Source organism: Silvania sp., assembly GCF_051656365.1.
Lineage (GTDB): Bacteria > Pseudomonadota > Gammaproteobacteria > Enterobacterales > Enterobacteriaceae > Enterobacter > Enterobacter hatchlandensis.
Genome location: NZ_JBOGBT010000094.1, coordinates 1 through 55,445, shown reverse-complemented (window position 1 = coordinate 55,445; position 55,445 = coordinate 1). Strand labels below are relative to the sequence as shown.

At 55.9% G+C, this 55,445-nt stretch carries 55 protein-coding genes, 3 tRNA genes and 1 other annotated feature; of the genes, 37 read left to right on the top strand and 21 right to left on the bottom strand.

From position 1 onward, the window contains the following. Positions 1-17 precede the first annotated feature (17 nt). Both ACRDD5_RS18300 and ACRDD5_RS18295 read right to left on the bottom strand, forming a co-directional pair. Positions 18-491, bottom strand: coding sequence for a threonine/serine exporter (locus ACRDD5_RS18300; RefSeq protein WP_438677581.1), 474 nt, complete (start codon positions 489-491; stop codon positions 18-20). Next, the gene (locus ACRDD5_RS18295) at positions 482-1,258 is read right to left on the bottom strand and encodes a threonine/serine ThrE exporter family protein (RefSeq protein ID WP_271283137.1); all 777 of its coding nucleotides are present in this window, start codon (positions 1,256-1,258) and stop codon (positions 482-484) included. Before ACRDD5_RS18295 ends, ACRDD5_RS18300 begins: the two co-directional genes overlap by 10 nt. A 438-nt stretch (positions 1,259-1,696) precedes the next feature. Here ACRDD5_RS18295 and ACRDD5_RS18290 point away from each other — a divergent pair, with 438 nt between their 5' ends. After that, entirely contained in the window at positions 1,697-2,431 is a 735-nt protein-coding gene (locus ACRDD5_RS18290) for a helix-turn-helix domain-containing protein (RefSeq protein ID WP_438677657.1), read from the top strand. Further along, the gene (gene bglJ / locus ACRDD5_RS18285) at positions 2,377-3,063 is read left to right on the top strand and encodes a DNA-binding transcriptional activator BglJ (protein WP_438677580.1); all 687 of its coding nucleotides are present in this window, start codon (positions 2,377-2,379) and stop codon (positions 3,061-3,063) included. The genes ACRDD5_RS18290 and bglJ overlap by 55 nt, the downstream gene beginning before the upstream one ends. 42 nt (positions 3,064-3,105) lie before the next feature. Here bglJ and ACRDD5_RS18280 read toward each other — a convergent pair whose 3' ends face one another. Continuing rightward, a complete protein-coding gene (locus ACRDD5_RS18280) occupies positions 3,106-3,564 on the bottom strand; it encodes a YbaK/EbsC family protein (RefSeq protein ID WP_271283135.1) in 459 nt (152 codons plus the stop codon). A gap of 329 nt (positions 3,565-3,893) precedes the next feature. Here ACRDD5_RS18280 and ACRDD5_RS18275 point away from each other — a divergent pair, with 329 nt between their 5' ends. Further along, on the top strand, positions 3,894-5,237 hold the full coding sequence (locus ACRDD5_RS18275; protein WP_271283134.1) for a PTS sugar transporter subunit IIC: 1,344 nt from the start codon (positions 3,894-3,896) through the stop codon (positions 5,235-5,237). Between the two features lie 119 nt (positions 5,238-5,356). Here ACRDD5_RS18275 and fhuF read toward each other — a convergent pair whose 3' ends face one another. Continuing rightward, positions 5,357-6,145, bottom strand: coding sequence for a siderophore-iron reductase FhuF (gene fhuF, locus ACRDD5_RS18270; RefSeq protein WP_438677579.1), 789 nt, complete (start codon positions 6,143-6,145; stop codon positions 5,357-5,359). 156 nt (positions 6,146-6,301) lie between these two features. Between fhuF and ACRDD5_RS18265 the strand changes: the two genes are divergently transcribed. Then, the gene (locus ACRDD5_RS18265) at positions 6,302-6,532 is read left to right on the top strand and encodes a DUF1435 domain-containing protein (protein ID WP_271283337.1); all 231 of its coding nucleotides are present in this window, start codon (positions 6,302-6,304) and stop codon (positions 6,530-6,532) included. Between the two features lie 40 nt (positions 6,533-6,572). Here the strand turns inward: ACRDD5_RS18265 and ACRDD5_RS18260 are convergent. From ACRDD5_RS18260 to rsmC, 4 genes are all read right to left on the bottom strand, one after another. Next, a tRNA-Leu gene (locus ACRDD5_RS18260) sits at positions 6,573-6,658 on the bottom strand. A gap of 31 nt (positions 6,659-6,689) precedes the next feature. Next, positions 6,690-6,775 (bottom strand) — tRNA-Leu (locus ACRDD5_RS18255). Between the two features lie 34 nt (positions 6,776-6,809). Further along, positions 6,810-6,895: transfer RNA gene (locus ACRDD5_RS18250), tRNA-Leu, on the bottom strand. Between the two features lie 149 nt (positions 6,896-7,044). After that, the gene (gene rsmC, locus ACRDD5_RS18245; RefSeq protein WP_438677578.1) at positions 7,045-8,073 is read right to left on the bottom strand and encodes a 16S rRNA (guanine(1207)-N(2))-methyltransferase RsmC; all 1,029 of its coding nucleotides are present in this window, start codon (positions 8,071-8,073) and stop codon (positions 7,045-7,047) included. 102 nt (positions 8,074-8,175) lie between these two features. Here rsmC and ACRDD5_RS18240 point away from each other — a divergent pair, with 102 nt between their 5' ends. The 8 genes from ACRDD5_RS18240 to ACRDD5_RS18205 all read left to right on the top strand — a co-directional run bounded on the left by ACRDD5_RS18240 (position 8,176) and on the right by ACRDD5_RS18205 (position 14,553). Then, the gene (locus ACRDD5_RS18240) at positions 8,176-8,589 is read left to right on the top strand and encodes a DNA polymerase III subunit psi (RefSeq protein ID WP_271283131.1); all 414 of its coding nucleotides are present in this window, start codon (positions 8,176-8,178) and stop codon (positions 8,587-8,589) included. Next, complete coding sequence (gene rimI, locus ACRDD5_RS18235) at positions 8,558-9,001, top strand: ribosomal protein S18-alanine N-acetyltransferase (protein ID WP_271283130.1); 444 nt, start codon at positions 8,558-8,560, stop codon at positions 8,999-9,001. Before ACRDD5_RS18240 ends, rimI begins: the two co-directional genes overlap by 32 nt. Positions 9,002-9,019: 18 nt before the next feature. Then, complete coding sequence (yjjG, locus tag ACRDD5_RS18230) at positions 9,020-9,697, top strand: pyrimidine 5'-nucleotidase (RefSeq protein ID WP_438677577.1); 678 nt, start codon at positions 9,020-9,022, stop codon at positions 9,695-9,697. A gap of 90 nt (positions 9,698-9,787) precedes the next feature. Then, positions 9,788-11,377, top strand: a complete 1,590-nt coding sequence (gene prfC, locus ACRDD5_RS18225; RefSeq protein ID WP_271283128.1) for a peptide chain release factor 3 — start codon at positions 9,788-9,790, stop codon at positions 11,375-11,377. Between the two features lie 303 nt (positions 11,378-11,680). After that, positions 11,681-12,274: a molecular chaperone OsmY gene (gene osmY / locus ACRDD5_RS18220; RefSeq protein WP_438677576.1), complete on the top strand. Its 594-nt coding sequence runs from the start codon at positions 11,681-11,683 to the stop codon at positions 12,272-12,274. Positions 12,275-12,405: 131 nt separating this feature from the next. Then, positions 12,406-12,567, top strand: a complete 162-nt coding sequence (locus tag ACRDD5_RS18215; protein WP_002887716.1) for a DUF1328 domain-containing protein — start codon at positions 12,406-12,408, stop codon at positions 12,565-12,567. Between the two features lie 136 nt (positions 12,568-12,703). Continuing rightward, positions 12,704-13,774, top strand: coding sequence for a patatin-like phospholipase family protein (locus ACRDD5_RS18210; RefSeq protein ID WP_271283126.1), 1,071 nt, complete (start codon positions 12,704-12,706; stop codon positions 13,772-13,774). After that, the gene (locus ACRDD5_RS18205; protein WP_438677575.1) at positions 13,771-14,553 is read left to right on the top strand and encodes a metal-dependent hydrolase; all 783 of its coding nucleotides are present in this window, start codon (positions 13,771-13,773) and stop codon (positions 14,551-14,553) included. Before ACRDD5_RS18210 ends, ACRDD5_RS18205 begins: the two co-directional genes overlap by 4 nt. Here ACRDD5_RS18205 and ACRDD5_RS18200 read toward each other — a convergent pair. Continuing rightward, complete coding sequence (locus ACRDD5_RS18200) at positions 14,548-15,408, bottom strand: YjjW family glycine radical enzyme activase (RefSeq protein ID WP_438677574.1); 861 nt, start codon at positions 15,406-15,408, stop codon at positions 14,548-14,550. The two genes, ACRDD5_RS18205 and ACRDD5_RS18200, sit on opposite strands and share 6 nt — an antisense overlap. Continuing rightward, positions 15,383-16,930: a YjjI family glycine radical enzyme gene (locus ACRDD5_RS18195; protein ID WP_438677573.1), complete on the bottom strand. Its 1,548-nt coding sequence runs from the start codon at positions 16,928-16,930 to the stop codon at positions 15,383-15,385. The genes ACRDD5_RS18200 and ACRDD5_RS18195 overlap by 26 nt, the downstream gene beginning before the upstream one ends. A 260-nt stretch (positions 16,931-17,190) precedes the next feature. Between ACRDD5_RS18195 and deoC the strand changes: the two genes are divergently transcribed. The 5 genes from deoC (at position 17,191) to yjjJ (ending at position 22,858) form a co-directional block, all read left to right on the top strand. Beyond that, complete coding sequence (gene deoC / locus ACRDD5_RS18190; RefSeq protein ID WP_271283122.1) at positions 17,191-17,970, top strand: deoxyribose-phosphate aldolase; 780 nt, start codon at positions 17,191-17,193, stop codon at positions 17,968-17,970. A 56-nt stretch (positions 17,971-18,026) separates the two neighbouring features. After that, a complete protein-coding gene (deoA, locus tag ACRDD5_RS18185) occupies positions 18,027-19,349 on the top strand; it encodes a thymidine phosphorylase (protein ID WP_271283121.1) in 1,323 nt (440 codons plus the stop codon). A gap of 51 nt (positions 19,350-19,400) precedes the next feature. Then, positions 19,401-20,624, top strand: a complete 1,224-nt coding sequence (gene deoB / locus ACRDD5_RS18180) for a phosphopentomutase (RefSeq protein WP_271283120.1) — start codon at positions 19,401-19,403, stop codon at positions 20,622-20,624. A gap of 56 nt (positions 20,625-20,680) precedes the next feature. Beyond that, on the top strand, positions 20,681-21,403 hold the full coding sequence (gene deoD / locus ACRDD5_RS18175; protein ID WP_271266614.1) for a purine-nucleoside phosphorylase: 723 nt from the start codon (positions 20,681-20,683) through the stop codon (positions 21,401-21,403). A gap of 141 nt (positions 21,404-21,544) precedes the next feature. Next, positions 21,545-22,858 carry a type II toxin-antitoxin system HipA family toxin YjjJ gene (yjjJ, locus tag ACRDD5_RS18170; RefSeq protein WP_438677572.1) on the top strand — a complete coding sequence of 438 codons (1,314 nt, stop codon included), beginning with the start codon at positions 21,545-21,547 and terminating at the stop codon, positions 22,856-22,858. 25 nt (positions 22,859-22,883) lie between these two features. On the opposite strand, the gene lplA is transcribed toward yjjJ, so the two are convergent. Together lplA and ACRDD5_RS18160 are read right to left on the bottom strand one after the other, a co-directional pair. Then, entirely contained in the window at positions 22,884-23,900 is a 1,017-nt protein-coding gene (lplA, locus tag ACRDD5_RS18165; RefSeq protein ID WP_438677571.1) for a lipoate--protein ligase LplA, read from the bottom strand. Between the two features lie 38 nt (positions 23,901-23,938). Then, the gene (locus ACRDD5_RS18160) at positions 23,939-24,583 is read right to left on the bottom strand and encodes a YtjB family periplasmic protein (RefSeq protein ID WP_438677570.1); all 645 of its coding nucleotides are present in this window, start codon (positions 24,581-24,583) and stop codon (positions 23,939-23,941) included. Positions 24,584-24,703: 120 nt separating this feature from the next. Between ACRDD5_RS18160 and serB the strand changes: the two genes are divergently transcribed. The 3 genes from serB to nadR are packed head-to-tail and all read left to right on the top strand — an operon-like array spanning position 24,704 to position 28,337. Further along, positions 24,704-25,672 (top strand): phosphoserine phosphatase, encoded by a 969-nt coding sequence (gene serB / locus ACRDD5_RS18155; protein WP_271283116.1) that lies wholly within the window; start codon positions 24,704-24,706, stop codon positions 25,670-25,672. Positions 25,673-25,683: 11 nt separating this feature from the next. Then, on the top strand, positions 25,684-27,069 hold the full coding sequence (gene radA, locus ACRDD5_RS18150; RefSeq protein WP_438677569.1) for a DNA repair protein RadA: 1,386 nt from the start codon (positions 25,684-25,686) through the stop codon (positions 27,067-27,069). A 35-nt stretch (positions 27,070-27,104) separates the two neighbouring features. Further along, positions 27,105-28,337, top strand: coding sequence for a multifunctional transcriptional regulator/nicotinamide-nucleotide adenylyltransferase/ribosylnicotinamide kinase NadR (nadR, locus tag ACRDD5_RS18145; protein WP_271283114.1), 1,233 nt, complete (start codon positions 27,105-27,107; stop codon positions 28,335-28,337). Positions 28,338-28,394: 57 nt separating this feature from the next. Here the strand turns inward: nadR and ettA are convergent, their stop codons facing one another. Next, positions 28,395-30,062: an energy-dependent translational throttle protein EttA gene (gene ettA / locus ACRDD5_RS18140; RefSeq protein WP_438677568.1), complete on the bottom strand. Its 1,668-nt coding sequence runs from the start codon at positions 30,060-30,062 to the stop codon at positions 28,395-28,397. 220 nt (positions 30,063-30,282) lie between these two features. Here ettA and sltY point away from each other — a divergent pair, with 220 nt between their 5' ends. Continuing rightward, positions 30,283-32,220 carry a murein transglycosylase gene (gene sltY / locus ACRDD5_RS18135; RefSeq protein ID WP_438677567.1) on the top strand — a complete coding sequence of 646 codons (1,938 nt, stop codon included), beginning with the start codon at positions 30,283-30,285 and terminating at the stop codon, positions 32,218-32,220. 56 nt (positions 32,221-32,276) lie between these two features. Next, entirely contained in the window at positions 32,277-32,606 is a 330-nt protein-coding gene (gene trpR, locus ACRDD5_RS18130; RefSeq protein ID WP_271283111.1) for a trp operon repressor, read from the top strand. On the opposite strand, the gene yjjX is transcribed toward trpR, so the two are convergent. Then, complete coding sequence (gene yjjX, locus ACRDD5_RS18125; protein WP_438677566.1) at positions 32,597-33,112, bottom strand: inosine/xanthosine triphosphatase; 516 nt, start codon at positions 33,110-33,112, stop codon at positions 32,597-32,599. The two genes, trpR and yjjX, sit on opposite strands and share 10 nt — an antisense overlap. 49 nt (positions 33,113-33,161) lie before the next feature. Between yjjX and gpmB the strand changes: the two genes are divergently transcribed. Further along, complete coding sequence (gpmB, locus tag ACRDD5_RS18120; RefSeq protein ID WP_271283109.1) at positions 33,162-33,809, top strand: 2,3-diphosphoglycerate-dependent phosphoglycerate mutase GpmB; 648 nt, start codon at positions 33,162-33,164, stop codon at positions 33,807-33,809. On the opposite strand, the gene robA is transcribed toward gpmB, so the two are convergent. Continuing rightward, positions 33,806-34,675 carry an MDR efflux pump AcrAB transcriptional activator RobA gene (gene robA, locus ACRDD5_RS18115; protein ID WP_271283108.1) on the bottom strand — a complete coding sequence of 290 codons (870 nt, stop codon included), beginning with the start codon at positions 34,673-34,675 and terminating at the stop codon, positions 33,806-33,808. The genes gpmB and robA overlap by 4 nt on opposite strands. Before the next feature lie 213 nt (positions 34,676-34,888). On the opposite strand from robA, the gene creA reads away from it, so the two are divergent. Genes creA through creD form a run of 4 tightly spaced genes read left to right on the top strand, consistent with a single transcriptional unit; the run spans position 34,889 to position 38,896 of the window. After that, positions 34,889-35,359 (top strand): protein CreA, encoded by a 471-nt coding sequence (gene creA / locus ACRDD5_RS18110; RefSeq protein ID WP_271283107.1) that lies wholly within the window; start codon positions 34,889-34,891, stop codon positions 35,357-35,359. A gap of 14 nt (positions 35,360-35,373) precedes the next feature. Beyond that, a complete protein-coding gene (gene creB, locus ACRDD5_RS18105; RefSeq protein WP_438677565.1) occupies positions 35,374-36,063 on the top strand; it encodes a two-component system response regulator CreB in 690 nt (229 codons plus the stop codon). Continuing rightward, the gene (gene creC / locus ACRDD5_RS18100) at positions 36,063-37,487 is read left to right on the top strand and encodes a two-component system sensor histidine kinase CreC (protein ID WP_438677564.1); all 1,425 of its coding nucleotides are present in this window, start codon (positions 36,063-36,065) and stop codon (positions 37,485-37,487) included. The genes creB and creC overlap by 1 nt, the downstream gene beginning before the upstream one ends. Before the next feature lie 56 nt (positions 37,488-37,543). After that, positions 37,544-38,896: a cell envelope integrity protein CreD gene (gene creD, locus ACRDD5_RS18095; protein WP_438677563.1), complete on the top strand. Its 1,353-nt coding sequence runs from the start codon at positions 37,544-37,546 to the stop codon at positions 38,894-38,896. Between the two features lie 45 nt (positions 38,897-38,941). Here creD and arcA read toward each other — a convergent pair whose 3' ends face one another. Next, positions 38,942-39,658, bottom strand: coding sequence for a two-component system response regulator ArcA (gene arcA / locus ACRDD5_RS18090; RefSeq protein WP_032616427.1), 717 nt, complete (start codon positions 39,656-39,658; stop codon positions 38,942-38,944). A gap of 95 nt (positions 39,659-39,753) precedes the next feature. Here arcA and yjjY point away from each other — a divergent pair, with 95 nt between their 5' ends. From yjjY to ACRDD5_RS18055, 7 genes are all read left to right on the top strand, one after another. After that, the gene (yjjY, locus tag ACRDD5_RS18085; RefSeq protein WP_001541509.1) at positions 39,754-39,894 is read left to right on the top strand and encodes a protein YjjY; all 141 of its coding nucleotides are present in this window, start codon (positions 39,754-39,756) and stop codon (positions 39,892-39,894) included. A 399-nt stretch (positions 39,895-40,293) separates the two neighbouring features. Beyond that, the gene (locus ACRDD5_RS18080) at positions 40,294-40,980 is read left to right on the top strand and encodes a tRNA/rRNA methyltransferase (protein WP_438677562.1); all 687 of its coding nucleotides are present in this window, start codon (positions 40,294-40,296) and stop codon (positions 40,978-40,980) included. A 213-nt stretch (positions 40,981-41,193) separates the two neighbouring features. After that, positions 41,194-41,262, top strand: coding sequence for a thr operon leader peptide (gene thrL / locus ACRDD5_RS18075; RefSeq protein ID WP_103181027.1), 69 nt, complete (start codon positions 41,194-41,196; stop codon positions 41,260-41,262). Beyond that, positions 41,201-41,318: a sequence feature (Thr leader region), on the top strand. Its footprint overlaps the gene before it by 62 nt. A gap of 25 nt (positions 41,319-41,343) precedes the next feature. Continuing rightward, entirely contained in the window at positions 41,344-43,806 is a 2,463-nt protein-coding gene (gene thrA / locus ACRDD5_RS18070; RefSeq protein WP_271283102.1) for a bifunctional aspartate kinase/homoserine dehydrogenase I, read from the top strand. A gap of 1 nt (position 43,807) precedes the next feature. Then, complete coding sequence (gene thrB / locus ACRDD5_RS18065) at positions 43,808-44,737, top strand: homoserine kinase (RefSeq protein WP_271283101.1); 930 nt, start codon at positions 43,808-43,810, stop codon at positions 44,735-44,737. Positions 44,738-44,740: 3 nt separating this feature from the next. After that, a complete protein-coding gene (gene thrC, locus ACRDD5_RS18060) occupies positions 44,741-46,027 on the top strand; it encodes a threonine synthase (protein ID WP_271283100.1) in 1,287 nt (428 codons plus the stop codon). A 218-nt stretch (positions 46,028-46,245) separates the two neighbouring features. Beyond that, positions 46,246-46,542 (top strand): DUF2502 domain-containing protein, encoded by a 297-nt coding sequence (locus ACRDD5_RS18055; RefSeq protein WP_438677561.1) that lies wholly within the window; start codon positions 46,246-46,248, stop codon positions 46,540-46,542. Positions 46,543-46,587: 45 nt separating this feature from the next. On the opposite strand, the gene yaaA is transcribed toward ACRDD5_RS18055, so the two are convergent. Together yaaA and ACRDD5_RS18045 are read right to left on the bottom strand one after the other, a co-directional pair. Continuing rightward, positions 46,588-47,361, bottom strand: coding sequence for a peroxide stress protein YaaA (yaaA, locus tag ACRDD5_RS18050; RefSeq protein ID WP_271282510.1), 774 nt, complete (start codon positions 47,359-47,361; stop codon positions 46,588-46,590). Between the two features lie 66 nt (positions 47,362-47,427). Next, positions 47,428-48,858, bottom strand: a complete 1,431-nt coding sequence (locus tag ACRDD5_RS18045) for an alanine/glycine:cation symporter family protein (RefSeq protein WP_438677560.1) — start codon at positions 48,856-48,858, stop codon at positions 47,428-47,430. Positions 48,859-49,118: 260 nt separating this feature from the next. Here ACRDD5_RS18045 and tal point away from each other — a divergent pair, with 260 nt between their 5' ends. From tal to ACRDD5_RS18030, 3 genes are all read left to right on the top strand, one after another. Further along, complete coding sequence (gene tal / locus ACRDD5_RS18040) at positions 49,119-50,072, top strand: transaldolase (protein WP_271282508.1); 954 nt, start codon at positions 49,119-49,121, stop codon at positions 50,070-50,072. Positions 50,073-50,186: 114 nt separating this feature from the next. Then, positions 50,187-50,774: a molybdopterin adenylyltransferase gene (gene mog / locus ACRDD5_RS18035; protein WP_438677559.1), complete on the top strand. Its 588-nt coding sequence runs from the start codon at positions 50,187-50,189 to the stop codon at positions 50,772-50,774. A gap of 122 nt (positions 50,775-50,896) precedes the next feature. Then, positions 50,897-52,186, top strand: coding sequence for an MFS transporter (locus tag ACRDD5_RS18030; RefSeq protein WP_271282506.1), 1,290 nt, complete (start codon positions 50,897-50,899; stop codon positions 52,184-52,186). Between the two features lie 44 nt (positions 52,187-52,230). Here ACRDD5_RS18030 and ACRDD5_RS18025 read toward each other — a convergent pair whose 3' ends face one another. The 3 genes from ACRDD5_RS18025 to ACRDD5_RS18015 are packed head-to-tail and all read right to left on the bottom strand — an operon-like array spanning position 52,231 to position 55,236. Further along, positions 52,231-53,370: an ABC transporter substrate-binding protein gene (locus ACRDD5_RS18025; RefSeq protein WP_438677558.1), complete on the bottom strand. Its 1,140-nt coding sequence runs from the start codon at positions 53,368-53,370 to the stop codon at positions 52,231-52,233. Positions 53,371-53,389: 19 nt separating this feature from the next. Then, complete coding sequence (locus ACRDD5_RS18020) at positions 53,390-54,166, bottom strand: ABC transporter ATP-binding protein (protein WP_271282504.1); 777 nt, start codon at positions 54,164-54,166, stop codon at positions 53,390-53,392. Further along, the gene (locus ACRDD5_RS18015; RefSeq protein ID WP_438677557.1) at positions 54,163-55,236 is read right to left on the bottom strand and encodes a FecCD family ABC transporter permease; all 1,074 of its coding nucleotides are present in this window, start codon (positions 55,234-55,236) and stop codon (positions 54,163-54,165) included. Before ACRDD5_RS18015 ends, ACRDD5_RS18020 begins: the two co-directional genes overlap by 4 nt. Positions 55,237-55,445 lie beyond the last annotated feature (209 nt).

The following is a 55,445-nucleotide window of genomic DNA, read 5'->3' as shown; positions in this document are numbered from 1 at the left end:
GCGTGATAACACAATGTTCAAACCCGCGGACGTTTGCGGTAGAGCCACAGACCGGGTATCGACAGGCCAATCGACAGCGCCCCGACAATCGAGGAGGCTTTCAGGAAATTGGTCAGCAGCAGGATCATCTGCGGTTCGCTGTAGCCGAAATGGCTGATCTTCACTGCGGAGATCATCGCCGTGTAAGCCGAGATGCCTGGGAACATTGGGATCACCGCCGCAACGGTAAAGACCTTTGGGTGGGCCAGATACCAGCGCGACCACTGAATGCCGATGCTGCCAACCAGCATCGAGGCCATAAAGGTCGACCATTCGATATTCACCCCGGCGGCCACCATCGCCATCCGTGAGCTGTGACCGATAGCGCCCAGCAGGGCGCACCAGGGCAGGGCGCGGCGCGGTACGTTAAACACCATTGCAAAGCCGACTGCCGGGATGGCGGACAGCACCATGTCCTGCGCCAGCGCCCACAGAAAATCGATTATGCCCATCCGCGAAGTCCCCACAAGGTCATGGCCATCACCACCCCGATACAGGTGGCGAGCGTCAGTAAACTGGCAATCGCCCAGCGCGCCAGGCCGGTATTAATGTGCCCTTTAAACATATCGGCCACGGCATTGATCAGCGGAAAGCCCGGCACCAGCAGCAGCACGCTGGCGGCCATGGCGATGGTCGGGGTCGCGGCGAACGTCGGCAGCCGGAGTAACAGGCCAGATACCGTGGTGGCGACAAAGGCGGTGATACAGAAATTGATTTGCGGGTGCAGGTGCCGGTGTGTCAGCAGCTGGCGCACATACATCGCCAGAGTGCTGGCGACAAAGGTGACGGCCGCGCCATCCCAGCCGCCGTTGTTCAGCTTGCAGAAGCAAGCGCATGACAGGCCCACCATCAGCACCACCAGCCAGCGCGGATAGCGCAGCGGTTTGATATGGTTGAAGCGTTTTTCGACGCCCTGCGCATCCAGCAGCTTGTGTTCCACCATAATCACGATATGTTGCACCTCGGTCACTACGTGCATATTGATCCCACGATCGTGATTTTTGCGCGTTGAGGTCAGACACTGCCCGTCTTTTATGGTGGTGAGCACAATCGCATTTGATGAGATCGCGCTTTCTACGCTGTCCATGCCCAGTGCCAGCCCCAGCCGGGTGGAGAGCTCCTCGACCAGGGCGCTTTCTGCACCGTGTTGCAATAAAAAAAGTCCGCACTGAATACACAGCCGCGTAACAACGCGCTGTGACGACCGATCTGCCTGCATGGGTTGCCCTGAGGAAAAGTGCTGTTAAATGATCCGGAATGCTTACTTTTAGAACACAACCCGGTGGTGCTTGCCTTGGATCAGATCAAGGTTTAGGTCGATCGCGGTAATCATGTATTTTCAAAAAGCAGACTTAAATGAATAAGTAATTATTAAATATTATGTTTTTTTGTGATTATATTGACATGCATTTTATATTTAGATTAGCTGAATTATGATTTTGAAAATCATCATGAATAATAAATTAGCAATTAATGCTATCATACATACCAGTTTTGGCAGTGTCTAAATCTGCGATGAACAATTTTATTTGCTCTCTCATTTTACTCAGCTAAAAACAAGGATAATAGATTACGTTACACGGCGTCCCGTCAAAGGTTCGGGTAATTCAAATGAATGAATGCGCCGGGCAGACGTATGAATGGATTCGGAGCGCATATGTCCCCATTGAGTTGTAAGCATGCAATTATCATCAGCAAATCCCCCATTATACAAACCGGTTTGGGTGGAGTTCTGTCACATTGTTTTCAAGAATATGAATGTTCATATTGCCGTTCTTATGAAGATTTGACCCTTCTTCAGTTACGCCGTGCCACCGTAATTATTGCCGATTTCTCGGGTGTTCTGCGAAATCCTCGCCAGGTTTGTGAGCAATATTGTTCACTACAGAATCAGTACAGGGATATCCACTGGATATTTATGATCCCGCGCGTCTTCTATCCCCTTGCTGTTGAATTATTAATACGACCACAGAGTACGGTTCTTTCCGAGATGGAGTCTGTTGACGTAGTGATCAACGTAATCAAGGCCGGAAGCGAAAGCGCCGAACGTGTCAGCAAGTCGCTGCTCAAACCCAACGCGGAAGAACTCGAAGACGATCGTGATGATGTCATGCTGACATTTTCTGAACGTAAGGTATTACGCTTATTGGGAAAAGGCTGGGGAATTAACCAGATCGCCGCGTTACTCAAGAAGAGCAATAAAACGGTGAGCGCGCAAAAGAATAGCGCGATGAGAAGGCTCTCTTTACGCAGCAATGCCGAAATGTTTGCGTGGATAAACAGCACCAAGGGAATTAAAGAGCTGAGTTTATTCTCAGCCAATGGAGATCAAGACGAATGGAAAAGAGCGCCGCAACGAGGCATATCGCTATCGTCGAAAAGTGCATCATGAGTGCTGTGGGTCTGAAACACCTTTTTACCAGCCCGATACTTAACACCTTTACGTTACATTTTTTTAAAGACTTAAAAACTTTCCAGTCATCACTTAATTCTGTTTCTTATTCTTCATTAATTTATTCATTAACGGATAAGCGAGAAGAACGTCGTAATTGCCTGGAGTGTATTAAAGAACTGGCTTTGTCGCACAGTACAACTCAGCGCATTGTTCTGGCATCAGACGGTCAAGAAGCGAGCCTGATTGAACAGCTTTCCCCTTCACATCTGCATGGGCTTATCCTCAAATCGGATCCGCTGGTAATATTGAAGGATCAACTCGGCAAATTACTCAACGAGAGTTGTCGTTCGAGTGACAGCATGATCAGCCCCAGGAATATGCATCGTGTCCGGTTGCTGAGTCCGACCGAGCGCGCCATTTTACAGTTTATGTCTTGCGGTTTCTCCATCCCCGAAATTGCGCTTCGGCTGGATCGGAACATCAAAACCATTCGCGCGCATAAGTTTAACGCCATGGTGAAGCTCGGTGTGCGTTCGGATGTAGGATTGCTGGACGCGGGGGATATCCTGACGCACTTCCCGGTGGCAGATCAACGCACACCGCGCTTTCTTTCCACGCTGCATTCATAGTGCAGTATTAACAAATTTGCGCCAGAGGTTCTGGCGCAGCCCTCACAGACAGACGTCTACCCATTGTGCACCGGTAATATCCGCCATCCTTTCCGGGGAGATACGCACCGCGCTGTGAATAGCCCCTGCTGCAGGTAGTACCTCGTCGTACTGTTTCAGTGAAATATCGCAAAACACCGACAGCGGATTTTCCAGCCCGAAGGGGCAGACCCCGCCAACAGGGTGACCCGTTACGGTGACCACTTCGTCGCTGCTCAACATTCGGGCTTTTGCGCCAAATGTTTGCTTCAGCTTTTTGTTATCGAGGCGGGCATCACCTTTGGCGACCACGAGGATCACCTCATCTTTAATTTTCAGCGACAGCGTTTTTGCTATCTGACCCGGCGCGACGTTGTGCGCCTCGGCAGCCAGTGCAACGGTGGCTGTACTCTGACCAAGCTCAATCACTTCAATGTCCGGAGCGTGATCGGCAAAAAACTGGCGCACAGACTGCAAACTCATTGTTTCCTCCAGAAAAATACTCTGCGTAATCCGTCATATGAAATTATGCTCTCTTAATATCCCTCAAGTAAAAAACATCCAGTATCAGCGATTTCTGGATCCTCTTCACATTCACGGAAACCGGTTACAGTAACCGGTTGCAGAACCGCTGAGCAGGGATTAATACTGATTACGTCATTTCCCCTGTATCCCATAATAAGAGTCGACTATGAAACCTGGCCGTTTGAGCAGTACCGCTGGTAAGCGAACCAGCAAGGTGGTGAAAGTGGTATATGGAACAACGTACGGCGTGACAGCGCCCGAAACGATCGTCTGAGAGGAGAGCCGTTATGTCTACCAACCATGCTGCGTTTAACCTGATATTCCGTTTTGTCGAAAATTATGTCAGCCCTATTGCCGGACGTATCTCTTCCCAACGTCACGTCATGGCGATCCGCGACGGCTTTATCTCTGCGATGCCGTTTATGATTGTCGGCTCGTTCTTGCTGGTGTTTGCCTATCCGCCGTTTTCGCCGGAGACCACCTGGGGTTTTGCCCGGGCCTGGCTGGACATGGCGAAGCAGTTTGAGGGCCAGATCCTGACCCCGTTTGATATGACGATGGGCGTGATGTCCCTCTACATCTGCGCGGCGATCGCCTACAACCTGGGCAAGCATTACGTTAAGTCGCATCAGCTCGATCCCTTCATGTGCGCCATGCTGTCGCTGATGGCGTTTCTGCTGGTGGCGGCACCCAAAACCAAAGGCACCTTGCCGGTTGATAGCCTGGGTGGTACGGGGATCTTCACCGCAATTCTGGTGGCGATCTACTGTGTGGAGATGATGCGTTTTCTGAAAGCGCACAACATTGGTATTCGCCTGCCTGAGCAGGTGCCGCCGATGATCAAGAACTCCTTCGACCTGCTGATCCCGGTGCTGGTGGTAGTGCTCACGCTGTATCCGCTGAGCCTGTTTATTCAGTCTGAGTTTGGCATGCTGATCCCGCAGGCGATTATGGCGATCTTTAAACCGCTGGTTTCCGCGGCTGACTCACTGCCTGCCATTCTGCTGGCGGTGCTGATTGGTCACCTGCTGTGGTTTGCGGGGATCCACGGGGCGGCGATTGTCTCCGGTATGCTGCAGATGTTCTGGCTCACCAACCTGGGGATGAACCAGACGGCGCTGGCACAGAGCGCGCCGCTGCCGCATATCTTCATGGAAGCGTTCTGGACGTTCTTTATCGTCATTGGCGGTTCCGGGGCAACGATGGGGCTGGTGTTCTGCTATCTGCGCAGCCGGTCAGCGCACCTGCGTTCGATTGGCCGTCTGAGCGTTGTGCCGAGTATCTTCAATATCAACGAACCGGTGATCTTCGGTACGCCAATCGTAATGAACCCGGTGTTCTTCATTCCGTTCCTGCTGGCACCGATGGTGAATGCGGTGCTGGCGTGGGCGGCGATGAAGCTGGATCTGATTGGTCGTGTGATTTCCGTCGTACCCTGGACCGCACCGGCACCCGTGGGTGCGGCGTGGGCGCTGGGCTGGGATTTCCGCGCGGCGGTACTTGTTGTGCTGTTAGCGCTGGTTTCTGCCATCATCTACTACCCGTTCTTTAAAGTGTACGAGAAGCAGTTGCTGGAGCAGGAAGCGGAAGAGGCACAGCGGGCAGAAGAAGAGAGTCAGCAGGTGGCGTAATAAAAGCAAAACGGCAACCAAAAGGTTGCCGTTTTAAATGTGTGTACCCTCTCCCGGTGGGAGAGGGAGAGGGAGAGGGAGAGGGTGAGGGCACCAGACCGCACTCACCATTCATGAAACTATTTCAGCGTGCAGTCACCGCACTGCTGTACATCTGGCAGGCGATAGCGCTGACAGCAGGTACGGCGAACCAGCAGCCCGTCACGCGGTACCACGGTGCGGAAAAGCGGGTTGTCCTGGCCATCCGACAGCTGGCGGGCAAAGAAAAATGCCTGGCGCAGCGCTTCCACTTTCTCATCACCCAGCAGCGGTTTCATCTCGTTCAGATACCAGTGAATTAAATAGCCGGTATTGCTCCAGATAAGTTTGCCGTTGATCTCACCCGTCTCTTCCAGCGCCTCGATCACCGGGATCAGCGCACGGGTAATCAGCACGTCCATCCGCTGTTGCGCTGAGAGTACCGTTGTCTGGCGATCTTCATGCACGTCAATCCAGAAGCAGGCGGCGCGCCCGGTTTCGTGAAACTCAACGTGGAAATGTTCCGGAGAGACATCCAGCGCAACATCCTGCGTGAGCAGCGTCAGCATCAGCGGTGGCACCAGCAGCCCGATATACCATTGCGCCCACAGCGACAGCAGCGGCTTATTTTCCCGCGTCAGGGTCGGCTGGTTGCGATAGATATGATCGGAGTAGATAGCCAGCAGCGACTGCAATTCGCTCGGACGTCGCCATTGGGCCAGCGTCAGGGCGGTATGAGGATGGGGTTCGTCCAGCTTAATGAAATCCAGCAGGTGCGCACGGGTCTCGGTGATCGCGTCACGCATCGCATCCGCGAGCGCAGAAGGCCCGGACGGAAGACGGGTGTGCCAGATAAGACTGTCAACGGCTTGTGCGGAACGTATGGCCATAAGCGGACTGGATAGAAATCTAAATGATAATGATTGCCAATCCTAACTATAGGCCGCGCCAATCGCAAGATTTTTTACACAATCTGCTGGCAGGCTGACAGATGAGAAATTATGTCATATGATATTGGTTATCATTATCGAAACGAGAGAGATATTATGCTGAGCAGAGCGTTGGGGAGTGGGTGGGGAGTGTTACTGCCGGGAGCGATGATTACCGGCCTGGCGTATACCGATCTTTCGCTGATGGTCTGGAAAGTGATTATCGTCTCGGGCTTGCTGATTTCATCCGCCATGATCTGGCATAAACAGCTGCGGCATTTTGTGTTGCTACCATCGTGCGTCGCGCTGGTTGCGGGCATGTGGGTGATTGCAATGAGTTTGAAATAAAGAAATTCAGAAGGGAACATCGGGAGAGAGATAAGATAATTGGTGCGAGGGGGGGGACTCGAACCCCCACATCCTAAGGACACTAACACCTGAAGCTAGCGCGTCTACCAATTCCGCCACCTTCGCACAGTCATCTTATTTTTTGATATCGCCTCGTTGGTGCGAGGGGGGGGACTCGAACCCCCACATCCTAAGGACACTAACACCTGAAGCTAGCGCGTCTACCAATTCCGCCACCTTCGCCCAGTGCAAGCGATATCATTTACTACATGGTTATTGGTGCGAGGGGGGGGACTCGAACCCCCACATCCTAAGGACACTAACACCTGAAGCTAGCGCGTCTACCAATTCCGCCACCTTCGCATACCATCGATACCCAAAAAAGTATCGTAACCACGGAGGCGCATTCTAGAGAGTTTCAGATTTTCGTCAACAGATAAATGAGCGGGATGTTGTGATTGCTGCAAATTCGGCCTGATTTATCCATCAGGCCGATTTGTTGACGTCAAAGGTTACTTCTTCGCCTGACGGGTCATGATTGCGCGGTAAATTTTAAAGCGGCCCGTCTGCGCCAGCACTTCGTGGAAGCCGAAGATTTCATCCAGCACTTTTGGATACGGCAGGAAGGCGTTGGCCACGATGCGCAGCTCGCCGCCGCTGTTCAGATGACGAACCGAGGTGCGGATCAAGGTCTGTGCGGCTTCGAGGCTGGTTTCCATCCCGTCATGGAACGGTGGGTTGGAGATAATCATATCGAAGCGACCGGTCACTTCGGACAAGACGTTAGAGGCAAATACCTCGGCTTCGATGCCGTTTGCGGCAAGCGTAGCGCGGCTGGCTTCGATTGCCGGGGCGCTGACGTCAGTCAGGGTCAAACGCACTTTTGGCGAGTGGCTGGCAAGCGCGACGGACAGCACGCCCGCGCCGCAGCCTACGTCCAGCACTTTGCCTTTGGTGTGCGGCGTAAAGGTGGAGAGCAGCAGCTGGCTGCCCACATCGAGACCATCACGGCTGAAGACGCCCGGCAGGGTTTTAATGGTCAGGTCATCGAGCTGATATTCGCCCCAGTATTTTTCTGCATCAAACGCGGGCTTCTTGTCCAGACGACCGTGATACAGGCCGCAGCGACGCGCGCTGTCGATTTTGTTCAACGTGGCGTACTCCGCCAGCATCTGCTCGGCACTGCGCACGCCGCTGCGGTTTTCTCCGACCACGAAAATATCGCAGCCCACCGGCAGCAGCGAGAGCAGGTTCATCAGCTGGAACTGGGCTTCTGGCTTGTTCTTAGGCCAGTAGTAGATCAGCGTATCGCAGTCAGCCACATCGCTCTCTTCCGCCACCAGGCTGTAGCGGACGCGCTCTTCCATCTGACGGCTCAGCAGCTGCCAGTGGTGGAATTGCTGGGTATGCGCGCGGCTGTCGGCGCAGTCGAAACGAGCAGGCAGGTCATCCTGCATATCTCCGGCAAACAGAATACGGCTTTGTTCGAAATCATCACTGTGGCGCAGCAAGACTTCACTTGCCGGGGTAAATGCAGACATGAAAAACTCCTCAAGGAATAAGGGGACGGATTATAGTTGTTTGTTGGCGCAGATTCGACGAGTTTGGTATATTTACGCGCCTGACAGACAGGAGTTTTGGTAATGGCATCCCGACGAGACAGGCAATTACAGCAGCTGGGCATCACCCAGTGGGCGTTGCGTCGCCCGGCGGCCTTACAGGGCGAAATCGCCATCTCGCTTCCCGCGCACATCCGTCTGGTGATGGTGGCGCAGAGCCTGCCGGCCCTGAGCGAACCGGTGATTACTGACGTGCTCCGTGCCCTGAACGTGGACACCGATCAGGTGCTGCAACTGACGCCAGACCGCGTCGCGATGCTCCCGCAAGGCAGCCGATGCAACAGCTGGCAGCTTGGTGTAGCAGAAGACATGGCACTGGAGGGTGGCACGCTGACCACTCCGGTGCTGGACGAACTTAAAGTAAACCCGGCGGCACGTCGCGCGCTGTGGCAACAAATCTGCGAACATGAACACAATTTCTTCCCTCACGACGACTGATTTAGCCCAGGCTTTTGACATCGAAAAACGCGCCCACGCTTTTCCGTGGAGTGAAAAAACCTTTGCCAGCAACCAGGGCGAGCGTTATCTGAACTATCGCCTTGATGTCGACAGCCAGCTTGCCGCATTCGCTATCACCCAGGTGGTGCTTGATGAGGCCACGCTGTTTAACATTGCCGTCGATCCGGCTTTCCAGCGTCGTGGGCTGGGCAGGGAACTGCTGGAACATTTAATTTGCGAGCTGGAAGCCCGGGACGTTTTCACCCTGTGGCTGGAAGTGCGGGCTTCAAACACTGCGGCGATCAAACTCTATGAAAGCCTGGGCTTTAATCAAGCGACCCTTCGCCGCAATTATTACCCCACCGCAGAAGGACGTGAAGACGCCATCATCATGGCTCTGCCGCTTGGATAACAAAATAAGGTTGTAACGATGAACTGGGACTGGATTTTTTTTGATGCCGACGAAACGCTGTTTACCTTTGACGCGTATGGCGGCTTACAGCGGATGTTTCTCGACTACAGCGTGACCTTCACCGCTGAAGATTTCCAGGATTACCAGGCGGTGAACAAACCGCTGTGGGTGGATTACCAGAACGGCGCCATTAGCGCGTTACAGCTGCAGAATCAGCGTTTCCAGGGGTGGTCTGAGCGCCTTAGCGTCCCGGCGGGTGACTTAAACAATGCGTTCCTGAATGCGATGGCCGCCATCTGCGCGCCGCTTCCGGGAGCGGCGTCGCTGCTGGACTCCCTGAAAGGAAAAGCCAGGCTTGGCATCATTACCAACGGTTTTACCGCACTGCAGCAGATCCGCCTTGAGCGGACCGGTTTTCGTGACTATTTTGATTTGTTAGTGATCTCCGAGCAGGTGGGCGTGGCAAAACCGGCCGCGCGGATCTTCGACTACGCGCTGGCACAGGCGGGCAACCCGGATCGGGCAAAAGTACTGATGGTGGGTGATACGGCAGAGTCGGATATCCTTGGCGGTATCAATGCCGGACTCTCTACCTGCTGGCTGAATGCGCACAACCGCGCCCTGCCGGAGGGGATCACTCCCACCTGGACCGTGACCTCCCTGAGCGAACTGGAGCAACTCCTGTGTAAACATTGATTGCCTGCCCCCCATTGATGGGTAAAATAGCCGCATTTTCGTATTCATGATGCGTGGCTTACTGCCGCGCTTTTAAAAGAAGATTTGATTATGACGTTGTCTCCTTTTTTGCAAGAGGTGGCCAAACGCCGCACTTTTGCCATTATTTCTCACCCGGATGCCGGTAAAACCACCATCACCGAAAAGGTGCTGTTATTCGGACAGGCAATCCAGACCGCCGGTACGGTAAAAGGCCGTGGCTCCAGCCAGCATGCGAAATCCGACTGGATGGAGATGGAAAAGCAGCGTGGTATCTCGATTACCACCTCCGTGATGCAGTTCCCGTATCACGACTGCCTGGTGAACCTGCTGGATACCCCGGGTCACGAAGACTTCTCCGAAGATACTTACCGTACTCTGACGGCGGTGGACTGCTGCCTGATGGTGATCGATGCCGCGAAAGGTGTAGAAGACCGTACCCGTAAGCTGATGGAAGTTACCCGTCTGCGCGATACGCCGATCCTGACCTTTATGAACAAACTTGACCGTGACATCCGCGATCCGATGGAAGTGATGGATGAAGTGGAGCGTGAGCTGAAGATCGCCTGTGCCCCTATCACCTGGCCAATCGGCTGCGGCAAGCTGTTTAAAGGCGTGTACCACCTTTATAAAGACGAAGTTTATCTGTATCAGACCGGTAAAGGTCACACCATCCAGGAAGTGCGCATTGTTAAAGGTCTGGATAACCCGGATCTGGACGCAGCGGTCGGCGAAGAGCTGGTAGAGCAGCTGCGCGAAGAGCTGGAGCTGGTGAAAGGCGCCTCCCACGAGTTCGACAAAGAGCTGTTCCTGAGCGGTGAAATTACGCCGGTATTCTTCGGTACCGCGCTGGGTAACTTCGGTGTAGACCATATGCTGGATGGCCTGGTGGAATGGGCGCCACAGCCGATGCCGCGCAAAACCGACACCCGTGAAGTGGTCGCCAGCGAAGAGAAGTTCACCGGCTTCGTGTTTAAAATTCAGGCCAACATGGACCCGAAACACCGTGACCGCGTGGCGTTTATGCGCGTGGTGTCCGGTAAATATGAAAAAGGCATGAAGCTGCGTCAGGTCCGTACCGGCAAAGACGTGGTGATCTCCGATGCGCTGACCTTTATGGCGGGTGACCGTTCGCACGTTGAAGAGGCGTATCCGGGCGATATCATCGGCCTGCATAACCACGGCACCATTCAGATTGGCGATACCTTTACCCAGGGCGAGATGATGAAGTTCACCGGTATTCCGAACTTCGCGCCGGAGCTGTTCCGTCGTATTCGTCTGCGCGATCCGCTGAAGCAGAAACAGCTGCTGAAAGGTCTGGTTCAGCTGTCGGAAGAGGGGGCGGTCCAGGTGTTCCGTCCAATCTCCAACAACGATCTGATTGTGGGTGCGGTGGGTGTGCTGCAGTTCGACGTGGTCGTTGCCCGTCTGAAGAGCGAATACAACGTTGAAGCGATTTACGAATCGGTCAACGTGGCGACAGCGCGCTGGGTTGAATGTTCTGACGTGAAGAAATTCGAAGAATTTAAGCGTAAGAACGAGATCCAATTGGCCCTCGACGGCGGCGATAACCTGACCTATATCGCCCCAACCATGGTGAATCTGAACCTGGCGCATGAGCGTTACCCTGACGTGCAGTTCCGCAAAACGCGCGAGCATTAATTCCGTCCCAGAGCACGGCAGCCGCCGTGCTCTTCTTAAATCCCAGCCTTATTAATCCCTTGCGGAATTTTCTTAATTCATCGCCTTTTGCCCATTACTGCTCGTTTTTTAACCAATTCTAAAAGCAGCCCTCGGATTGTGATCTATATTTAACTCAGTGTTTAGCACCGGGCGCAGATGAAAGCTCTACTCAATACGTGTTGATAAGGTCGTCATCTTGCCCGAGTGTTGATTGGTAGTATGAATGGCTACTTAAACAGATATGTATCGCTCGAATTCGGAGCAAACCAAAGGAATACATCGATGAATACTAAAAAACTGAACATTTCGAAAACTCTGCTGGCGGTAATGATGGGTAGTGCACTGGTATGCGGCTCTGCAATGGCGGAATCCACCACCAATACCGCAGGGGAAAAAATCGATAGCTCAATGAATAAAGTCGGTAACTACATGGATGACAGCGCAATCACGGCGAAGGTGAAAGCGGCCCTGGTTGATCATGAGAACATCAAGAGTACCGACATCTCCGTTAAAACGGATAAGAGTGTTGTCACCCTGAGCGGCTTCGTTGAGAGCCAGGCGCAGGCTGAACAGGCTGTGACCGTGGCGAAAGGTGTTGAGGGCGTAGCCTCCGTCAGCGACAAACTGCACGTACGTGACGGTAAAGAGACCACCGCCAAGGGCTATGCCGGTGACACCGCCACCACCAGCGAAGTGAAAGCCAAGCTGCTGGCTGATGACATCGTCCCGTCGCGCAAAGTGAAAGTTGAAACAACCGATGGCGTCGTTCAGCTGAGCGGTACCGTGGATTCGAGCGCGCAAAGCGACCGTGCCGAGAGTATTGCCAAAGCCATTGATGGCGTGAAAAGTGTCAAAAACGATCTGAAAGTAAAATAAAGTCTACAATTTGACCATCTGGCTACGGCCAGATGGCGAGATAAGAATTTAAGAATGAGATGGACATCGCAGTGAGCATCCTGAGCGCTCACGGACAGCGGTCGACATTAACTATGGTAAAGGAGAGTCTTATGTTTCGTTGGGGCATCATTTTTCTGGTTATCGCGTTAATTGCCGCCGCTTTGGGTTTTGGTGGTCTGGCAGGTACCGCAGCGGGCGCAGCGAAAATCGTCTTCGTGGTCGGTATTATTCTGTTCCTGGTCAGCCTGTTCACTGGACGACGCCGTCCATAGCGTCGCTTACCGTTACGTTTACAAAAGGGCCTCTGTTTTTACAGGGGCCTTTTTCTTTAAATGCCTCACTCAATTTGAGAAATGTAGCGGGATTACGCTACTGTGTAGTAACAGAACAATAAAAAAAGGGAAGCACGTGGGGCAGCGAATTCCGGTTACGCTCGGCAATATTGCGCCGTTGGCGCTCAAGCCCTTTCGCCCGGGCCAGGTCGCACTGGTGTGCGAAGGCGGCGGTCAGCGAGGGATCTTCACGGCTGGCGTGCTGGATGAATTTATGCGCGCGCAGTTCAACCCGTTCGATCTCTTTTTTGGCACCTCAGCCGGGGCGCAAAATCTCTCGGCCTACGTCTGCAATCAGCCGGGCTACGCCCGCAAAGTGATCATGCGTTACACCACTTCCCGCGAGTTCTTCGACCCACTGCGCTTTGTGCGCGGTGGCAATCTTATCGATCTCGACTGGCTGCTGGATGCTACCGCCAGCCAGATGCCGCTGGCGATGGATAATGCCTCGCGCCTGTTTGATACCGGCAAAGCCTTCTGGATGTGTGCGTGTCGCGGGGATGATTACACCCCGGGCTACTTTTCGCCGTTGAAGGAGAACTGGCTGGATATTCTTCGCGCCTCCAGCGCGATACCTGGTTTCTATCGCACCGGCGCGTTGCTGGATGGGATTTCGTATCTGGATGGCGGCGTCAGCGATGCGATCCCGGTGCAGGAGGCGGCCCGGCGCGGGGCAAAAACGATCGTCGTGATCCGTACCGTCCCTTCGCAGATGTACTATACCCCGCAGTGGCTGAGGCGGATGGAGCGCTGGCTGGGTGACAGCAGCCTGCAGCCGATGCTCAATCTGGTGTCGCATCATGAGGCCAGCTACCACACCATTCAGCGCTTTATCGAAAAGCCGCCGGGCAAATTGCGGATCATCGAAATCTACCCGCCGAGGCCGCTGAGAAGTCAGGCGCTGGGCAGTAGGGTGCCCGCCCTTCGCGAGGACTACAAAACCGGTCGCCTGTGCGGGCGTTATTTCCTCGCCACGGTGGGTAAATTACTGGCCGAACAACCCCCGCTGCGGCGGCATGCACGGATCCTTGCCCCGACCACGATGGTGGTGCCCCCGGCGAGCGTGGCCAACGACATTGCCATTACGCCGCTGGTGATTGCACCTCAGGCGAATGACACCCTGTTTGATAACGAGGATCAGGCGTGACTTACCGTTTTGTTGATACCCATTGCCACTTTGACTTTCCTCCTTTTACCGACGATGAACCCGCCAGCATTCAGCGGGCCGCCGACGCCGGGGTTGAAGCGATTATTGTTCCGGCTATTGATGTGGCCAGCATGGCGCGTGTGCAGCAATTGGGCGAACGCTTTCCGGCGCTGTATATCGCCCTCGGCCTGCATCCGATTGTGATTGAATCCCATCGTGATGCGCACCTGGAACAACTGGAAGCCGCGATCGCCGCGCGGCCACACAAGCTGGTGGCTATCGGGGAGATCGGGCTCGATCTCTATCGTCAGGATCCGCAGTTCGATCGTCAGGAGACGATCCTCGACGCGCAGCTGAAGCTGGCAAAACGCTACGATCTGCCGGTGATCCTCCATTCGCGACGCACCCATGACAAGATGGCGATGCACCTTAAGCGTCAGGATCTGCCGCGTACCGGAGTGGTGCACGGGTTTGCGGGCAGCCTGCAGCAGGCGCAGCGCTTTGTGGAGATGGGCTATAAGATTGGCGTCGGCGGCACCATCACCTATTCGCGGGCCAGTAAAACCCGCGATGTGATGGCCCAACTGCCGCTCTCCGCCCTGTTACTGGAAACAGACGCGCCGGATATGCCGCTGAATGGGTTTCAGGGCCAGCCTAACCGCCCGGAGCAGGTGGCGCGGGTATTCGCCACCCTGTGTGAACTGCGTCGCGAACCTGCGGACGAGATTGCCGACGCGCTGCTGCACAACACCCGCACCTTGTTCGATCTTCCGCTATAGATACAGCGCCGGACGGATCACCCTGATTCTATGGCTCTCCAGCATTTGCGCCAGCGGTTCGACATCCTCTGGCGTCGCACTGCGCCAGCGACTGGCTTCGCCATACACCCCATGGGCGTGAAACGCGTTGATTCTGACGGGAACGTTGCCTAATCGGCGGATAAAATTCACCAGTGCCTGCCGATGGGTCAGATAATCACTATGGTCCGGGATCGCCAGCAGGCGCAGCTCGCTCAGCCGGTGATGCGCCGCCAGCCAGCGAATGCTGTGCTTGATCGTAGCGTTATCACGCCCGGTCAAAAACTGGTGCTGCGCGCTGCCCCAGGCTTTTAAATCCAGCATCGCGCCGTCAAACACCGGGAGCAGTTTTTGCCAGCCGGTTTCGCTGAGCAGGCCGTTGCTGTCCACCAGACAGGTCAGATGCTGAAGCTGCGGGTCGGCTTTCAGCGCCGCGAACAGCGCCACCACAAACGGCAGCTGGGTGGTGGCTTCGCCACCGCTGACGGTAATGCCGGTGATAAAGGGCGCGACCTTGCGAACCTGGGCCAGCACCTCTTCCACGTTCATGCGCTGCGCCATCGGCGTGGCCTGCTGCGGGCAGAGCCGCAGGCAGGTGTCGCACTGCTGACAGTGGCTCTCTTCCCACCAGACCCGTCCGGCCTGGATATTCAGCGCATCGTGCGGACAGTGCGGCACGCACTCCCCGCAGTCGTTGCAACGGCCTATCGTCCACGGGTTGTGGCAGGTTTTACAGCGCAGGTTGCAGCCCTGCAGGAACAGGGCCAGGCGACTGCCCGGCCCGTCGACGCAGGAGAAGGGAATAACCTGACTAACTAAAGCGCATCTGCTGTTCATGGCTTATCACGCGCGGCTGGCGCTCCAGGATTCGGGTGTTGTGGGCGGCCTCGTCACCCAGCCAGGTGGTGTTGGTGCGCGATCCTTCTGCGCGGTATTTTTCCAGATCGGACAGCCGCACCATATAACCGGTGACGCGCACCAGATCGTTGCCCGCGACGTTGGCGCTGAACTCGCGCATCCCGGCGCGGAAGGCACCCAGGCAGAGCTGCACCACCGCCTGCGGATTGCGTTTGACGGTCTCGTCGAGGGTCAGGATGTCGCTGATCCCGGCGTGATAGTGCTGGTGATGCGGTGCCACGGCCAGCAAATGGCTGATGGGATCGGGTTCATCGCCATAAGGCAGGCGCGCCCCCGGCGTGGTGCCAATATCCGAGCTGATCCCCGACTGGGCGTGCAGCATCGCCCGCTGCTGCCAGCCATGTTTCACTGGGGTGTTTTCTACAAAGGCGGCCAGCTGTTCGCTGATGCGATACCCCAGCGCGTTGGCCTGCGCATCTTTACCGTATCGTCCGCTGAGCCCGGCTTTCTCGCACAGCACGTTCACTGCTTCTGCCAGACCGTACATGCCGAACATTGGCACAAAACGGTCGGCCTCGATCAGCCCTTCCTTGACGAGGAAGCTATTCTCAAAGAAGCCGGATTGCTGATAGAGGAAATCACACCGGGCATCAATGATGGCGATCTGCTGCTGGCAATAGTGCGGCAGGCTGCGGGTAAAGAAGTCTTCAACGCCGTCGCTTTGCTCCGCAATCGCCTTCAGATTGAGGCGCACCAGGGTGCTTCCGCCGCCTGCCAGCGGCAGGGAATTGTAACAACTGACCACGCCAAAACGGTTTTTTGTGAAAATTTTATCATTTTCAGGGCCGTTGGCGATGTGGGGTTTACTGCACTCGCAGATGTTTTTGGCCACTTCCAGCAGCAGATCGTCAGGGGTGATCGCCGGATCGTAGATAAAGGTCAGATTCGGTGAAACCTGCTTGAGTTCTGCATCGGCGCGTAAAATTGCCCGAGTGATGGGGCCATCCGCCGGGCCAATATTGGCATGGACAAAGGCATCCGGCAGGGTACGATCGAGATAGCGCCAGAAACGTTTTATTCGGTTATCGACTTCGTCTTGTGTTAGAATTCTAACATAGGGTTGCAGCAGCGTATCGAGATGCCCGAGAAACACCGGCATCGAAGTCACGGACGGGACGTGGTGGTAAAGAATAGTGAGTAGAGACAGGGCATCATCAAGATCCTGTGCCCCTTCCAGCTCCAGCCATTGTGAGCCTTTTGCCAGGAACGCCGCATAGTCGGGTAGCACATAGCGCGGTTTGTAGGGCGCATGGCCTTCAAACATATCGCAGATATACCCGGCTTCCAGTGCGAGGCGCGCTTCAGACGCCAGGGCAGGATAGGGCAGATTATTTTCTGCCTCCAGCGCCAGAAAGTGGCGTTTTTGTTCGGGACTTAACACCGGGCTTGTCACAATTTTCTGGCAACGTTGTTGCAGGGTATCGGGACTGGCTGTGGACATTGTCGCTTCCTTATTCTGCTGCAAAAGTGGGGAAGAGTGTAAAAAGAGTCCCGCCGTCCGCCTTTGATCCTGCGCGGGTGCCTGGTGCTTTAACCGGCAGTTACAGCCAAATTATTTGAAGTTGATCGCATTACAGTTATGCAAAGTTGTATGTGTATTTCATTAACTGTGATGAATGTCGAAGTGAGGATGCGGGTGAATGTTAGAATACTCACAGACCCGCAAGGTACAATTTTACGGCTATATGCCTGGAGAATGTTATGACCGACTTAACCGCAAGCAGCCTGCGCGCGTTGAAACTGATGGACCTGACTACCCTGAATGACGACGACACCAACGAGAAAGTGATCGCCCTGTGTCATCAGGCGAAAACCGCAGTGGGCAACACCGCGGCGATCTGCATCTACCCACGTTTCATTCCCATCGCCCGTAAAACCCTGAACGAGCAGGGTACGCCGGACGTGCGCATCGCGACTGTGACTAACTTCCCGCACGGTAACGACGATATCGAGATCGCGCTGGCAGAAACCCGCGCGGCTATCGCTTACGGTGCAGACGAAGTGGACGTGGTCTTCCCTTACCGTGCACTGATCGCCGGTAACGAGCAGGTTGGCTTTGATCTGGTTAAAGCCTGTAAAGAGGCCTGTGCGGCGGCAAATGTGCTGCTGAAAGTGATCATCGAGACCGGCGAACTGAAAGAAGAAGCGCTGATTCGTAAAGCATCTGAAATCTCGATTAAAGCGGGTGCTGACTTTATCAAAACCTCTACCGGTAAAGTGCCGGTCAACGCTACCCCGGAAAGCGCGCGCATCATGATGGAAGTGATCCGCGATATGGGCGTGGAAAAAACCGTTGGTTTCAAACCGGCGGGCGGTGTGCGTACTGCGGAAGATGCGCAGCAGTTCCTGGCCATTGCTGATGAACTCTTTGGTGCCGACTGGGCTGATTCCCGTCACTACCGCTTTGGCGCATCCAGCCTGCTGGCAAGCCTGCTGAAAGCACTGGGCCACGGCGACGGCAAGAGCGCCAGCAGCTATTGATTCATTCCCTGCGGCGGTTCATCCGCCGCATTTAACCTGATTCCCCGGGGGTTCCCTTGTTTCTCGCACAAGAAATTATTCGTAAAAAACGTGATGGTCATGCTTTAAGCGACGAAGAGATCCGTTTCTTTATCAACGGTATTCGTGACAACACCATCTCTGAAGGGCAGATTGCGGCCCTGGCGATGACCATTTTCTTCCACGATATGGCGATGCCGGAACGTGTATCGCTGACCATGGCGATGCGGGATTCAGGTACCGTTCTGGACTGGAAGAGCCTGAATCTTAATGGCCCGATCGTTGACAAACACTCCACCGGCGGCGTGGGTGATGTCACCTCGCTGATGCTGGGGCCGATGGTCGCGGCTTGCGGCGGCTATATTCCGATGATCTCAGGGCGTGGCCTTGGGCATACCGGCGGCACGCTCGATAAACTGGAAGCCATCCCGGGGTTTGATATCTTCCCGGATGACAATCGCTTCCGCGACATAATTAAAAATGTGGGTGTGGCGATTATCGGCCAGACCAGCTCACTTGCTCCGGCGGACAAGCGTTTTTACGCCACGCGTGACATTACCGCGACCGTCGACTCCATCCCGCTGATTACCGCTTCGATCCTCGCCAAGAAACTGGCTGAAGGGCTGGATGCGCTGGTGATGGATGTGAAAGTGGGCAGCGGCGCCTTTATGCCAACCTATGAACTCTCCGCAGCCCTGGCCGAAGCGATCGTTGGCGTCGCCAACGGTGCGGGCGTGCGCACCACCGCGCTGCTGACCGACATGAACCAGGTGCTGGCGTCCAGCGCCGGTAACGCCGTCGAAGTCCGCGAAGCGGTGCAGTTCCTGACAGGCGAATACCGCAATCCGCGTCTGTTCGACGTCACCATGGCGCTGTGCGTTGAGATGCTGATTTCAGGCAAGCTTGCCCAGGACGATGCCGACGCGCGTGCAAAACTGCAGGCGGTACTGGATAACGGTAAAGCGGCAGAGATCTTTGGCCGCATGGTCGCCGCGCAGAAAGGCCCGGCTGATTTCGTAGAGAATTACGCGAAATACCTGCCTACCGCGATGCTGAGCAAAGCCGTTTATGCGGATACGGAAGGTTTTGTTTCGGCAATGGATACCCGCGCGCTGGGCATGGCGGTGGTCTCTATGGGCGGTGGTCGTCGTCAGGCCTCCGACAGCATTGATTACAGTGTTGGCTTTACCGATATGGCCCGTCTGGGCGACAGCGTTGATGGACAGCGTCCGCTGGCGGTGATCCATGCCAAAGACGAAAACAGCTGGCAGGAAGCCGCTAAAGCGATGAAAGCGGCCATTACTCTGGCGGACAAAGCGCCAGAAAGCACACCAACCGTCTATCGTCGCATTACTGAATAGCGGTATACTGATCTGATCGCTTTTTTATGAAGCACTGAGTACGGAGAACATATGAAACGTGCATTTATTATGGTGCTGGACTCATTCGGCATCGGCGCTACAGAAGACGCAGATCGCTTTGGTGACACCGGTGCAGACACCATGGGTCACATCGCTGAAGCCTGTGCAAACGGCGAAGCAAACAATGGTCGTCAGGGTCCGCTGAACCTGCCAAACCTGACCCGTCTGGGTCTGGTGAAAGCGCATGAAGGTTCTACCGGTAAAGTTGCAGCCGGTATGGACGCTAACGCGGAAGTCGTCGGTGCATACGCCTGGGCGCACGAGCTCTCTTCCGGGAAAGACACTCCGTCGGGTCACTGGGAAATCGCCGGTGTACCGGTTCTGTTCGACTGGGGCTATTTCTCTGATCACGACAACAGCTTCCCGCAGAAACTGCTGGATAAGCTGGTTGAGCGCGGCAATCTGCCGGGTTACCTCGGTAACTGCCACTCTTCCGGTACCGTGATTCTGGACCAGCTCGGCGAAGAGCATATGAAAACCGGCAAACCGATTTTCTACACCTCCGCTGACTCCGTGTTCCAGATTGCCTGCCATGAAGAGACCTTTGGCCTGGATCGCCTGTACGAGCTGTGCGAAATCGCGCGTGAAGAGCTGACCGAAGGTGGCTACAACATCGGCCGTGTTATTGCGCGTCCGTTTGTCGGCGACAAACCAGGCAACTTCCAGCGTACCGGCAACCGTCACGATCTGGCCGTTGAACCGCCAGCCGCGACCGTACTGCAGAAGCTGGTTGACGAGAAAGACGGCCAGGTCGTATCGGTCGGTAAAATCGCGGACATCTACGCCAACTGTGGTATCACCAAAAAAGTGAAAGCCACCGGTCTGGACGCGCTGTTCGATGCCACCATCAAAGAGATGAAAGAAGCGGGCGACAAGACGATTGTCTTCACCAACTTCGTGGACTTCGACTCCTCCTGGGGCCACCGTCGCGACGTCGCCGGTTATGCTGCCGGTCTGGAACTGTTCGACCGCCGTCTGCCGGAGCTGCTGGAGCTGATGAAGGAAGATGACATCATCATCCTGACCGCTGACCACGGCTGCGACCCGACCTGGACCGGTACCGACCATACCCGTGAGCACATCCCGGTGCTGGTGTACGGCCCGAAAGTGAAACCAGGATCGCTCGGCCATCGCGAAACCTTCGCCGATATCGGCCAGACCATTGCGAGCTACTTCGGTACCTCCCCAATGGACTACGGCAAAAACATGCTGTGATAGCTTGGGCGGGACATTCCCGCCCTTCGTACATTTAAAACTGAAAGGATATAACGATGGCAACTCCACACATTAATGCAGAGATGGGCGATTTCGCTGACGTTGTTTTGATGCCAGGCGACCCGCTGCGTGCGAAGCACATTGCAGAAACCTTCCTCGAAGACGTGCGTGAAGTGAACAACGTTCGCGGCATGCTGGGCTTTACCGGTACCTACAAAGGTCGCAAAATTTCCGTAATGGGTCACGGTATGGGTATCCCGTCCTGCTCCATTTACACCAAAGAGCTGATCACCGATTTCGGCGTGAAGAAAATCATCCGTGTGGGTTCCTGCGGTGCTGTACGCATGGACGTGAAACTGCGTGACGTGGTGATCGGCATGGGTGCTTGCACCGATTCCAAAGTTAACCGCATGCGTTTCAAAGACCACGACTTTGCCGCCATTGCTGACTTCGGCATGGTGCGTAACGCGGTCGACGCGGCTAAAGCGCTGGGCGTTGACGCGCGCGTGGGCAACATCTTCTCTGCTGACCTGTTCTACTCCCCGGACGGCGGCGAAATGTTCGACGTGATGGAAAAGTACGGCATCCTGGGCGTGGAAATGGAAGCGGCTGGCATCTACGGTGTGGCGGCGGAATTCGGCGCGAAAGCCCTGACCATCTGCACCGTGTCTGACCACATCCGTACTCATGAGCAGACCACTGCCGCTGAGCGTCAGACCACCTTTAACGACATGATCAAAATCGCGCTGGAATCCGTTCTTCTGGGCGATCAAGAGTAACGTTTTTCTGAAGGGGCAACTGTTGCCCCTTTTTTCTCGTATCTATTCATCAACTCCGCCTTAATTTTCTCTTTCACTATACATTTCAGCCTGATGTGCTATTAAATCTATTCAAGTATCTATTCATCGAGCTATTCACCCATGCACGCGTTAAACGATCTGCTCTTACAGGGCCCTGTTTCTGCACCAGAACTGCGTGGGCAGTTAGGCGTTAGCCAGGCGACGTTTTCACGTCTGACCAGGGCTGACGTGCGCGTGATCCAGTTTGGCAAAGCGCGGGCCACACGTTATGCCCTGAACAGGCCGATAAGAGGCATTGCGACTTTTCCGCTCTGGCGTGTGAACGAGCAGGGCAGGGCGTACAAATTTGGCGATGTCTATCCTTGCTGGCCGCAGGGAAGTTGTCTGGTGAAGGATGCCGAAGGCGGCTGGGAATGGTTTGACGGGCTTCCCTGGTATCTGACCGATCTTCGTCCGCAGGGCTTTTTGGGGCGGGCGTGGGGACGCCGCTTCGCGCAGCAGTACGCTCTGCCTGACGATATTCGCCTGTGGCAGGAAAGCGATGTGCTTTATGCGCTCAGCCGGTTTACCGGGGAGAACTTTGGCGGCTGGCTGGTGGGAGAAGAAAACTACCAGCGCTGGTTTGCCAGCACCGAACCCGAGGTCATTCAGGAAGACGAAAAGCAGCAAAAATATGAGCAGCTTTCTCTGGAAGCGCTTGCCGGAGAAATCGTCGGTTCGTCTGCGGGTGGCGAGCAGCCTAAATTTGTCTGCATCGCCCCGACGCCGGTGCTGGTTAAGTTTACTGTCCCCCAGATAACGCCCATTTCTGAGCGCTGGTGCGATCTGCTCTTTGCCGAAGCCATTGCGCTCGGAATACTGGCTCAGGCTGGGATCCCGGCCGCTGAGTCAACCGCGCTGCAGGGCGAAAAGGGTCAGGTATTCCTGCAGGTCGCGCGATTTGACTGTGTGGGGATAACGGGAAGACGGGCGATTGTTTCGCTGGAGGCAACGCAGAGTGAATTCATTTCGGCCACGTCATCATGGCCGCTGGCAGTGGCAAAGCTGGTTAATGCCGGTGTTGTTGCGCCAGAGACAGTGGCCCACATCGAACGGATTTGGGCTTTTGGCCGCCTGATTGGCAACAGCGACATGCACGCCGGAAATCTCTCGTTCTATTATTCCCGACTGCCGCTTGAGCTGGCGCCTGTTTACGACATGCTGCCGATGGCATTGGCTCCCACCGGTCAGGGCGTCATCCGCCAGGAACCCTGTGAGCTGCGTTTTGATGCCGGGCTTTCCCGTCAGGCCTGGGAATTTGCGCTCCCCCTCGCGTATCGCTTCTGGGAAAGCCTGCAGGCTGACGTACGTATCAGCGCCGGCTTCCGCCATATTGCATCTGGCATGATCGCCCGGCTGGACGAAATACGCGTCATGGTCAAAAAAATGGCCTGACAGGTGCGTCCTGTAGGCCAGCTCATTATCTCACTGCACGCGCAATCCAGGCCGACAGCTCTTGCAACTCGGCTTCCTGCGTCGGGAAATCCGCGATCAGCGCATCGCACGCCTGCTGCAGTTTGTCTGCACGGTATAAACACCCCTGCAGACGTGCCGCCAGCGCCTCTAAAGGTGCCGGATTCAGGCTATCGGTAAACACCTGCGTGCGGCTGATATGGCCCTTCTCGACGTCGAAGTGCAGCTCCACGCCACCCCAGGTGAAGCGCTCGTCCAGCAGGTGGGAGAACGCAGGCGCCTGGCCGAAGTTCCACTCCCAGCTGCTCTGGCGGGCAAAGGTTTCAGCAAAGTTCGGCAGGTCCGGGGTGTTATCCGGGGAGATCACTTCGGCTTCGACGCGTTCGCCATAGTGGGCAAAGAAGGCCTCGCGAATGGCCTCGCAGATCTGTTCATGCGTCACGCCGGGCAGCAGATCCACCAGATTCGCGACGCGACCGCGCACGGAAGTAATGCCCTTGGCCTGGAGCTTCTTCTGGTCTGGATTGAGGTAGTTCGCCAGGCGGCTGAGGTCAGCATTCAGCAGCAGGGTGCCGTGATGGAAGCCCCGGTCTGGCGTTTCGCGATAGGCGGAGCCGGAAACCTTCCTGTCACCTTCGGCTGTTTTCACCACCAGATCGTTGCGCCCGGACGCTTCTGCTGGGGCGCCCAGCGCCTCCAGCGCGTTGAGAACAATGCGGGTGGAGATGGTTTTGTCGTACTCGGGTTTCCCGGCCATAAAGGTAAAGCAGGTATTACCGAGGTCGTGGAACACCGCGCCGCCGCCGCTGCTGCGGCGCGCCAACCGCACGTTGTCCTCTTCCATGCGCCGCGTATTGCACTCTTTCCACGGATTCTGCGCGCGACCAATCACCACGGTATCGGCGTTGCGCCACAGAAACAACACCCGCTGCGTGGCGGGCATCTGGCGGAAGATGCACTCTTCCACCGCAAGGTTAAACCAGGGATCATACGAATCAGAGATAAGCAGGCGCAAATCAGACATGGCGGTTTCCTTTGCTGAAACAAGCATCTACTTTACCACTAATCTTTCTTTTCGCTCTCTTCCTCTTCCGGGACCGATTTACTGGCGGTTAGCAGGAAAGGGGATTGCTGCCAGCGGGTGCGTTTGCCCTGCAGTAGCGTGCGGGTCAGTACCACCCCAATTGCCAGTGACAGCAGCAGCATCAGGCGTAGAATATTGGTGGTGTTATCCACCTGTTTGGCCTCGGTGGCCAGAGTATGGGTATCGAGCGTGAGGCGCAGATAGCCGAGCGGACCGTTTTTACCCTGAATGGGCTCAACAATCTGCTGGCTAAAGTAGCCCCCGGCCTTTTTGCCATCCAGCGCCAGCCTGTCGCGCACGGCTACATGCTCACCGGCACGGGCAATCAAACCGCCTTCTTCGTCATAGACACTGGCATCAAGGATCCGGCTCTCTTTTGTCAGCAGATTGAGCACCTGGATAATGCGCTTCTCATCTGGCGTTTCGGTATGCATTGCCGGGGCGACGTTGAGAGACACCTGATGTGCCAGCGTGCGGGCCAGTTCTTCGAGCTGCGGATTACGCTGTCGTTGATGGTTCTGGCTGAACCACGAGGCACCCTGCATCAATGCCACCAGAAGTGCGAGACAGGACAGGACAATCACGGCACGATGAAGCCGGAATTTCAGTTTTGCGCGAGCCATATTCCACCTGCTGAAAATTTTCGGGTTAATGTTGCCAGAAGTGATGGTTACAAGGTAGCCTCATGCGTTATTTTCACCCCCTGGATGATTCCCGGCGCGAACGATTTTACAGGAGCTTTAATGCCAAACATTACCTGGTGCGACCTGCCCAATGAAGTCCCTCTCTGGCCAGGATTGCCGCTCTCATTAAGTGGTGATGAGGTAATGCCACTGGATTACCACGCTGGCCGTAGCGGCTGGCTGCTGTACGGACGCGGCCTGGATAAACAGCAGCTTACGCGTTATCAGAGCAAGCTTGGCGCGGCGATGGTGATCGTGGCTGCCTGGTGTGTCGAAGATTATCATGTCATCCGTCTGGCCGGGTCGTTGACCCCGCGTGCCACCCGTCTGGCGCACGATGCCGGGTTTGATGTCGCGCCGCTGGGTAAAATCCCGCATCTGAAAACGCCGGGACTGCTGGTGATGGATATGGATTCGACCGCCATTCAGATCGAATGCATCGATGAGATCGCTAAACTGGCCGGGACCGGCGAGATGGTGGCCGAAGTGACCGAGCGGGCGATGCGCGGTGAGCTGGACTTTACGGCCAGCCTGAAGCAGCGCGTGGGCACGCTGAAGGATGCCGATGCCAATATCCTGCTGCAGGTGCGTGAGAAGCTGCCGCTGATGCCGGGCCTGACCCAACTGGTGCTGAAGCTGGAAACCCTGGGCTGGAAAGTGGCGATCGCCTCTGGCGGATTCACTTTCTTTGCCGACTACCTGCGCGACAAACTGCGCCTGGATGCCGTGGTCGCCAATGAACTGGAGATCCGTGACGGTAAGCTGACCGGCAACGTCATCGGCGATATCGTCGATGCTCAGTACAAAGCCAATACCCTGCTGCGGCTGGCCGATAAGTATGACATTCCCGCTGCCCAGACCGTGGCGATCGGTGACGGCGCTAACGATCTGCCGATGATCAAAGTAGCCGGGCTGGGCATTGCCTACCATGCCAAACCTACCGTAAATGAAAAGACGGAAGTCATTATCCGTCATGCTGACCTGATGGGGGTGTTCTGCATTCTCTCCGGCAGCCTGAATCAGAAATAACGAGGTAAAACGTGGCGAAAGCTCCAAAACGCGCATTTGTCTGTAATGAATGTGGTGCGGATTATCCGCGCTGGCAGGGGCAGTGCAGCGCCTGTCATGCATGGAATACCATCACCGAAGTGCGCGGCATTGCCGCTTCGCCAACCGTTGCCCGTAACGAGCGCCTGAGCGGCTATGCGGGCAATGCGGGCACGTCTAAAGTTCAGAAGCTCTCTGACATCAGCCTTGAAGCTCTGCCGCGTTTCTCGACCGGTTTTAAAGAGTTTGATCGGGTGCTGGGGGGCGGGGTGGTGCCAGGAAGTGCAATCCTGATCGGCGGCAACCCGGGGGCCGGGAAATCGACTCTGCTGCTGCAAACGATGTGCAAGCTCGCCGAAAACATGAAAACCCTGTATGTCACCGGGGAAGAGTCGCTGCAGCAGGTTGCGATGCGTGCGCACCGCCTGGGGCTACCAACCGGCAACCTGAATATGCTCTCCGAAACCAGCATCGAGCAGATCTGCATGATTGCAGAAGAAGAGCTGCCGAAGCTGATGGTCATCGACTCTATCCAGGTGATGCACATGGCGGACATTCAGTCGTCACCGGGCAGCGTTGCCCAGGTACGTGAAACCGCCGCCTACCTGACGCGCTTCGCTAAAACGCGTGGGGTGGCGATTGTGATGGTGGGTCATGTCACCAAAGATGGTTCGCTGGCGGGTCCGAAAGTGCTGGAGCACTGTATCGACTGTTCGGTGATGCTCGACGGGGATGCCGATTCCCGTTTTCGGACCCTGCGTAGCCATAAAAACCGCTTTGGCGCGGTGAATGAGTTAGGCGTCTTCGCCATGACCGAGCAAGGGCTGCGTGAAGTCAGCAACCCGTCGGCCATCTTCCTCAGTCGCGGTGACGAAGTGACATCCGGCAGTTCGGTCATGGTGTTGTGGGAAGGGACGCGCCCACTGCTGGTTGAAATCCAGGCGCTGGTGGATCACTCCATGATGGGCAACCCGCGGCGCGTTGCGGTCGGGTTAGAACAGAACCGATTAGCCATCCTGTTGGCCGTGTTGCACCGCCATGGCGGCCTGCAGATGGCGGATCAGGATGTCTTCGTCAACGTGGTGGGTGGCGTTAAAGTGACCGAAACCAGTGCTGACCTGGCACTGCTGCTGGCGATGGTCTCGAGCCTGCGCAACCGCCCGCTGCCGCAGGATTTGGTCGTGTTTGGCGAAGTGGGGCTGGCAGGGGAAATTCGCCCGGTGCCGAGTGGTCAGGAACGTATTTCTGAAGCCGCGAAGCATGGCTTCCGTCGTGCCATTGTCCCGGCGGCAAACGTACCGAAAAAGCTGCCTGACGGGATGAAAGTGTTCCCGGTTAAAAAACTCTCGGATGCGCTAAGTGTCTTTGACGACTTATAATTACCTATTCGAAGTTGCAGGAGGCACCGTAATTTATGTCGTCATTTGACTATCTCAAAACCGCAATCCGCCAGAAAAACTGCACCTTGCAGCAGGTGGCGGAAGCCAGCGGAATGACCAAAGGCTACTTAAGCCAGCTGCTGAATGCCAAAATCAAAAGCCCCAGCGCGCAGAAGCTGGAAGCGCTGCACCGCTTTCTGGGGCTTGAATTCCCGCGTATGCAAAAGAACATCGGCGTGGTGTTCGGCAAGTTTTATCCGCTGCATACCGGGCATGTCTATCTGATCCAGCGCGCCTGTAGCCAGGTGGACGAACTGCATATCATCATGGGCTACGATGAGAAGCGCGACCGGGAGCTGTTCGAAGCGAGCGCCATGTCGCAGCAGCCCACTGTGTCAGACCGTCTGCGCTGGCTGTTACAGACGTTTAAATACCAGAAGAACATCCGCATTCATGCCTTTAATGAAGAGGGCATGGAGCCCTATCCGCACGGCTGGGACGTGTGGAGTAACGGCATTAAAGCGTTTATGGAAGAAAAAGGTATTCAGCCTAACTGGATCTATACCTCTGAAGAGTCTGATGCGCTGCAATATCCACAGCATCTGGGCACGGAGACGGTGCTTATCGACCCCAAACGCACCTTTATGAACATCAGCGGGGCACAGATCCGCGAGAACCCATTCCGCTACTGGGAGTACATCCCGACGGAAGTGAAGCCGTTCTTCGTACGCACCGTGGCGATCCTCGGCGGGGAATCCAGCGGGAAATCCACGCTGGTCAACAAACTGGCGAACATCTTTAACACCACCAGCGCCTGGGAATACGGTCGCGATTACGTCTTTTCGCATCTCGGCGGCGACGAGATGGCGCTCCAGTATTCCGACTACGATAAAATCGCGCTGGGCCATGCGCAGTACATTGATTTCGCGGTTAAATACGCCAACAAGGTTGCGTTTGTCGATACCGATTTCGTCACCACCCAGGCGTTCTGTAAAAAATACGAAGGCCGGGAACACCCGTTTGTACAGGCGCTGATCGACGAATACCGCTTTGATCTGGTGATCCTGGTAGAGAACAACACACCGTGGGTGGCCGATGGGATGCGCAGCCTGGGCAGCTCAGTGGACAGGAAAGAGTTCCAGACCATGCTGGTGGAGATGCTAAAAGCGAACAACATCGACTATATGCATGTGGAAGAGGCGGATTACGACGGTCGCTTCCTGCGTTGCGTGGAGCTGGTGAAAGAGATGATGGGAGAGAAGAGGTAGCGGCCTGACCCCTCTCCCACAGCAATAAAAAAGGCAACTTGCGTTGCCTTTTTGCTTTTACTTGGCGATACGCTTGTACTTGATACGCTTCGGCTCCAGCGCATCGGCGCCCAGCGTGCGTTTCTTGTACTCTTCGTATTCGGTGAAGTTACCTTCGAAGAACTCCACTTTACCTTCATCCTGATAGTCGAGGATGTGGGTTGCCACGCGGTCCAGGAACCAACGGTCGTGCGAGATGATCATCGCGCAGCCCGGGAACTCCAGCAGGGCGTTTTCTAACGCACGCAGGGTTTCGATATCCAGGTCGTTGGTCGGTTCATCGAGCAGCAGAACGTTGCCGCCAACCTGCAGCAGCTTCGCCAGGTGCAGACGACCGCGCTCACCGCCGGACAGTTCGCCGACGCGTTTGCCCTGATCGACACCTTTGAAGTTGAAGCGGCCCACGTAAGCACGGCTTGGCATCTCGGTGTTGCCGATACGCATAATATCCTGCCCGCCGGACACTTCTTCCCACACGGTTTTGCTGTTATCCATCGCGTCACGGAACTGGTCAACGGAGGCCAGCTTCACGGTATCGCCCAGGGTAATGGTGCCGCTGTCAGGCTTTTCCTGACCGGACATCATGCGGAACAGCGTTGATTTACCCGCGCCGTTCGGACCGATGATGCCGACAATCGCCCCTTTCGGTACGGCGAAGCTCAGATCGTCGATCAGCAGACGATCGCCGTAAGACTTGCGCAGGTTGCTGACTTCAACCACTTTGTCACCCAGACGGGCGCCAGGTGGAATAAACAGTTCGTTGGTTTCGTTACGCTTCTGGTATTCAGCGTTGTTCAGCTCTTCAAAGCGTGCCAGACGGGCTTTACCCTTAGACTGACGGCCTTTCGCGCCCTGACGAACCCACTCCAGCTCTTTCTCAATCGATTTACGACGAGCAGCTTCCTGAGATGCTTCCTGCGCCAGACGCTGATCTTTCTGCTCCAGCCAGGAGGAGTAGTTACCTTCCCACGGAATACCTTCACCGCGGTCAAGCTCGAGGATCCAACCCGCAACGTTATCGAGGAAGTAACGGTCGTGGGTGATCGCCACCACGGTGCCTTCGAAGTCGTGCAGGAAGCGTTCCAGCCAGGCGACGGATTCTGCATCCAGGTGGTTCGTCGGTTCGTCGAGCAGCAGCATGTCTGGTTTCTCCAGCAGCAGACGGCACAGCGCGACGCGGCGGCGTTCACCCCCGGAGAGTTTGTCGACTTTCGCATCCCAGTCCGGCAGACGCAGGGCATCGGCCGCACGCTCCAGCTGGACGTTCAGGTTGTGGCCGTCGTGCGCCTGGATAATCTCTTCAAACTTGCCTTGCTGCGCAGCGAGTTTGTCGAAGTCCGCATCTGGCTCTGCGTATTTGGCGTACACCTCGTCCAGACCTTTCAGCGCGTTAACCACTTCGGCAACGGCCTCTTCAATGGACTCGCGAACGGTGTGTTCCGGATTCAGCTTCGGTTCCTGTGGCAGGTAACCGATTTTAAGGCCTGGCTGCGGACGGGCTTCACCTTCGATGTCTGTATCGATGCCGGCCATGATGCGCAGCAGGGTGGACTTACCGGCACCGTTGAGGCCCAGAACGCCGATTTTTGCGCCCGGGAAGAAGCTCAGCGAGATATTTTTGAGAATATGACGTTTCGGCGGAACCACTTTGCCGACACGATGCATGGTATAAACGAATTGAGCCACGTTGGACTTCGCCTCTTTTATGGTGATGAGAATAGCTGCGAAGTGTAGCCTTTTTCCCTCTCTAATCCCAGCCATCGACATCGGGAGTGTTAAAGGGCGCAAGAAAGGTAAAAATGTGTCCATGACGTGGCGCGTTGTCTGATGCCTGGTTAGCATAAGTTAAAGACGCTTTTGCGCGGCAAGACGCTGCATTTAACAACGATTAACAGAGGACGAGCGTGTGGTAAAAGCCAAACAGGTGGCCTGGCGACTGCTGGCCGCCAGCGTCTGCGTACTGACGATCAGTAGCGCAGCGCGAGCCGATTCACTGGATGAACAACGTAATCGCTATGCACAGATTAAACAGGCGTGGGATCAGCGGCAGATGGACACCGTCCAGGCGCTGATGCCCACGCTGAAAGCCTATCCGCTGTACCCGTATCTGGAATACCGCCAGATTACCGACGATCTGATGAACCAGCCTACCGTCGCCGTCAGCAACTTTATTCAGGCCAACCCGACGCTGCCGCCTGCGCGCACCTTACAGTCGCGCTTTGTCAATGAGCTGGCGCGGCGTGAAGACTGGCGCGGCCTGCTGGCCTTTAGCCCGGAAAAGCCCGGCACCACGGAAGCGCAGTGTAATTATTACTATGCGAAATGGGCGACGGGCCAGCAGAACGATGCCTGGAACGGCGCTAAAGAGCTGTGGCTTACCGGCAAAAGCCAGCCCAATGCCTGCGACTCGCTGTTCGGCGCCTGGCGCGGCTCCGGCAAGCAGGATCCGCTGGCGTATCTTGAGCGGATCCGCCTGGCGATGAAATCGGGCAATACCCGTCTGGTGACTACCCTCGCCGGACAGATGCCGCCGGAGTATCAGACCATCTCCAGCGCGTTGATCCAGCTGGCAAACGATCCGAATACGGTGATGGACTTTGCCCGTAATACCGGTGCCACCGATTTTACCCGCCAGATGGCGGCAGTGGCGTTTACCAGCGTAGCCCGGAATGACGCGGAAAACGCCCGGCTGATGATCCCTACACTCGCGCAGGCGCAGCAACTCAATGACGATCAGACCCAGGAGCTGCGCGATATCGTGGCGTGGCGCCTGATGGGCAATGACATCACAGACGAACAGGCTCGCTGGCGTGATGATGCGATCATGCGCTCAAACTCCACCTCGCTGGTGGAGCGGCGCGTGCGTATGGCGCTCGGCAACGGCGATCGCCGCGGCCTGAATACCTGGCTGGCGCGCCTGCCGATGGAAGCCAAAGAGAAGGATGAATGGCGCTACTGGCAGGCCGATTTACTGCTGGAGCGCGGTCGCAATGATGAGGCAAAAACGATCCTCAGCAGCCTGATGCAGCAGCGCGGGTTTTATCCGATGGCTGCCGCACAGCGGCTTGGGGAAGAATACACCTTCAAAATCGATAAGGCCCCGTCCGGCGTGAACGCCGCGCTGGTGCAAGGCCCGGAGATGGCGCGGGTGCGCGAGCTGATGTACTGGAATCTGGATAACACCGCGCGCAGCGAGTGGGCTAACCTGGTCACCAGCCGCACCGTCGACGAAAAAGCGCAGCTGGCCCGCTATGCTTTCGATAACCACTGGTGGGATCTGAGCGTACAGGCGACGATCGCCGGTAAGCTGTGGGATCATCTCGAAGAACGTTTCCCGCTGGCCTATAAAGATCTGTTCGATCGCTATACCCAGGGGAAAGACATTCCTGTCAGCTATGCGATGGCCATTGCCCGTCAGGAGAGCGCCTGGAACCCGAAAGTGCGCTCCCCTGTAGGTGCCAGCGGCCTGATGCAGGTGATGCCTGCTACCGCAGCGCACACGGTGAAGAAGTTTGCTATTCCAGGCTACAGCAGTCCATCGCAGCTGCTGGATCCGGATACCAACATCAATATCGGCACCACCTATCTGCAAAGCGTCTACCAGCAGTTCGGCAATAACCGTATCTTCGCCTCGGCGGCATATAATGCCGGCCCGGGACGGGTGCGGACCTGGCTGGGCAACAGCGCCGGGCGCATTGATGCGGTGGCGTTTGTCGAGAGCATTCCGTTCTCGGAAACGCGCGGCTATGTGAAGAATGTGCTGGCGTACGATGCCTACTATCGCTACTTCATGGGGCAGAAAGATAGCCTGATGAACGAGAGTGAGTGGCAGCGCCGTTACTGATCGGCGTGGGTTATGTTATGCTTGTACTCGTTTAAGAGTACGAAAGGCGGCATAACATGACCCAGCATTCCCCTTATTCATCGGCTATGGCCGAACAGCGTCATCAGGAGTGGCTTCGTTTTGTGGAGCTGCTTCGCCAGTCTTATGAACAGGATCTGCATTTACCTTTGCTGCAGCTGATGCTGACCCCGGACGAGCGCGAAGCGCTGGGCACCCGGGTGCGGATTATCGAAGAGCTGCTGCGCGGGGAGATGAGCCAGCGTGAGCTGAAAAGCGAGCTGGGTGCGGGGATCGCGACGATCACCCGCGGGTCAAACAGCCTGAAATCGGCACCGGTTGAGCTGCGCCAGTGGCTCGAAGCGATTTTGCTGGGCGATCAGCGGTAAACAGGGTTGTGAAACGGGCTTAACGCCAGGATCACTGCCTGATGATAAACGCCAGATCGCGTGAGTGCCCCGGCGGTAAACACGCCGATTGCCCCCTCTTTGCGACCTATCTCATCAATGCCGGTGTACTGTGACATCACCGGCCCCAGCGCCTCGCCTGCGCGGACTTTCTCCAGAATGATCGCGGGAAGGGGCAGGGTGGCGGAACGAGCCTCGCCGCGTTGCGTTGCGCTCTCAATCACCACCCAGCTAAAGGTGCTGTCGTTGTCGATCCCGGCTTCAATCGCGACCCAGTAGTCGGCCTGCGGACGCGCCTGCCGGGCATTGACGACGCGATTCCGTGCGCCAGCTCGCGTTTCTTCGCTGCCCCAGGGCTGTTCCGGGACGCCGCTCTCGACGGCAACGGCGTCAATGTGGCAGGATCCTTCGCCGAAGATCTGTTCGAATGCCCTTAGAATTGCCTGAATTTTGGCAGGATTAGTGGTAGCAGAGACAACCTGGTGCATAATTAAGCCTAACTCTAAAAATATCATCGCAGTATAACGGAAAAAAAGCATGTTACAGGTATACCTTGTTCGCCACGGTGAAACGCAGTGGAACGCCGAGCGACGTATTCAAGGCCAGTCAGACAGTCCACTTACTGCCAAGGGCGAGCAACAGGCCTGGCAGGTTGGTGAACGCGCCAAAACCCTTGGCATCACCCACGTTATCGCCAGCGATTTAGGTCGCACGCGACGCACAGCAGAGATTATCGCGCAAGCCTGCGGCTGCGATGTCACTGTGGATGCCCGCCTGCGCGAGCTGGATATGGGGGTGCTGGAAAAACGCCATATCGATTCCCTGACTGAGGCCGAAGAGGCCTGGCGTCAGACCCTGGTCAACGGCACCGAAGAGGGGCGTATACCGGATGGTGAATCGATGCTGGAACTGAGCGAGCGGATGCACGCGGCGCTGGCGGCCTGCCTGGCGTTGCCGCAGGGTAGCCGACCTTTGCTGGTCAGTCATGGGATGGCGTTGGGCTGTCTGGTGAGTACGATTCTCGGGCTTCCGGCCTGGGCGGAGCGCCGACTGCGTCTGCGTAACTGCTCACTATCCCGCATCGACTATCAGCAAAGTCCGTGGCTGGCTTCCGGCTGGATCGTGGAGATGGCAGGGGATATCTCGCATCTGGATGCCCCTGCGTTAGATGAGCTTCAGCGCTAGCGGCGGACAGGAATCAGGTATTCGCAGCGCAGATCGATTGGGCGTGCTTCCGGCTTAACGTCACTGGCCGGATAGTAACGCTCAATATCCTGCCCCTTTCTGCGGTTCAGGTTCAGCATTGGCATGCAGGTGCCATACACCGTCATGATAAAGTCCTGCACGCCGGTACCCAGCCCTTCATAGGTGAACATCACGTATTCACCGCCTTCTACGACGACCGGTTTCGCGCTCTGAATATAGCCATTGGCCATCTCAGGGGTTAAGGCGGTGGTATAGAAGACCTCCTGCTCGTCATCTTTTTCCAGACTCGGACGCGTTTCGTTCAGGCCGTACAGCACGGGCGGAATGGCCGGCGCATGGCTGAGAAAATCGCGCCAGAACTGGACGCGCATCTGGTGACGAAATTCGGAAATCTGCTCCAGCGAACACGAATAGCTTTGGGTGGTGCCGACCAGGTGCGTTTCGGGCAGGGTAATGATTTCATGCTTCGGCATCGCGAATTCGCCCAGACGCAGTGGCGGGCGCATCCCGAAGGAGTTCCAGTCCGGTGAACGGCGATAGATCGCAGGGGTGAGCGAAAACTGTTTTTTGAACGCGCGGGTAAAGGTCTGCTGCGAATCAAAGCGATACTGCAGGGCGATATCCAGAATTGGGCGCGCAGTCAGGCGCAGCGCCACGGCAGATTTGGAAAGACGACGCGCACGAATATAAGCGCCGATGGCATGACCCGTGACATCCTTAAACATCCGTTGTAAATGCCACTTAGAATAACCCGCTTTTGCCGCCACGTTATCGAGTGACAAAGGCTGATCCAGATGGCCTTCCAGCCAGGTAAGAAGATCGCGAATAATTCCAGCCTGATCCATATACTATCCTCATCCTTAAAACAGCAGACACCCTGCTAACAGGTTAGTGGATGATAGCATTTTTTGATCTTTTAGCATTCAGTGTTTTTTTTGCGCATAAATGCGCATTTTTTGCTGCTTAGCGGGCCTTTATCCTAATCCTGTGATCTTGCTACCTTTTTCTGAATGATTGTTGAATAATTACTCTGTGTAATTTTAAAATATGGTAACAATATGAAATACAAGACATTGATCGCTGCAACGCTTCTGCTGCTGACTGGCCACGCCGTGCAGGCAGAGGAAATTGGTTCCGTCGATACCGTGTTTAAGGTTTTCGGGCCGGATCATAAAATTGTCGTCGAAGCCTTTGACGATCCTGACGTAAAAAACGTGACCTGCTACATCAGCCGGGCGAAAACCGGCGGCATCAAAGGCGGGCTTGGCCTTGCCGAAGATACCTCTGATGCGGCCATCTCCTGCCAGCAGGTTGGGCCGGTTGAGCTAAGCGATAAGATCAAAAACGGTAAGTCGCATGGCGAGGTTGTGTTCCAGAAACGCACCTCACTGGTGTTCAAAAAACTGCAGGTCGTGCGTTTCTACGACGCGAAGCGCAACACGCTGGCGTATCTGGCCTACTCCGATAAGGTCGTGGAAGGCTCGCCGAAGAATGCGCTAAGCGCCGTACCGATTATGCCGTGGCGCTAATTCAGGGAAGCCCAATGCAGCAACCGTTGATCTGGCTGGTGGAAGACGAAATCAGTATTGCCGAGACGCTTATCTACATGCTGTCGCAGGAAGGCTTTGCGGTGAAAGCGTTTGAGCGCGGGCTACCCGCGCTGGATGAAGCGCGCCGTCAGGCACCCGCGCTGGCGATCCTCGACGTCGGGCTGCCGGACATCAGTGGGTTTGAACTGTGCCGCCAGCTTCTGGCCCAGCATCCCTCGCTGCCGGTGCTGTTTCTCACCGCCCGCAGCGATGAGGTGGATAAGCTGCTGGGGTTGGAAATGGGGGCCGATGACTACGTCGCCAAGCCGTTTTCACCGCGCGAAGTCTGCGCCCGGGTGCGCACTATTTTGCGCCGGATGCAAAAGTCCGCCGTACCTTCCGACGTTGTGCGTATCGGGCAGTTTGAGCTGAACGAACCAGCGGCGCATATCAGCTGGTGCGGTGAAGCTTTAGCGCTGACGCGCTATGAATTTCTGCTGCTGAAAACCCTCCTGCACGCGCCCGGTCGCGTCTTTTCCCGTCAGCAGTTGATGGACCAGGTCTGGGGCGATGCCGGGGACAGTTTCGATCGCACGGTCGATACCCACATCAAAACGCTGCGCGCGAAATTACGCGCCATTGATGCCGAACAGTCCCCGATTACCACCCATCGCGGGCTCGGCTACAGTCTGGGGCTGTCTTAATGCGGATCGGCATGCGGCTCCTGCTCGGGTATTTCCTGATCGTCGCCATCGCCGCCTGGTTCGTGCTGTCGATATTTGTCCAGGAAGTGAAGCCCGGCGTGCGGCGTGCCACCGAAGGCACGCTGATTGACACGGCGACGCTACTGGCCGAAGTGGGGCGGGACGATCTGCTGAGTAACGATGCGCAAAACGGCAGGCTGGCGCAGGCTTTTTCCCAGCTTCATCAGCGCCCGTTTCGCGCCAACATTGGCGGCATTCACAAAGTGCGCAATGAATATCACGTCTACATGACCGACGCGCAGGGCCGGGTGGTGTTTGATTCAGCCGGTCACGCGCTCGGACAGGATTACTCCCGCTGGAACGACGTCTGGCGCACCCTGCGCGGGGAGTATGGCGCGCGCAGCACCCAGAGCGATCCCAACGATCCGCAAAGCACGGTGATGTACGTCGCGGCACCGATCGTCGACAAGGGTAAGATCGTCGGGGTGCTGAGCGTGGGTAAACCCAACAGCGCAATGGCCCCGGTGATCCACCGCAGCGAGCGGCGGATCCTGTGGGCGGGTGGGGCGCTGCTGGGTATTGCCCTGCTTATTGGCCTGGTCGTGGCGTGGTGGATTAACCGGTCGATCGGCACGCTGTCGCGCTATGCTGATTCTGTCACCCAGGATACCCCCCTGCCTTTACCCGATCCCGGCAGCAGCGAGCTGCGCAAGCTGGCGCAGGCGCTGGAAAATATGCGCATCCGCCTCGAAGGCAAAAACTACATCGAGCATTATGTCCACGCGCTGACCCATGAGCTAAAAAGCCCGCTGGCGGCGATCCGCGGCGCGGCAGAAATCCTCGCAGAACAGCCACCGCCGCCGGTTGCTGCGCGGTTTATCGAGAACATTCTGGTGCAAAATGCGCGGATGCAGTCGCTGGTAGAAAAGCTGCTTGAGCAGGCTAAGCTGGAAAACCGCGTTGAGATTGCCCCGGCCTCGGTAAGCCTTGAGGCACTGTTTGCCCGGCTGAGCGATGCGCGATCCGCGCTGCTGGCTGCGAAAAATATCACTCTGACACAGCAGAGCGCATCGCTGACGATCAAGGGCGACGAGGCGTTACTGGAGCAAGCGCTGGGGAATCTGCTGGATAACGCGATCGACTTTACGCCGGAAGGGGGCAGCATTGTACTTGCGGCCCATGAGGCCCATCAGCAGGTGCAGCTCCGGGTTATCGACAGCGGCAGCGGGATACCCGATTACGCGCTGGCGCGTATTTTCGAGCGCTTTTACTCGCTCCCGCGCAGCAACGGCCTGAAAAGCAGCGGGCTTGGGCTGGCGTTTGTTCAGGAGGTGGCGCGCCTGCATCACGGCGAAATTGAACTTCGTAACCACCCGGAGGGTGGCGTTGAGGCCCGGCTGACACTTCACCGTCCCTTCACATAGCTTCAAACTGAGCGCACATAGCAGGGTTAGGCTCTCCCCATTACATAGGAGAGCTAATGATGAAATCCCCCCTTTTCTGGAAAGTAAGCACCCTGCTGGGTTGCATCCTGCTGTTAATTATCCCATTGATGATGGTGAGTACGCTGATTTCGGAGCGTGAAAGTTATCGCAACGAGGTCGAAAACACGCTTCGCCAAAGCACCAGTGGCCCCCAGCAGCTGGTTGGCCCGCTGATCGCCATTCCGGTGACGGAGATTTATTACAAGTACGAGGACGACAAGCAGACTGAACATAAACGGAGCTACATGCACTTTATCCTCCCGGAGACGCTGATGGTCGAGGGTGATCAGCAGGTTGAATCACGAAGCATCGGGATCTATGACGGCCAGATCTGGAATACCCGTCTCAACATCAAAGCGCAGTTTACGACCGATAAACTGGCGCAGCTGAAGGGGGAGACGGTGACGCTGGGGCAGCCGTTTATCGTTACGGGCGTGGGGGATGCGCGGGGGATTGGTGCGGTGAGCGTATCAAAAGTCAACGGCGAGACGCTGAGCATAGAGCCAGGTTCAGGGGTTTACGGGCCGTTGTCCGGCGTTCATATGCCGTTGAGCGACAAGGTGATGGCGCTAAAAACCTTCACCCTCGAGATGACCTTGAATCTGGCGGGCACCGGCAGTTTTTCGGTGGTGCCGGTCGGGCGTAACAGCGAGATGACCCTCACCAGCAACTGGCCGCACCCCGGCTTTATGGGTAACTATCTGCCGGTTAAACACGACATCAGCGCTTCGGGTTTTCACGCAAACTGGCAGAGCAGCTGGTTTGCTAACAATCTGGGAGGGGAGTTCAACGACAAACAGACCCCTGAATGGAATTCAATGCCGGCCTTTAGCGTCACGGTCGCGACGCCTGCCGATCACTATCAGCTGACCGACCGGGCAATCAAGTACGCCATCTTACTTATCACCCTGACGTTTATGGCCTTTTTCGTCTTCGAAACCTTAACCGGGCTGCGTCTGCACCCAATGCAGTATCTGCTGGTGGGACTGTCGCTGGTGTTGTTCTATCTGGTGCTGCTGGCGCTGTCAGAGCATGTTGGGTTTACCCCTGCCTGGATTATCGCAAGCCTGGTTGGGGCGCTGATGAACGGTGTTTATCTGCAGGCGGTACTGAAAAGCTGGAAGCGAAGCGGGATGTTTGTGCTGGCGCTGCTGGGACTGGATGTGGTGATGTGGTTCCTGCTGCGCTCGGAGGACAGCGCGCTGCTGCTGGGCTCCGCGGTGATGGCGCTGGCGCTGTTCGCCGTGATGTACCTGACGCGTCACTTTGACTGGTACTCGCTTTCTCAGTCGAGGCGTAGTGAGCCACCTGCCGCGCCGGATAAGGATACGCTGCGGATCTGGAAATAAAAAAAACGGCGCGAAAGCGCCGTTTTTAATGCGTTAAATGCGGGATTACTCCTGCAGGTCTCCACAGAAACGATACCCTTCACCATGAATGGTGGCGATGATTTCTGGCGTATCCGGCGTGGATTCGAAGTGTTTACGAATACGGCGGATGGTGACATCAACGGTACGGTCGTGCGGCTTCAGCTCACGGCCGGTCATTTTTTTCAGCAGTTCTGCACGGGACTGGATCTTGCCCGGATTTTCGCAGAAGTGCAGCATGGCGCGGAATTCGCTGCGCGGCAGCTTGTACTGATCGCCCTGCGGGCTGACCAGAGAACGGCTATTAATATCCAGTTCCCAACCGTTGAATTTGTAGCTGTCTACGCTACGACGCTCTTCGCTGACCGTGCCAAGGTTCATGGTACGGGACAGCAGGTTGCGTGCACGAATGGTTAACTCGCGAGGGTTAAACGGCTTAGTAATATAGTCATCTGCACCAATTTCCAGGCCAAGAATTTTATCAACTTCGTTGTCGCGGCCAGTCAGGAACATCAGCGCGACATTCGCTTGCTCGCGCAGCTCGCGCGCCAGCAGCAGGCCGTTTTTACCCGGCAGGTTAATGTCCATGATAACCAGGTTGATATCATTTTCAGAAAGGATCTGATGCATCTCTGCGCCATCGGTCGCTTCAAAGACATCGTAGCCTTCTGCTTCGAAAATGCTCTTTAACGTGTTGCGTGTTACCAACTCGTCTTCAACGATAAGAATGTGCGGGGTCTGCATGTTTGCTACCTAAATTGCCAACTAAATCGAAACAGGAAGTACAAAAGTCCCTGACCAGCCTGATACATGCCATAAATTAACATGACCGGCGTAACGTGACTAAGGTACGTAATTGCGTTCTTGATGCACTTTCCATCAACGTCAACAACATCATTAGCTTGGTCGTGGGTACTTTCCCTCTGGACCCGACAGTGTCAAAAACGGCTGTCATCCTAACCATTTTAACAGCAACATAACAGGCTAAGAGGCACCGGACACCCAATAAAACTACGCTTCGTTGACATATATCAAATTCAATTGTAGCACGTTAACAGTTCGATGAAATCATCGTATCGGATTGGTTTCTTTTGTCACATTTTTTCAATAAACCAACTAGTTGCGACTCTTGATTAATAAACAAGGTGAATCCAATGTCAATACCGCATCGAAGAAGATATTATCATTAATAAACATGGGGATAAGTGCTTTTCTTTAACATTATCTCTCATTGTTCATTGAGGAAATAGTTTAGCGGTTTTAATTTATACTGAAACGCTATTTCGGTGATTTCTGTTGCAAATTTGTAAATTTGTGCTGCGTAATATGTTGATGCCCATCACATTTTTACCAGCTAACTGCCTAAAAAGAGAGCATAAATGGATCTGTCTATCGTACTGGTTTCCCCTGCAAGAGCGGAAAATGTCGGCGCTGCGGCGCGGGCAATGAAGACCATGGGGTTTACCGATTTGCGTATCGTCGCCAGTGATGCGCATTGCGATCCTGCGGCACGTTGGGTTGCGCATGGGTCGGGAGATATCCTCGATAATTTAACCACTTATGCAACGCTCGCCGACGCGTTGCATGATGCTTCTTTTACGGTCGCGACCACCGCCCGCGGCCGCTCGAAGTTTCATTACTATGTAACGCCCGCTGAACTGGTGCCGCTGCTGGCCGAAAAGAGCCAGTGGTTGCCAAAAGTCGCACTGGTTTTTGGCCGTGAAGATTCCGGTCTGACTAACGAGGAACTGGCGCTTGCCGACGTGCTGACCGGCGTCCCGATGGTGGCAGATTACCCGTCGCTGAATTTAGGCCAGGCGGTGATGGTTTATTGCTATCAATTAGCGTCCTTAATGCAAATCCCCGTTCAGCCCATTGTTGAGGTAGACGAGAACCAGCTGACAGCCCTGCGCGCGCGAACCGATCGCCTGCTGGCGTCGCTGAATGTCGCCGACGATCAAAAAATGGTGGACTGGCTGCAGCAGCGTCTTGGTCTGCTGGCGCAGCGAGACACCGCAATGCTGCACCGGTTGCTGCACGATATTGAAAAAAAACTGGCAGAGTAAAGTTCTGTTATTGGTTTTTGTTATGGTTAAAGGTTCCGTAAAAACGCGGTGCGTCCGGTCTGATCTGGTGAGAAATAAAAACTCAGCCAGCGAGACGTGAAAACGCGACCAGGGGCACTGAAATTAGAAATAAATTGACTTAGCACCGCGGATGCTTTAACCAATAGAGGTATACAGCACAGACAGATAATAATTACAGAGTACACAACATCCATGAAACGCATCAGCATCACCACAATTACCACAACCATCATCATTACCACAGGTAACGGTGCGGGCTGACGCGTACAGGAAATAAAAGAAAAAGCCCGCACCTGAACAGTGCGGGCTTTTTTTTCGACTAAAGATTACGAGGTAACAACCATGCGAGTGTTGAAGTTCGGCGGTACATCAGTGGCAAATGCAGAACGTTTTCTGCGTGTTGCCGATATCCTGGAAAGCAATGCCAGGCAGGGGCAGGTCGCAACGGTGCTGTCTGCCCCGGCTAAAATTACTAACCATCTGGTGGCGATGATTGAGAAAACCATCGGGGGGCAGGATGCGCTGCCGAACATCAGCGATGCCGAACATATTTTTACCGCCCTGCTGCAGGGACTGGCCGATGCTCAGCCTGGCTTTCCCCATGCGCAGTTGAAAGCCGTTGTTGAGCATGAATTTGCGCAAATCAAGCACGTTCTGCACGGTATCAGCCTGTTGGGACAGTGTCCGGACAGCATCAACGCGGCGCTGATCTGCCGCGGCGAAAAACTCTCTATCGCCATCATGGCGGGTCTGCTGGAGGCGCGGGGCCATCAGGTCACCGTCATCGACCCGGTCGAAAAACTGCTCGCCGTCGGCCATTACCTCGAATCGACCGTTGATATCGCCGAATCCACCCGCCGCATTGCCGCCGGTAAAATTCCGGCGAATCACATGATCCTGATGGCCGGTTTCACCGCCGGTAATGATAAAGGCGAACTGGTGGTGCTGGGCCGTAACGGTTCTGACTACTCTGCAGCCGTACTGGCCGCCTGCCTGCGCGCCGACTGCTGCGAAATCTGGACCGATGTCGACGGCGTCTATACCTGCGACCCGCGCCAGGTCCCTGATGCCCGACTGCTGAAGTCGATGTCTTATCAGGAAGCGATGGAGCTGTCCTATTTCGGCGCCAAAGTGCTTCACCCTCGCACTATCGCCCCTATCGCGCAGTTCCAGATCCCGTGCCTGATTAAAAACACCGGCAACCCGCAGGCGCCAGGCACGCTGATTGGCGCCAGCAATGACGAAGACGGTCTGCCGGTAAAAGGTATCTCCAACCTTAATAACATGGCGATGTTCAACGTCTCCGGTCCGGGGATGAAAGGCATGGTCGGCATGGCGGCGCGCGTGTTTGCGGCGATGTCGCGCAACGGCATCTCCGTGGTGCTGATTACGCAGTCCTCCTCCGAGTACAGCATCAGCTTCTGCGTCCCACAGGCGGACTGCCTGCGCGCCCGCCGTGCGCTGGAGGAGGAGTTCTATCTGGAGTTAAAAGAGGAGTTACTGGAGCCGCTGGCCATCCAGGAACATCTGGCGATTATCTCCGTGGTCGGGGATGGCATGCGCACTCTACGCGGTATCTCCGCGAAGTTCTTTGCGGCGCTGGCGCGGGCTAACATCAATATTGTGGCGATTGCGCAGGGCTCCTCCGAGCGCTCAATTTCCGTGGTGGTGGCTAATGACGACGCCACCACTGGCGTACGCGTGACCCATCAGATGTTGTTCAATACCGATCAGGTGATCGAAGTCTTCCTGATAGGTGTGGGCGGCGTCGGTGGTGCATTACTGGAACAGCTTAAGCGTCAGCAGGCGTGGCTCAAGAAGAAGCATATCGACCTGCGCGTGTGTGGTATCGCGAATTCAAAAGCACTGCTGACCAACGTTCATGGGCTGAACCTGGATAACTGGCAGGCAGAGATGGCGGAGGCGAAAGAGCCGTTTAATCTGGGTCGCCTGATCCGTCTGGTAAAAGAGTACCATCTGTTGAACCCGGTGATTGTTGACTGTACGTCACACCAGGCGGTGGCCGACCAGTATGCCGACTTCCTGCGTGAAGGCTTCCACGTCGTGACGCCCAACAAAAAGGCCAACACCTCGTCGATGGATTACTACCATCAGATGCGCCATGCAGCGGCCAAATCCCGGCGTAAATTCCTTTACGACACCAACGTAGGCGCGGGGCTGCCGGTTATTGAAAACCTGCAAAACCTGCTCAATGCCGGTGATGAACTGCAGCGTTTTTCCGGCATCCTGTCGGGCTCGCTCTCCTTTATCTTCGGTAAGCTCGACGAAGGCATGAGCCTGTCGGAAGCGACGAAAGTGGCCCGTGAGCTGGGCTATACCGAGCCTGACCCGCGTGACGATCTCTCCGGTACGGATGTGGCGCGCAAGCTGCTGATCCTCGCCCGTGAAACCGGCCGCGAGCTGGAGCTGGCGGATATCGTTATCGAACCTGTTCTGCCAGAAAGCTTTAACGATTCTGGCGATGTATCGACCTTTATGGCGAATCTGCACCAGCTGGACGATCACTTCGCGGCCCGCGTCGCAAAAGCCCGTGATGAAGGGAAGGTATTGCGCTATGTTGGCAACATTGAAGAAGACGGCGTTTGCCGCGTGAAGATAGCGGAAGTGGACGGTAACGATCCGCTGTTCAAAGTGAAAAACGGCGAAAACGCGCTGGCGTTTTACAGCCACTATTATCAGCCACTGCCGCTGGTGCTTCGCGGCTATGGTGCAGGGAACGATGTGACGGCGGCGGGCGTGTTTGCCGATCTGCTGCGTACCCTGTCATGGAAGTTAGGAGTTTAACATGGTGAAAGTTTATGCCCCGGCTTCCAGCGCCAACATGAGCGTCGGATTTGATGTGCTGGGCGCGGCGGTGACGCCGGTGGATGGCTCATTGCTGGGTGATACGGTGACGGTAGAAGCGGCGGAGCGTTTTAGTCTGACCAACGTCGGACGCTTTGCCAGCAAGCTGCCGACAGAGCCGCGTGAGAATATTGTTTATCAGTGCTGGGAGCGTTTTTGCCAGGAGATTGGCAAAAACGTACCGGTCGCCATGACCCTCGAAAAGAGCATGCCGATTGGTTCCGGATTAGGCTCCAGCGCTTGTTCGGTAGTGGCTGGCCTGGTGGCGATGAACGAGCACTGCGGCAAGCCGCTGAATAATACCCGCCTGCTGTCGCTGATGGGCGAGCTGGAAGGGCGGATCTCCGGCAGCATTCATTACGATAACGTCGCCCCCTGTTTCCTGGGCGGCATGCAGCTGATGATCGAAGAGAACGGCATCATCAGCCAGCAGGTGCCGGGCTTTGACGAGTGGCTGTGGGTGCTGGCGTACCCTGGCATTAAGGTCTCCACCGCCGAAGCGCGTGCGATCCTGCCTGCGCAGTATCGTCGTCAGGACTGCATTGCGCACGGTCGCCATCTGGCGGGCTTTATTCATGCCTGCTATACCCGTCAGCCAGGGCTGGCGGCGAAACTGATGAAAGACGTGATTGCTGAGCCGTACCGCACCAAATTGCTGCCGGGCTTCAATGCAGCGCGCAGTGCCGCGCTGGATATCGGCGCGCAGGCTTGCGGCATTTCCGGCTCTGGCCCGACGCTGTTTGCCCTTTGCGATAAGCCGGATACGGCTGAGCGGGTAGCGGTTTGGCTGGAAAAAAATTACCTGCAAAATCAGGAAGGCTTTGTTCATATTTGCCGTCTGGATACGGCGGGCGCACGAGTACTGGGATAAACGATGAAACTCTACAATCTGAAAGATCACAATGAGCAGGTCAGCTTCGCGCAGGCGTTGACTCAGGGGCTGGGTAAAAATCAGGGGCTGTTCTTCCCGCACGAGCTGCCGGAATTTGGCCTGACTGAAATCGACGAGATGCTGAAGCAGGACTTCGTCACCCGCAGCACCAAAATCCTCTCGGCCTTTATCGGCGACGAAATTCCGCAGGAGCTGCTGGAAGAGCGCGTGCGTGCGGCGTTTGCCTTCCCGGCGCCGGTAAGCCAGGTCGAGCCGGATGTCGGTTGCCTGGAACTGTTCCACGGCCCGACGCTGGCATTTAAAGATTTCGGCGGCCGCTTTATGGCGCAAATGCTGACCCACATCAGCGGTGACAAACCGGTCACTATCCTGACCGCCACCTCCGGCGATACCGGTGCGGCGGTCGCGCATGCCTTCTACGGCCTGAAAAACGTGCGCGTGGTGATCCTCTATCCGCAGGGAAAAATCAGCCCGCTGCAGGAAAAACTGTTCTGTACGCTCGGCGGCAACATTGAAACTGTCGCCATCGACGGCGACTTCGATGCCTGTCAGGCGCTGGTTAAGCAGGCGTTTGATGACGAAGATCTGAAAGTCGCCCTCGGTCTGAACTCCGCTAACTCCATCAACATCAGCCGTCTGCTTGCGCAGATTTGTTACTACTTCGAAGCGGTGGCCCAGCTGCCACAGGAAGCGCGCAATCAGCTGGTGATCTCGGTGCCAAGCGGCAACTTTGGCGACCTGACGGCGGGCCTGCTGGCGAAGTCTCTTGGCCTGCCGGTGAAGCGTTTTATCGCCGCCACTAACGCCAACGACACGGTGCCGCGTTTCCTGAAAGAGGGCAAGTGGACGCCGAATACCACCCAGGCAACCCTGTCTAACGCCATGGATGTGTCACAGCCTAACAACTGGCCGCGCGTGGAAGAGCTGTTCCGCCGTAAAATCTGGCGCCTGAATGAGCTGGGCTATGCTGCGATCACTGACGAAACCACTAAACAGACCATGCGCGAGCTGAAAGCGGTGGGTTATACCTCTGAGCCGCACGCGGCCGTGGCGTACCGTGCCCTGCGCGATCAGCTGAATCCGGGCGAATATGGCCTGTTCCTTGGTACTGCCCATCCGGCGAAGTTCAAAGAGAGCGTGGATGAGATCCTCGGCGAATCCCTGCCGCTACCAAAAGCGCTGGCGGATCGCGCCGATCTGCCGCTGCTGTCGCACAATCTGCCAGCGGATTTCACCGCGCTGCGTAAGTTAATGATGACGCGCGGATAATGATCTTCGCGGGATAGGGTTTTGTAGGCCCGGTAGGCGAAGCCGTCACCGGGCTTTTTTATGGAGAAAATAAGGAGAGAAATAGCAGAGAAAAAGCAGAAATTCCCAATAAATGCGGTCACTTACAGATTAGGATTGCAGAGAATAACATCCCCGCCCCCCCTCACGTAATCTCCTCCCATCGGCCCACGTCGGGCAAGAATGAAAAGGAGTAACCTATGTCTACATTGAAACCTGCGCTTCTGGCGCTTTCGCTGATGCTGGTCGCTCCGATGGCGGTGCAGGCCGCTGAAATTACCCTGGTACCGGCGGTAAAACTGCAGATTGGCGATCGGGACAACCGCGGGCAGCACTGGGACGGCGGCCGCTGGCGCGACAACGACTGGTGGAAATCACACTATGAGTGGCGGGATAACCGCTGGCACCCGCATGACGATCGTCGCGAACATCATGATAATCGTCACGGCGATAAACATGATAAACATGGCAAGGGACCGGACTGGAAGCATCATTGATTATTCCCTCTCCCCTTTGGGGAGAGGGTTAGGGTGAGGGGCAAATTACTGCTCGTGGCGCTTAAACACCAGTTCACCTTTCCCTGACGCTTCGTCGTCAAAGAAATAGCCTTCGCTGTTAAACGCCTTCAGCTGTTCTGCCTTCGTCAGACGATTTTCAATGATGTAGCGGCTCATCAGCCCGCGCGCTTTTTTGGCGTAGAAGCTGATCACTTTGAACTTGCCGTTTTTCTCATCAAGGAACACCGGCTTAATGATCTCGGCATCCAGTTTTTTCGGCTTCACGGATTTGTAGTACTCGTCGGACGCCAGGTTGATAACGATGTTATCGCCCTGCGCTTTCAGGGCGTCATTCAGCTTATCGGTGATGATTTCACCCCAGAACTGATACAGATCTTTGCCTTTGGCATTCTCCAGACGAATCCCCATCTCCAGCCGGTACGGCTGCATCAGATCCAGCGGACGCAGGACGCCGTACAAACCGGACAGCATGCGCAGGTGCTGTTGGGCAAAATCAAAATCCGCTTCGTTAAACGTTTCTGCCTGCAGGCCAGTATAGACATCGCCTTTGAAGGCCAGCAGCGCCTGACGAGCGTTGGACGGCGTAAAGTCCGGCTGCCAGTCGTGGAAGCGGGTGGCATTCAAATCCGCCAGTTTGTCGCTGATGCTCATCAGTTTGGCAATTTGCGGGGCCGACAGCTTACGCGCCTCACGGATAAGGTGCTGGGAATGATCCAGCAGTTCAGGCTGGGTATAGCGCTCGGTGGCAAGCGGGCTCTGGTAGTCGAGCGTTTTAGCAGGTGAAATGAGAATAAGCATATCCAGTCCTTGCAGGAGATTTAGGGCGACTTTACCAAAAAAATCGCCTGTATTGATCGATGACTGTTATTGACGCGGCAAATCATCCCATGCGCCCGGTGCCAGCTGGGAGGCGATCTCGGGATAGCGCGACGCATCGAAAACCGGCTGGATGCCCAGCTGTCGCTGGCGAAGATAGTCCCGGCCCAGTAGGGTCACTACCGGCGAGAGCAGCAGGATGGCCATCAGATTGGTCATCGCCATCAGCGCCATAATGATATCCGCCAGCTGCCAGACCAGCGGCAGGCTGAGCAGCGATCCGAGTAGCACCATCACCACCACGCTCCCGCGCAGCAGCCAGCGGGACTTGCGGGCATCGGGGTGTAAAAAGATCAGGTTGTTTTCGGCGTAGATGTAATTCACCACAATCGAGCTGAACGCGAACAGAATGAGGATAAATGCGACGAATCCGGCACCCCAGCCGCCCGTCAGGTTCACCAGCGCCTGCTGAACCAGCTGAATACCGGAGATATTGGCCGGATTGCCGAGCGGCCCGGCGAGCAGCACGATCATCGCGCTGGCGGTGCAAATAATCATGGTATCAACAAAGACGCCAATCATCTGCACCACGCCCTGGGCAGCAGGGTGAGGGGGCCAGGAGGCCGCCGCCGCCGCGGCATTCGGGGTCGACCCCATTCCCGCTTCGTTGGAAAACATACCGCGCTGGAACCCTGCCGTCAGGGCCTGGCTCAGGGTGTAACCCAGTGCGCCAGAGGCGGCCTCGCGCCAGCCAAACGCGCTTTTAAAGATCAGGGCAAAGACCGCCGGCAATTGTTCAGCATGCCAGACGCAGACGGCCAGACTGGCGACGACCCACAGCAGCGCCATCACCGGCACCAGCCATTGCATTAGTCGGGCAACGCCGCGGATGCCGGTCAGGATCACGATTAGGGTGCCGATCGCCAGCACGCTGCCGGTCACGATCTCCGGGCAGTCGAAGGCAAAACGCAGGGCATGAGCGACCGAGTTCGCCTGAACGGTATTAAAGATCACGCCGTAGGCGAGCAGCAGAAATACCGAAAACAGCACCCCCATCCAGCGCATTCCCAGGCCGCGAGCCATATACCAGGCTGGACCACCGCGAAACTGCCCCTGTTTATCCGACTCTTTATACAGCTGAGCCAGCGAGCACTCCGCAAAGGAGGTCGCCATGCCGATGATGGCAGTAATCCACATCCAGAAGATTGCCCCCGGACCGCCTGCGGCGATAGCAAGGGCAACACCGGCCAGATTCCCGCTGCCGACGCGGGCCGCGAGGCTGGTGCACAGCGCCTGGAACGAGGTCAAGCCGCCCGGTTGGGGAGACAGGCTGTTTTTCAGATTTTTGCCAAGCTGAGGAATGGAGCGAAACTGAATAAAGCGGCTGCGAAAAGTGAACCAGATACCTGCTGCAAATAGCAGGTAAATCATCACGGAACCCCACAGGATTTCGTTAATAAACGACAGAAAATCAGGCATTAACGTCCCTCTTGTTGATGCCGAAGTGCATAGGTAATCGCAACGAATGATTGAGTAAACAGGTAATTAACATGCGGTTAATCGGCCGAGTTTATCACACTATCGCCAAGGGCACTGTCTGCGGTTGCGCTGACCTTCCGTCGTGTTATCATCAGGGCAGACCGGTTACATCCCCCTAACAGTACACCTGTCATTTTTCCGTTTCTGGCATCACGCTGGTAACGCGAATTATCCAGGGCAAGTTAAAGAGAAACACTATCATGACGGATAAATTAACCTCCCTTCGTCAGTTCACGACTGTTGTCGCTGACACCGGAGATATCGCGGCAATGAAGTTGTACCAGCCGCAGGATGCCACAACGAACCCTTCTCTGATCCTTAACGCTGCGCAGATCCCTGAATATCGCAAACTGATTGATGAGGCCATTGCCTGGGCAAAAACCCAGAGCAGCTCCCGCGATCAGCAGGTAATTGATGCGTCGGATAAACTGGCTGTTAACATCGGTCTGGAAATTCTGAAACTGGTTCCGGGCCGTATCTCTACCGAAGTTGATGCGCGTCTGTCCTACGACACCGAAGCGTCTATCGCTAAAGCCAAACACCTGATCAAGCTCTATAACGATGCGGGCATCAGCAACGATCGTATTCTGATCAAACTGGCTTCCACCTGGCAGGGCATTCGTGCTGCTGAACAGCTGGAAAAAGAAGGCATCAACTGTAACCTGACCCTGCTGTTCTCCTTCGCGCAGGCGCGCGCATGTGCAGAAGCCGGCGTGTTCCTGATTTCTCCGTTCGTGGGTCGTATTCTGGACTGGTACAAATCCAACACGGATAAGAAAGAGTACGCACCGGCTGAAGATCCGGGCGTGGTTTCCGTGACCGAAATCTACGAGTACTACAAACAGCACGGTTATGAAACCGTGGTGATGGGCGCAAGCTTCCGTAACGTAGGTGAGATCCTGGAACTGGCTGGCTGTGACCGCCTGACCATCGCACCGGGCCTGCTGAAAGAGCTGGCTGAAAGCGAAGGCGCGATTGAGCGTAAACTGAGCTTCAGCGGCGAAGTGAAAGCCCGTCCTGAGCGTATCACCGAAGCTCAGTTCCTGTGGCAGCACAACCAGGATCCAATGGCAGTAGACAAACTGGCGGACGGTATCCGTAAGTTTGCTGTTGATCAGGAAAAACTGGAAAAAATGATCGGCGATCTGCTGTAATCATTTCTGACGTGGCCGGGCTCCCGGCCACGTCTGCTACTTCTTTCGGATCCTGTCTGTAATTCCTCTCTGCGTGTATCATTCCGTTATCTGCATTAGTTGAATGGAATGGATATGAATACCTTACGCATCGGCTTAGTTTCCGTCTCTGACCGCGCTTCAAGCGGTGTTTATGAAGATAAAGGCATCCCCGCTCTGGAAGCGTGGCTGGCTGCCGCCCTGACCACTCCTTTTGAAGTGCTTACCCGCCTGATCCCTGATGAACAGGCCGTTATCGAGCAAACCCTGTGTGAACTGGTTGATGAAATGAGCTGCCACCTGGTACTGACCACCGGCGGCACCGGTCCGGCGCGTCGCGACGTTACTCCGGATGCAACCCTGGCAATTGCCGATCGTCAGATGCCCGGTTTCGGCGAACAGATGCGCCAGATTAGCCTGCACTTTGTTCCGACGGCGATCCTCTCACGTCAGGTAGGGGTGATCCGCAAGCAGGCGCTGATCCTCAATCTGCCGGGCCAGCCGAAGTCGATCAAAGAGACGCTGGAAGGGGTAAAAGAGGACGACGGCAAGGTGATCGTGGCGGGTATCTTCGCCAGTGTACCGTATTGTGTACAATTACTGGAAGGGCCATACGTCGAAACCGATCCGCAGGTGGTAGCAGCTTTTCGCCCGAAAAGCGCACGTCGTGAAACAATCTCCTGAAATTAACAATTATGTGACATAAGCTGCACGGCCTGTAGCGTGCCGATTGATTTACGGTATAGTAATTTTTTCTTTACGATCGCTGTAAATATAAATCAACAATACAGGTCAAATGGTCCGCTATGTCACATAACACCCGGCCTCTCAATCGTCAGGATTATAAAACGCTTACGCTTGCCGCCCTTGGTGGTGCGCTGGAGTTTTATGACTTCATCATCTTCGTCTTTTTCGCCGCCGTCGTCGGGGCGTTGTTCTTCCCGGCGGATATTCCCGAATGGCTGCGTCAGGTGCAGACCTTTGGCATCTTCGCTGCCGGATATCTGGCGCGCCCGCTGGGCGGTATCGTGATGGCCCACTTTGGCGATCTGGTAGGCCGCAAAAAGATGTTCACCCTCAGTATCCTGCTGATGGCCGTGCCCACGCTGGCCATCGGCCTGCTGCCAACCTATGCCTCAATGGGGATTATTGCGCCGGTTCTGCTGCTGCTGATGCGTATCCTGCAGGGGGCAGCGATTGGCGGTGAAGTGCCGGGTGCCTGGGTTTTTGTCGCGGAACATGTCCCTGCGCGCCGAATCGGCATTGCCTGCGGCACGCTGACCGCCGGGCTGACCGTTGGCATTTTACTAGGTTCAGTGGTGGCGACGCTTATCAATACCAGCATGACGCCGCAGGCGGTGCTTGACTGGGGCTGGCGTATTCCGTTCCTGCTGGGCGGTGCGTTTGGCCTGGTCGCCATGTATCTGCGCCGCTGGCTGCAGGAAACTCCGGTATTCCTCGAGATGCAGCAGCGTAAGGCGCTGGCGCAGGAGCTGCCGGTTAAAGCGGTGGTTGTGCGTCATAAAAAAGCGGTAGTGGTGTCGATGCTGCTGACCTGGCTGCTCTCGGCGGGTATCGTTGTGGTGATTTTGATGTCGCCGGTCTGGCTGCAAAAGCAGTATGGCTTTGCCCCGGCGGTCACGCTGCAGGCGAACAGCATAGCCACCATCATGCTGTGCTTTGGCTGTCTGATTGCCGGCCTGGCGGTCGATCGTATCGGTTCGAGCCTGACGTTTATCATCGGTAGCCTGCTGCTGGCGGGATCAAGCTGGGCGTTTTACCACCTTGCGGGCAGCCATCCCGAGCAGCTCTTCCTGCTATACGGCACGGTTGGGTTGTGCGTGGGTGTGGTGGGGGCGGTGCCTTACGTGATGGTGCGGGCCTTCCCGCCAGAAGTGCGTTTTACCGGTATCTCCTTCTCTTACAACGTCTCTTACGCCATCTTTGGTGGATTAACGCCGATTGTGGTCACGCTGCTGATGGGGGTGTCGCCGATGGCGCCGGCCTGGTACGTGCTGGCCCTGTCGCTGATGGGGCTGGTGCTCGGATTCTGGTTGCGTCAAAAACCGGTCGAAGCCCCGATCCTCGCTGGTTAAGTGTGAGATTGAAGAAAACGCCATCCGAAGATGGCGTCTGTCGATCAGTGGGAAGAAGGGGTATAGCTCAGGATGATGTTGTCATCCGGGATGTGGGTAAAATGGGTAATAATCGCGTGGTAATCCGCCAGCGGATCGACATCGTTAAACAGCGTTGGGTAGAAGATTTTGCTCAACGCCTCAATGGCGACGATGTTGTACGGGTTGTTATAGAAGTGGTGATAGAGCGCTCCCGTGTGACCTTGTGCTACCGCCGGAATGCTGGCCACGCCGTGACGTGAAAGCAGGGCATTGAACGCGGCGGTGACATCGTTTGCCGGGACGTTATAGCCAAACGGGATAATCGCCGTGCCTTTGCCCGGACGTTTAGACCCGGTCATCAGGTAGTAATCCGGATTCAGGGAGATGATCTTCTCAACCGACACATTCCCGGTTGCCCCAGGCAGTAGCTGTGAGCCGATGTTCGTGCCACCTGCGGCTTCTACCAGCCCGCCCCAGCCGTTACGTGCATGGGTGAAACAGCAGCCATTATCCAGCCCGCCGACACCGGCTATCGGTTCGATAAAGACCAGTGGTTTTTTGCTGGTGGTCGCCAGGCGCTGGTGGATCGTATCCAGGCGTTGCTGATAGAAATTGATATAGGCCTGCGCGCGTTCGCGCTGACCCATCACCTTACCCAGCAGGGCAATGCTCGGCAGGGTGTTCTCGACCGGGTGAAGTTCGTAGTCAACAAATACCACCGGGATATGCAGTGCTTCGAGCTTTGTCAGCACGCCAGTCTGCACCAGCGAGGGTTTGGCGCGGAGCTGAGCAATCATCAGGTCGGGCTGGCGGGAGATCACCGTTTCCAGATCCACGTTGCCCTGGTCGGAAAACTTCATGTCGAGGAGGGTTTCTGCTTCGGGCCATTTACGCTTCAGCACGTTCCAGGTTTCGGTATCCTGCTTTTTCGGCAGGTTGTTCCACGCCACCACTTTGGCGAACGGGTTGTCGCGCGCCAGCAACGCCAGAGCGAAAATGTCGCGACCATCCTGCAGGATGATGCGCTGCGGCTCGCGTTCAATCGTGACCGTGCGGTTATCAAGATCCTTGACGGTCACCGGCCAGCCCTGCGCCTGCGCGATAAAAGGTGAAAGTAACAGTGCCAGGCCGCCCGCGGCCGCGATGATTTTTTTCAGCGTCATGATTTCCCGGTCTTTTTTCTTATGGTATGACCCCGTCGACCACCACATGCGGTAAGCCACGGGAACAGTATTCAACCCTGCCGTCCACGCCATACACCGTCGCCAGGCTGGCGGGGGAGACCACCTCGCCCGGTAACCCGCTGGCTATCAGCTCGCCGCCTTTAAGCATCAGGGCATACCGGGCATGGCGCAGCGCGATGTTGATATCGTGGATCACCACGACGGTAACGATGTTTCGCAGCCGCGTTTCACGGGCCACGATATCCATAACGTGGAACTGATAGTTAAGGTCGAGGGCGCTTAAGGGCTCGTCCAGCAGCAGCAGATCCGGCTCGCGGATCAGCGATTGCGCCAGGCCAATCAGCTGCTTTTGTCCGCCGGAAAGCTGATCGAGAAAGCTCATCGCCAGATGGGCGACGCCCAGTTTGTCGAGAATGGCATACGCCTCCTGCTCGACGTTATGACTGTGCAAACTGCCGCTGGCGCGTCGGGCGACAATCACCGATTCCAGCGCGTGGAGGTGTACGCCTTGCGGCAGGGACTGCGGCAGATAAACCACCTTTTGCGCGCGGGTTGCTGAAGGCAAGGTCATCAGATCTTCGCCATTGAGCAGCAATTCCCCTTGAGCGGGGTTCAGATCCGCTAGTGCGCGCAGTAACGTGGATTTGCCCGAGCCGTTCGGCCCTAGCAGGGCGGTGATCTGTCCGCGAGGCAGTAAGGGGGTCGTCAGCCCACTCATGATTTTTTTCTTACGGTAGCCCGTATGCAGATCGTGGATGCGCAGGCCGTCGGTCATACGTTCCCCCGGTTGCGAATGATGATGCTGAGGAAGAACGGCACGCCAACCAGCGAGGTCACAATACCGACCGGAATGATGACGCCAGGCACAATATTTTTGGAAAGTACCGACGCCAGAGAGAGCACCAGCGCCCCAATCAGCATACTGCCCGGCAGATAAAAGCGATGATCCTCGCCAAACATCATGCGTGAGATATGCGGTGCAACCAGACCGATAAAGCCGACCGGCCCGACAAAGGCCACCGTTAGCGCAGAGATGATGCTGATGCGAAGCAGGGCGGTAAGGCGCAGCTTCTTCACGTTAATGCCAAAACTGACGGCGCGATCTTCACCGAGGCGCAACGCTGTCAGCTTCCAGGCATTTTTGAGCGACAGAGGCACGATAATCAGCAGCGCTACGCCGAGGATGGCGAGCTTGTCCCAGGAGGCTCTGGCCAGGCTCCCCATCGTCCAGAAGACCAGCCCCTGAAGGGTATCTTCGCTGGCGACAAATTGCAGAATGGAAATCAGCGCGTTAAAGGTAAACACCAGCGCGATGCCAAATAACACCACGCCCGAGGTCGCAACGCGTGTCCAGCGGCTGATGCCATCGAGGATAAAACAGGCCAGTAGCGCAAAGACAAAGGCATTTGCGGGAATGAACCACTTATCGGCAATACCGGGGATCCCTAAGCCAAGCACAATCGCCAGCGCTGCACCAAAGGAGGCGGCGGAGGAGACGCCCAGCGTAAACGGGCTGGCGAGAGGGTTGTTGAGGATGGTCTGCATCTCTGCTCCGGCGAGCCCCAGCGCCATGCCGACGGCGACAGCCATCAAGGCGAAGGGCAGGCGCAGATCCCAGACGATCACTCGTGTGCCCGCATCTGCTGCTGTTGCATTCACTAAGGTGTGCCAGAGCGTGGAAACGGAGATACCGGACGGGCCAAGGGTGAAGTCGAGGATCAGCGAACAAATAATCAGAACGAAAAGCACCGTTGCCAGGGTAACGCGCCTGACGAGAACCTTACGGTAATGTAGTGCCACGGTGGATTCGCCAGAGCGATGGCCGGCGGTAAGACTGGAATTCATTGGATACCCTTATTCACTACAACAAATCGTGGTATCCCCAACCGTTCCTGATGAGAGTGCTGCATGATATCCGCTATCCAGGAGACACCTGGGGACGATATTTCAAGTGATAATGCTTATCAATACAATACGGGGGTTATGAGGGTTTCATTGACGGATTGTTTGGTTTCTGGCGGAAAACTAATCGATTCGAAGAGAGTTTCGTGGCC

Excerpts from the sequence above, each read along its gene's own strand:
- ACRDD5_RS18300 (WP_438677581.1), bottom strand. The coding sequence starts at position 491 with ATGGGCATAATCGATTTTCTGTGGGCGCTGGCGCAGGACATGGTGCTG.
- ACRDD5_RS18295 (WP_271283137.1), bottom strand. The coding sequence starts at position 1,258 with ATGCAGGCAGATCGGTCGTCACAGCGCGTTGTTACGCGGCTGTGTATT.
- ACRDD5_RS18290 (WP_438677657.1), top strand. The coding sequence starts at position 1,697 with ATGTCCCCATTGAGTTGTAAGCATGCAATTATCATCAGCAAATCCCCC.
- bglJ (WP_438677580.1), top strand. The coding sequence starts at position 2,377 with ATGGAAAAGAGCGCCGCAACGAGGCATATCGCTATCGTCGAAAAGTGC.
- ACRDD5_RS18280 (WP_271283135.1), bottom strand. The coding sequence starts at position 3,564 with ATGAGTTTGCAGTCTGTGCGCCAGTTTTTTGCCGATCACGCTCCGGAC.
- ACRDD5_RS18275 (WP_271283134.1), top strand. The coding sequence starts at position 3,894 with ATGTCTACCAACCATGCTGCGTTTAACCTGATATTCCGTTTTGTCGAA.
- fhuF (WP_438677579.1), bottom strand. The coding sequence starts at position 6,145 with ATGGCCATACGTTCCGCACAAGCCGTTGACAGTCTTATCTGGCACACC.
- ACRDD5_RS18265 (WP_271283337.1), top strand. The coding sequence starts at position 6,302 with ATGCTGAGCAGAGCGTTGGGGAGTGGGTGGGGAGTGTTACTGCCGGGA.
- rsmC (WP_438677578.1), bottom strand. The coding sequence starts at position 8,073 with ATGTCTGCATTTACCCCGGCAAGTGAAGTCTTGCTGCGCCACAGTGAT.
- ACRDD5_RS18240 (WP_271283131.1), top strand. The coding sequence starts at position 8,176 with ATGGCATCCCGACGAGACAGGCAATTACAGCAGCTGGGCATCACCCAG.
- rimI (WP_271283130.1), top strand. The coding sequence starts at position 8,558 with ATGAACACAATTTCTTCCCTCACGACGACTGATTTAGCCCAGGCTTTT.
- yjjG (WP_438677577.1), top strand. The coding sequence starts at position 9,020 with ATGAACTGGGACTGGATTTTTTTTGATGCCGACGAAACGCTGTTTACC.
- prfC (WP_271283128.1), top strand. The coding sequence starts at position 9,788 with ATGACGTTGTCTCCTTTTTTGCAAGAGGTGGCCAAACGCCGCACTTTT.
- osmY (WP_438677576.1), top strand. The coding sequence starts at position 11,681 with ATGAATACTAAAAAACTGAACATTTCGAAAACTCTGCTGGCGGTAATG.
- ACRDD5_RS18215 (WP_002887716.1), top strand. The coding sequence starts at position 12,406 with ATGTTTCGTTGGGGCATCATTTTTCTGGTTATCGCGTTAATTGCCGCC.
- ACRDD5_RS18200 (WP_438677574.1), bottom strand. The coding sequence starts at position 15,408 with ATGAACAGCAGATGCGCTTTAGTTAGTCAGGTTATTCCCTTCTCCTGC.
- ACRDD5_RS18195 (WP_438677573.1), bottom strand. The coding sequence starts at position 16,930 with ATGTCCACAGCCAGTCCCGATACCCTGCAACAACGTTGCCAGAAAATT.
- deoC (WP_271283122.1), top strand. The coding sequence starts at position 17,191 with ATGACCGACTTAACCGCAAGCAGCCTGCGCGCGTTGAAACTGATGGAC.
- deoB (WP_271283120.1), top strand. The coding sequence starts at position 19,401 with ATGAAACGTGCATTTATTATGGTGCTGGACTCATTCGGCATCGGCGCT.
- deoD (WP_271266614.1), top strand. The coding sequence starts at position 20,681 with ATGGCAACTCCACACATTAATGCAGAGATGGGCGATTTCGCTGACGTT.
- yjjJ (WP_438677572.1), top strand. The coding sequence starts at position 21,545 with ATGCACGCGTTAAACGATCTGCTCTTACAGGGCCCTGTTTCTGCACCA.
- lplA (WP_438677571.1), bottom strand. The coding sequence starts at position 23,900 with ATGTCTGATTTGCGCCTGCTTATCTCTGATTCGTATGATCCCTGGTTT.
- ACRDD5_RS18160 (WP_438677570.1), bottom strand. The coding sequence starts at position 24,583 with ATGGCTCGCGCAAAACTGAAATTCCGGCTTCATCGTGCCGTGATTGTC.
- serB (WP_271283116.1), top strand. The coding sequence starts at position 24,704 with ATGCCAAACATTACCTGGTGCGACCTGCCCAATGAAGTCCCTCTCTGG.
- nadR (WP_271283114.1), top strand. The coding sequence starts at position 27,105 with ATGTCGTCATTTGACTATCTCAAAACCGCAATCCGCCAGAAAAACTGC.
- trpR (WP_271283111.1), top strand. The coding sequence starts at position 32,277 with ATGACCCAGCATTCCCCTTATTCATCGGCTATGGCCGAACAGCGTCAT.
- yjjX (WP_438677566.1), bottom strand. The coding sequence starts at position 33,112 with ATGCACCAGGTTGTCTCTGCTACCACTAATCCTGCCAAAATTCAGGCA.
- gpmB (WP_271283109.1), top strand. The coding sequence starts at position 33,162 with ATGTTACAGGTATACCTTGTTCGCCACGGTGAAACGCAGTGGAACGCC.
- robA (WP_271283108.1), bottom strand. The coding sequence starts at position 34,675 with ATGGATCAGGCTGGAATTATTCGCGATCTTCTTACCTGGCTGGAAGGC.
- creA (WP_271283107.1), top strand. The coding sequence starts at position 34,889 with ATGAAATACAAGACATTGATCGCTGCAACGCTTCTGCTGCTGACTGGC.
- creB (WP_438677565.1), top strand. The coding sequence starts at position 35,374 with ATGCAGCAACCGTTGATCTGGCTGGTGGAAGACGAAATCAGTATTGCC.
- creC (WP_438677564.1), top strand. The coding sequence starts at position 36,063 with ATGCGGATCGGCATGCGGCTCCTGCTCGGGTATTTCCTGATCGTCGCC.
- creD (WP_438677563.1), top strand. The coding sequence starts at position 37,544 with ATGATGAAATCCCCCCTTTTCTGGAAAGTAAGCACCCTGCTGGGTTGC.
- arcA (WP_032616427.1), bottom strand. The coding sequence starts at position 39,658 with ATGCAGACCCCGCACATTCTTATCGTTGAAGACGAGTTGGTAACACGC.
- ACRDD5_RS18080 (WP_438677562.1), top strand. The coding sequence starts at position 40,294 with ATGGATCTGTCTATCGTACTGGTTTCCCCTGCAAGAGCGGAAAATGTC.
- thrA (WP_271283102.1), top strand. The coding sequence starts at position 41,344 with ATGCGAGTGTTGAAGTTCGGCGGTACATCAGTGGCAAATGCAGAACGT.
- thrB (WP_271283101.1), top strand. The coding sequence starts at position 43,808 with ATGGTGAAAGTTTATGCCCCGGCTTCCAGCGCCAACATGAGCGTCGGA.
- thrC (WP_271283100.1), top strand. The coding sequence starts at position 44,741 with ATGAAACTCTACAATCTGAAAGATCACAATGAGCAGGTCAGCTTCGCG.
- ACRDD5_RS18055 (WP_438677561.1), top strand. The coding sequence starts at position 46,246 with ATGTCTACATTGAAACCTGCGCTTCTGGCGCTTTCGCTGATGCTGGTC.
- yaaA (WP_271282510.1), bottom strand. The coding sequence starts at position 47,361 with ATGCTTATTCTCATTTCACCTGCTAAAACGCTCGACTACCAGAGCCCG.
- ACRDD5_RS18045 (WP_438677560.1), bottom strand. The coding sequence starts at position 48,858 with ATGCCTGATTTTCTGTCGTTTATTAACGAAATCCTGTGGGGTTCCGTG.
- tal (WP_271282508.1), top strand. The coding sequence starts at position 49,119 with ATGACGGATAAATTAACCTCCCTTCGTCAGTTCACGACTGTTGTCGCT.
- mog (WP_438677559.1), top strand. The coding sequence starts at position 50,187 with ATGAATACCTTACGCATCGGCTTAGTTTCCGTCTCTGACCGCGCTTCA.
- ACRDD5_RS18030 (WP_271282506.1), top strand. The coding sequence starts at position 50,897 with ATGTCACATAACACCCGGCCTCTCAATCGTCAGGATTATAAAACGCTT.
- ACRDD5_RS18025 (WP_438677558.1), bottom strand. The coding sequence starts at position 53,370 with ATGACGCTGAAAAAAATCATCGCGGCCGCGGGCGGCCTGGCACTGTTA.
- ACRDD5_RS18020 (WP_271282504.1), bottom strand. The coding sequence starts at position 54,166 with ATGACCGACGGCCTGCGCATCCACGATCTGCATACGGGCTACCGTAAG.
- ACRDD5_RS18015 (WP_438677557.1), bottom strand. The coding sequence starts at position 55,236 with ATGAATTCCAGTCTTACCGCCGGCCATCGCTCTGGCGAATCCACCGTG.